52 protein-coding genes, 1 tRNA gene and 1 riboswitch (1 of these 54 only partly in view) are annotated in these 57,671 nt (G+C 41.5%); of the genes, 43 read left to right on the top strand and 10 right to left on the bottom strand.

Translation table 11 applies throughout. The features are described from left to right. Window positions 1-43: 43 nt before the first annotated feature. The 3 genes from G613_RS0105050 to G613_RS0105040 are packed head-to-tail and all read right to left on the bottom strand — an operon-like array spanning window position 44 to window position 2,395. Window positions 44-1,456 (bottom strand): prolyl oligopeptidase family serine peptidase, encoded by a 1,413-nt coding sequence (locus G613_RS0105050; RefSeq protein ID WP_051151033.1) that lies wholly within the window; start codon window positions 1,454-1,456, stop codon window positions 44-46. A gap of 54 nt (window positions 1,457-1,510) precedes the next feature. Beyond that, entirely contained in the window at window positions 1,511-2,173 is a 663-nt protein-coding gene (locus tag G613_RS0105045) for a YczE/YyaS/YitT family protein (protein ID WP_029231618.1), read from the bottom strand. A 24-nt stretch (window positions 2,174-2,197) separates the two neighbouring features. Next, window positions 2,198-2,395, bottom strand: coding sequence for a hypothetical protein (locus tag G613_RS0105040; RefSeq protein ID WP_029231617.1), 198 nt, complete (start codon window positions 2,393-2,395; stop codon window positions 2,198-2,200). Window positions 2,396-2,608: 213 nt separating this feature from the next. Here G613_RS0105040 and larE point away from each other — a divergent pair, with 213 nt between their 5' ends. The 27 genes from larE to G613_RS0104900 all read left to right on the top strand — a co-directional run bounded on the left by larE (window position 2,609) and on the right by G613_RS0104900 (window position 32,196). Continuing rightward, on the top strand, window positions 2,609-3,424 hold the full coding sequence (larE, locus tag G613_RS0105035; protein ID WP_029231616.1) for an ATP-dependent sacrificial sulfur transferase LarE: 816 nt from the start codon (window positions 2,609-2,611) through the stop codon (window positions 3,422-3,424). A gap of 13 nt (window positions 3,425-3,437) precedes the next feature. After that, window positions 3,438-4,205, top strand: coding sequence for a nickel pincer cofactor biosynthesis protein LarB (larB, locus tag G613_RS0105030; RefSeq protein WP_029231615.1), 768 nt, complete (start codon window positions 3,438-3,440; stop codon window positions 4,203-4,205). Between the two features lie 142 nt (window positions 4,206-4,347). Next, complete coding sequence (locus G613_RS0105020) at window positions 4,348-4,929, top strand: ABC transporter ATP-binding protein (protein ID WP_029231614.1); 582 nt, start codon at window positions 4,348-4,350, stop codon at window positions 4,927-4,929. Between the two features lie 39 nt (window positions 4,930-4,968). Continuing rightward, complete coding sequence (locus G613_RS0105015) at window positions 4,969-6,441, top strand: 4Fe-4S dicluster domain-containing protein (protein WP_029231613.1); 1,473 nt, start codon at window positions 4,969-4,971, stop codon at window positions 6,439-6,441. Window positions 6,442-6,496: 55 nt separating this feature from the next. After that, window positions 6,497-9,565, top strand: a complete 3,069-nt coding sequence (locus G613_RS0105010) for a response regulator (protein ID WP_029231612.1) — start codon at window positions 6,497-6,499, stop codon at window positions 9,563-9,565. 30 nt (window positions 9,566-9,595) lie between these two features. Continuing rightward, entirely contained in the window at window positions 9,596-10,363 is a 768-nt protein-coding gene (locus tag G613_RS0105005) for a response regulator (protein ID WP_029231611.1), read from the top strand. 19 nt (window positions 10,364-10,382) lie between these two features. Continuing rightward, window positions 10,383-11,303, top strand: coding sequence for an orotidine-5'-phosphate decarboxylase (gene pyrF, locus G613_RS0105000; protein WP_029231610.1), 921 nt, complete (start codon window positions 10,383-10,385; stop codon window positions 11,301-11,303). Between the two features lie 33 nt (window positions 11,304-11,336). Further along, entirely contained in the window at window positions 11,337-12,014 is a 678-nt protein-coding gene (gene pyrE / locus G613_RS0104995; protein ID WP_029231609.1) for an orotate phosphoribosyltransferase, read from the top strand. A gap of 20 nt (window positions 12,015-12,034) precedes the next feature. Beyond that, on the top strand, window positions 12,035-12,187 hold the full coding sequence (locus tag G613_RS19645) for a hypothetical protein (protein WP_013280262.1): 153 nt from the start codon (window positions 12,035-12,037) through the stop codon (window positions 12,185-12,187). 180 nt (window positions 12,188-12,367) lie between these two features. Beyond that, window positions 12,368-12,730, top strand: a complete 363-nt coding sequence (locus G613_RS0104985) for a DUF6142 family protein (protein WP_029231608.1) — start codon at window positions 12,368-12,370, stop codon at window positions 12,728-12,730. Window positions 12,731-12,782: 52 nt separating this feature from the next. Then, complete coding sequence (locus G613_RS0104980) at window positions 12,783-14,885, top strand: aminopeptidase (RefSeq protein ID WP_029231607.1); 2,103 nt, start codon at window positions 12,783-12,785, stop codon at window positions 14,883-14,885. Between the two features lie 129 nt (window positions 14,886-15,014). Next, window positions 15,015-15,518 carry a 5-(carboxyamino)imidazole ribonucleotide mutase gene (gene purE, locus G613_RS0104975; protein WP_029231606.1) on the top strand — a complete coding sequence of 168 codons (504 nt, stop codon included), beginning with the start codon at window positions 15,015-15,017 and terminating at the stop codon, window positions 15,516-15,518. 103 nt (window positions 15,519-15,621) lie between these two features. Continuing rightward, complete coding sequence (gene purM, locus G613_RS0104970) at window positions 15,622-16,647, top strand: phosphoribosylformylglycinamidine cyclo-ligase (RefSeq protein WP_029231605.1); 1,026 nt, start codon at window positions 15,622-15,624, stop codon at window positions 16,645-16,647. A gap of 20 nt (window positions 16,648-16,667) precedes the next feature. Continuing rightward, the gene (gene purN, locus G613_RS0104965; RefSeq protein ID WP_029231604.1) at window positions 16,668-17,315 is read left to right on the top strand and encodes a phosphoribosylglycinamide formyltransferase; all 648 of its coding nucleotides are present in this window, start codon (window positions 16,668-16,670) and stop codon (window positions 17,313-17,315) included. Between the two features lie 67 nt (window positions 17,316-17,382). After that, a complete protein-coding gene (gene purD / locus G613_RS0104960) occupies window positions 17,383-18,663 on the top strand; it encodes a phosphoribosylamine--glycine ligase (RefSeq protein ID WP_029231603.1) in 1,281 nt (426 codons plus the stop codon). 2 nt (window positions 18,664-18,665) lie between these two features. Then, entirely contained in the window at window positions 18,666-20,135 is a 1,470-nt protein-coding gene (locus G613_RS0104955) for an SH3 domain-containing protein (protein WP_029231602.1), read from the top strand. A 198-nt stretch (window positions 20,136-20,333) separates the two neighbouring features. Further along, entirely contained in the window at window positions 20,334-20,711 is a 378-nt protein-coding gene (locus G613_RS0104950; protein WP_029231601.1) for a GntR family transcriptional regulator, read from the top strand. A 54-nt stretch (window positions 20,712-20,765) separates the two neighbouring features. Further along, the gene (locus G613_RS0104945; RefSeq protein WP_029231600.1) at window positions 20,766-23,327 is read left to right on the top strand and encodes an ATP-dependent Clp protease ATP-binding subunit; all 2,562 of its coding nucleotides are present in this window, start codon (window positions 20,766-20,768) and stop codon (window positions 23,325-23,327) included. A 117-nt stretch (window positions 23,328-23,444) separates the two neighbouring features. Next, window positions 23,445-23,855: a hypothetical protein gene (locus tag G613_RS0104940; RefSeq protein WP_029231599.1), complete on the top strand. Its 411-nt coding sequence runs from the start codon at window positions 23,445-23,447 to the stop codon at window positions 23,853-23,855. Between the two features lie 91 nt (window positions 23,856-23,946). Next, on the top strand, window positions 23,947-25,323 hold the full coding sequence (gene radA, locus G613_RS0104935; protein WP_029231598.1) for a DNA repair protein RadA: 1,377 nt from the start codon (window positions 23,947-23,949) through the stop codon (window positions 25,321-25,323). A 186-nt stretch (window positions 25,324-25,509) separates the two neighbouring features. Beyond that, window positions 25,510-27,348, top strand: coding sequence for a hypothetical protein (locus G613_RS0104930; RefSeq protein WP_029231597.1), 1,839 nt, complete (start codon window positions 25,510-25,512; stop codon window positions 27,346-27,348). 109 nt (window positions 27,349-27,457) lie between these two features. Then, window positions 27,458-28,534: a hypothetical protein gene (locus tag G613_RS0104925; protein ID WP_155828036.1), complete on the top strand. Its 1,077-nt coding sequence runs from the start codon at window positions 27,458-27,460 to the stop codon at window positions 28,532-28,534. Window positions 28,535-28,581: 47 nt separating this feature from the next. Further along, window positions 28,582-29,550: a transglutaminase domain-containing protein gene (locus G613_RS0104920; RefSeq protein WP_029231595.1), complete on the top strand. Its 969-nt coding sequence runs from the start codon at window positions 28,582-28,584 to the stop codon at window positions 29,548-29,550. A 95-nt stretch (window positions 29,551-29,645) separates the two neighbouring features. Further along, complete coding sequence (locus G613_RS0104915) at window positions 29,646-30,080, top strand: hypothetical protein (protein WP_029231594.1); 435 nt, start codon at window positions 29,646-29,648, stop codon at window positions 30,078-30,080. A 111-nt stretch (window positions 30,081-30,191) separates the two neighbouring features. Next, entirely contained in the window at window positions 30,192-30,857 is a 666-nt protein-coding gene (locus G613_RS0104910; protein ID WP_029231593.1) for a hypothetical protein, read from the top strand. 105 nt (window positions 30,858-30,962) lie between these two features. Then, the gene (locus G613_RS0104905) at window positions 30,963-32,030 is read left to right on the top strand and encodes a substrate-binding domain-containing protein (RefSeq protein WP_029231592.1); all 1,068 of its coding nucleotides are present in this window, start codon (window positions 30,963-30,965) and stop codon (window positions 32,028-32,030) included. A 93-nt stretch (window positions 32,031-32,123) separates the two neighbouring features. Beyond that, window positions 32,124-32,196, top strand: a tRNA-Pro gene (locus G613_RS0104900). Between the two features lie 85 nt (window positions 32,197-32,281). Here the strand turns inward: G613_RS0104900 and G613_RS0104895 are convergent. Both G613_RS0104895 and G613_RS0104890 read right to left on the bottom strand, forming a co-directional pair. After that, window positions 32,282-33,649 (bottom strand): tyrosine-type recombinase/integrase, encoded by a 1,368-nt coding sequence (locus tag G613_RS0104895; RefSeq protein ID WP_029231591.1) that lies wholly within the window; start codon window positions 33,647-33,649, stop codon window positions 32,282-32,284. 261 nt (window positions 33,650-33,910) lie between these two features. Beyond that, window positions 33,911-34,351 (bottom strand): hypothetical protein, encoded by a 441-nt coding sequence (locus G613_RS0104890; protein ID WP_029231590.1) that lies wholly within the window; start codon window positions 34,349-34,351, stop codon window positions 33,911-33,913. Between the two features lie 1,071 nt (window positions 34,352-35,422). On the opposite strand from G613_RS0104890, the gene G613_RS0104885 reads away from it, so the two are divergent. The 3 genes from G613_RS0104885 (at window position 35,423) to G613_RS0104875 (ending at window position 37,611) form a co-directional block, all read left to right on the top strand. Continuing rightward, window positions 35,423-36,472, top strand: a complete 1,050-nt coding sequence (locus G613_RS0104885; protein WP_029231589.1) for a hypothetical protein — start codon at window positions 35,423-35,425, stop codon at window positions 36,470-36,472. 2 nt (window positions 36,473-36,474) lie between these two features. Continuing rightward, a complete protein-coding gene (locus G613_RS0104880; protein ID WP_029231588.1) occupies window positions 36,475-37,239 on the top strand; it encodes a hypothetical protein in 765 nt (254 codons plus the stop codon). Window positions 37,240-37,332: 93 nt separating this feature from the next. Next, window positions 37,333-37,611, top strand: a complete 279-nt coding sequence (locus G613_RS0104875; protein ID WP_029231587.1) for a hypothetical protein — start codon at window positions 37,333-37,335, stop codon at window positions 37,609-37,611. A gap of 96 nt (window positions 37,612-37,707) precedes the next feature. Here G613_RS0104875 and G613_RS0104870 read toward each other — a convergent pair whose 3' ends face one another. Continuing rightward, entirely contained in the window at window positions 37,708-38,865 is a 1,158-nt protein-coding gene (locus G613_RS0104870; protein WP_029231586.1) for a hypothetical protein, read from the bottom strand. Between the two features lie 334 nt (window positions 38,866-39,199). Here G613_RS0104870 and lepB (G613_RS18495) point away from each other — a divergent pair, with 334 nt between their 5' ends. After that, the gene (gene lepB / locus G613_RS18495; RefSeq protein WP_029231585.1) at window positions 39,200-39,904 is read left to right on the top strand and encodes a signal peptidase I; all 705 of its coding nucleotides are present in this window, start codon (window positions 39,200-39,202) and stop codon (window positions 39,902-39,904) included. Between the two features lie 262 nt (window positions 39,905-40,166). On the opposite strand, the gene G613_RS0104860 is transcribed toward lepB (G613_RS18495), so the two are convergent. Both G613_RS0104860 and G613_RS0104855 read right to left on the bottom strand, forming a co-directional pair. Next, window positions 40,167-40,478, bottom strand: coding sequence for a hypothetical protein (locus tag G613_RS0104860; protein WP_029231584.1), 312 nt, complete (start codon window positions 40,476-40,478; stop codon window positions 40,167-40,169). Between the two features lie 63 nt (window positions 40,479-40,541). Continuing rightward, window positions 40,542-41,363, bottom strand: coding sequence for a DUF5688 family protein (locus tag G613_RS0104855; RefSeq protein WP_029231583.1), 822 nt, complete (start codon window positions 41,361-41,363; stop codon window positions 40,542-40,544). 1,577 nt (window positions 41,364-42,940) lie between these two features. Between G613_RS0104855 and G613_RS18490 the strand changes: the two genes are divergently transcribed. The 3 genes from G613_RS18490 (at window position 42,941) to G613_RS0104835 (ending at window position 46,041) form a co-directional block, all read left to right on the top strand. Further along, window positions 42,941-43,783 carry a hypothetical protein gene (locus G613_RS18490; protein WP_155828035.1) on the top strand — a complete coding sequence of 281 codons (843 nt, stop codon included), beginning with the start codon at window positions 42,941-42,943 and terminating at the stop codon, window positions 43,781-43,783. 178 nt (window positions 43,784-43,961) lie between these two features. After that, entirely contained in the window at window positions 43,962-45,005 is a 1,044-nt protein-coding gene (locus G613_RS0104840) for a hypothetical protein (protein WP_029231581.1), read from the top strand. 127 nt (window positions 45,006-45,132) lie between these two features. Continuing rightward, window positions 45,133-46,041, top strand: coding sequence for a hypothetical protein (locus tag G613_RS0104835; RefSeq protein WP_029231580.1), 909 nt, complete (start codon window positions 45,133-45,135; stop codon window positions 46,039-46,041). Between the two features lie 835 nt (window positions 46,042-46,876). Here G613_RS0104835 and G613_RS0104830 read toward each other — a convergent pair. After that, window positions 46,877-47,521, bottom strand: coding sequence for a site-specific integrase (locus tag G613_RS0104830; RefSeq protein ID WP_029231579.1), 645 nt, complete (start codon window positions 47,519-47,521; stop codon window positions 46,877-46,879). Between the two features lie 454 nt (window positions 47,522-47,975). Between G613_RS0104830 and G613_RS0104825 the strand changes: the two genes are divergently transcribed. From G613_RS0104825 to epsC, 5 genes are all read left to right on the top strand, one after another. Beyond that, entirely contained in the window at window positions 47,976-49,091 is a 1,116-nt protein-coding gene (locus G613_RS0104825; protein WP_029231578.1) for an iron-siderophore ABC transporter substrate-binding protein, read from the top strand. Beyond that, window positions 49,066-50,082, top strand: a complete 1,017-nt coding sequence (locus tag G613_RS0104820) for a FecCD family ABC transporter permease (protein WP_081647781.1) — start codon at window positions 49,066-49,068, stop codon at window positions 50,080-50,082. The genes G613_RS0104825 and G613_RS0104820 overlap by 26 nt, the downstream gene beginning before the upstream one ends. Next, the gene (locus G613_RS0104815) at window positions 50,079-51,113 is read left to right on the top strand and encodes a FecCD family ABC transporter permease (protein WP_029231576.1); all 1,035 of its coding nucleotides are present in this window, start codon (window positions 50,079-50,081) and stop codon (window positions 51,111-51,113) included. The genes G613_RS0104820 and G613_RS0104815 overlap by 4 nt, the downstream gene beginning before the upstream one ends. Further along, window positions 51,113-51,916 (top strand): ABC transporter ATP-binding protein, encoded by an 804-nt coding sequence (locus G613_RS0104810; protein ID WP_029231575.1) that lies wholly within the window; start codon window positions 51,113-51,115, stop codon window positions 51,914-51,916. Before G613_RS0104815 ends, G613_RS0104810 begins: the two co-directional genes overlap by 1 nt. A gap of 321 nt (window positions 51,917-52,237) precedes the next feature. Next, window positions 52,238-53,140 (top strand): serine O-acetyltransferase EpsC, encoded by a 903-nt coding sequence (epsC, locus tag G613_RS0104800; protein ID WP_029231574.1) that lies wholly within the window; start codon window positions 52,238-52,240, stop codon window positions 53,138-53,140. Between the two features lie 103 nt (window positions 53,141-53,243). Here epsC and G613_RS0104795 read toward each other — a convergent pair whose 3' ends face one another. Further along, window positions 53,244-54,317 (bottom strand): tRNA dihydrouridine synthase, encoded by a 1,074-nt coding sequence (locus tag G613_RS0104795; protein ID WP_029231573.1) that lies wholly within the window; start codon window positions 54,315-54,317, stop codon window positions 53,244-53,246. 163 nt (window positions 54,318-54,480) lie between these two features. Between G613_RS0104795 and G613_RS0104790 the strand changes: the two genes are divergently transcribed. From G613_RS0104790 to lepB (G613_RS0104770), 4 genes are all read left to right on the top strand, one after another. Then, a complete protein-coding gene (locus G613_RS0104790; RefSeq protein WP_029231572.1) occupies window positions 54,481-54,777 on the top strand; it encodes a hypothetical protein in 297 nt (98 codons plus the stop codon). 232 nt (window positions 54,778-55,009) lie between these two features. Beyond that, window positions 55,010-56,335 carry a flagellar hook protein FlgE gene (locus G613_RS0104785; protein ID WP_029231571.1) on the top strand — a complete coding sequence of 442 codons (1,326 nt, stop codon included), beginning with the start codon at window positions 55,010-55,012 and terminating at the stop codon, window positions 56,333-56,335. A gap of 237 nt (window positions 56,336-56,572) precedes the next feature. Beyond that, window positions 56,573-56,660: riboswitch (cyclic di-GMP riboswitch) on the top strand. A 278-nt stretch (window positions 56,661-56,938) separates the two neighbouring features. Further along, entirely contained in the window at window positions 56,939-57,661 is a 723-nt protein-coding gene (locus tag G613_RS17865) for a hypothetical protein (RefSeq protein ID WP_029231570.1), read from the top strand. Continuing rightward, window positions 57,654-57,671, top strand: partial view of a signal peptidase I gene (lepB, locus tag G613_RS0104770; RefSeq protein WP_029231569.1) — the 5' portion only. It continues 576 nt past the right edge of the window; the window shows 18 of its 594 coding nt (coding positions 1-18); its start codon is at window positions 57,654-57,656; its stop codon lies off the right edge, out of view. Before G613_RS17865 ends, lepB (G613_RS0104770) begins: the two co-directional genes overlap by 8 nt.

The following is a 57,671-nucleotide window of genomic DNA, read 5'->3' as shown; positions in this document are numbered from 1 at the left end:
CTGCGCCTCATAGCGTAGTGGTCTTTTAGCGTAGAATTATTGATTATTTATGCTGCTCACTGAGCCACTGCCACATGTTTACACCATTTTCTTCACACTCATTGTTGAAGAAATAGATCCATGACCAGTGTCCCATGTACTGATATGCATTGCCATCCTGGCCCTTGAAGGTATCTGAAGTGTCGTGAACATCATCAAATACGCTGGTGTGTACATTTGCTCCGATAGCATTAAGGCGTGCAAGTGTTGGCTCCTCAAAGGCTGTAGGATCTACTGTTGTATCATTCTTGGCATAGATGAACCAGGTTGGAAGATCTTTGATTGCTTCAAGCTGAGCATCTGTAATGCCGGCGTTGCTGTAAGCTTCACAGATAGGGAATGCTGCAGCAAAGAAATCAGGATAGTTCATGATCATATCCATCGTCATGTAGCCACCGTTTGAGCAACCGCCGATAATGATTCTGTCTGCATCAACATCCGCATGAGATTCTACATAGGAATCAATAAGTTCTTTCAGATCATGAAGGTATACTGAATCAACGCCTGAGTTATCCATCCAGTTTCCTGTTTCGTCGTACTGCATCCAGAAGGTAGGGCACTGAGGAGCAAGAACATAGGCGCCTCCCATTACCTTTTGGAATTCTTCACTGTAAAGAGCTGTAACTTCGTTGCCAAGTGTGTTAAGTCTTGGATCTGCTCCGCCTTCTCCGGCGCCGTGGAGCCAGATTACAAGTGGATGCTTGTTTCCGTCTGCTTCCGGTTCATAGGAAGCATAGCAGATTGTATGTCCCTCTGCGCCGGTAAAAGATCCCTTCATATCCGTACCTGCAAGCTGAGGATAAATGGCGCTGTCAAAGTCTACCTTATCATCAACTGCCACAGCTATGATCTCATCACCTGACTCTGCAGCAATAGTCTGTCCATCAGCAAGAGTTACTGCAAGATTATAGGGATCGCAGATTGTGTTGTTACCCTTAAACATGTCATAGCAGAATGGTGATCCCTCATCAGGGCTGTAATAAAGCTCAACTGCTACATATTCGGAATCGGATGATTTCTCACCGTTTTCATCGCAGGTGTAAGCATCCACAACCTTTCTTTCTGATTCGAATTCGATATGCTTGGTTGGATCCTCTGTTGAGCCCTCTGCAAGAGCTGCCCAGTTGAACATTTCCTTGGTTTCCTTTACCTGAAAATCATCAGCAGCAACTGAATCTGCTGAAATCTTTTCATCGAATTTAAGTATTGTTTTGGTTACTGCAGGGCCCCAATCCTGGCCAACAATAACTACTTTCTGACTGGCTTTTAATTCTTTACTCACTGATGCCTCCTCTTTGTTTTCAGTTTCTGTTTTTCCCTCATCTACCGCAGCACTCTCCGATGAGCCGCTTGTAACTGTGTCTGAGCCTCTTTGCTGTCCTGCGACCTCCCCTGCATTTGCAGCTCCGCATGCCACTCCCCCAAGGGACAATGCGCTGCAAAGTAAGGCTACTAAAACTTTTCTTTGATTTTATAGGTGGAATACGTGTTTATTAAGAAATTTACCGACAACTGAGATTATAGGTCCCAGGAAAAGAGCCATAAGCACAATTCCAATGTTTGGGGTACCACCGAAAAGAACTCCGATTACGATTACCAAAAAGTCATAGGCAATACGGATAATTGCAAAGGGCACTTTTTTAAGTATTTTCTCTGAAAGAATCTGTGGCATTGCATCATAAGGAGAAACTCCCATGTTTGCATTGATATAGAAAGACACAGATATGATGAACATGAAAAGAGCCAAAGCAAAGATTACAGCTCTAGAGGGCATATCGGTAAAGTAGTGCTCCGGAATTGTCTTTTCCCATAACCAGCAGAAGAAATCGGCGATGTATCCAATGAACACCATGTTGGCAATGGTTCCAAAGCCAATGAACTTCCTGCCAAAGAGCAGTACCAGTATGAACATCACTGAGTTAAGAAGGAGCTGCCAGTTACCGAAGCTTATGCCGATAAAACCGGATAAGGTCAGGTTCATGAAGGTGCAGGGGTCTGTTCCAAGGTTAACCTTTATAAGGAATGATAAGAAAAATCCCATAAAGAAAACGCCAATGTTCATAACAATCAGGCGCTTTACAAAGTCCTTCTGATGAAAATAATCTGTGAACCATTTTTTGAGTGAATTGACCATGATTTTTGTCCTTACTTCTAATTATTATTCTACTATGCGCAGAGCCCAGTACTGATTCTTGTAGTTGATAAGTACCGGTGCGTTTACAAAGGCTTCGTCACCGATGTAGCAGCGGTCAGCCTCTTTGTCAAAGGTAAATTTGCGGCCCTCTGAGTCATTGTTATTGATAAATTCCAGGGCCTGTTCAAGGGTTTCGTCGCCCTTACATAAGTGTATCTGCATGCTGTAAACTCCTATCACAACGTTGTTATTTAAATTAAGCTTTGACGATAAAACATAAGCAATATTTTAAATAACGTTTATATAATTTTCAGATTATAGTTCTAAATGAATTGCATAAAACTATGTTACAATGTTAGTAAGTGTGAGTATGCTAAAATGCTTGTTTTATCGACAAAAACAAATTCAAACAAATAAACATTATACACATTTTTTATGAATAACATAGACCAAAAATTAGCAACTTTAAAAGAATACTTGGAAGGCCTTGGAAGCGTAGCCGTAGCCTTTTCAAGCGGCGTGGATTCCACGTTTTTGCTGGCTATTGCCCATGAAGTCCTTGGAGATAAGGCAATTGCAATTACAGCAAAATCAAGTTTTTTTCCTAAGAGGGAATCACAGGAAGCACAGGAGTTCTGCCTTTCCAGAGGAATTAAGCAGGTATTTGCGATGGTTGACGAGAGTGACATTCCGGGCTTTTCCGAGAATCCGCCTGACAGATGCTATATGTGCAAGAAACATCTTTTTACTAAGATGCGGGAAATAGCCGGGGACAACGGGATAAAAGAGCTGGTGGAAGGCTCCAACGTCGATGACGACGGGGACTACAGGCCCGGGCACAGGGCGATTGCAGAGCTTGGCATCAAGAGCCCTTTGCGATACGCAGGACTTACTAAGGCTGAGATAAGGCAGCTTTCAAAGGATATGAATCTTCCCACCTGGGATAAGCCATCCTATGCCTGCCTGGCATCAAGAGTCCCATATGGGGATGAAATCACCGGAGAAAAGCTTTCCATGATAGAGGCAGGAGAAAATTTACTTATAGAGCTTGGCTTTATCCAGGAAAGATGCAGGGTACATGGAAATGTTGCCAGAATAGAAATACTTGAGACGGACTTTGAAAGATTTATGGCCCCGGAGGTCAGGACCAGAGTGCAGCAGGAGTTTGAAAAAATCGGATTTAAATATGTTACTTTGGATCTTAGGGGATTTAGGTCCGGTAGTATGAATGAAGTACTGAAAAAGAGCTGATGTTGAGGAAGATATGGAAGAACAGGATATTAAGAGTCTGCTAGAAGCAGTAAAAGCAGGAAATACAGATATAGATGAAGCGGTAATGCAGCTTAAACAGGCCCCTTTTGAGGATATGGGTTTTGCCCGTCCAGACATGCACAGGGGACTTAGACAGGGAGCAGCTGAGGTTATTTTTGGACAGGGGAAAACTCCACAGCAGAATCTTATGATTGCGGAAAAGCTCCTTGAGAAGGGACAAAAAAGTGTCCTTATAACCAGAATGTCCAAGGAATCAGCAGATTTTTTTACACAGAATAAGAAAGCTGAAGTGGCGTTTACCTACGATGAATACAGCAAAGTAGGTATTGCCGGAGAACAGATTGTTGATAAGAATGGCGTTGGAAAGATTGTGATTGCAACCGGTGGAACCAGTGACATTCCTGTTGCTGAGGAAGCAGCCAAGACAGCCGAGATAATGGGGAATAAGGTTGTCAGGCTCTATGACGTTGGAGTTGCCGGAATCCACAGACTCCTTGAGAAAAGGGCCATGGATGAAATAATGAGTGCCAATGTGATTATAGCCATTGCAGGAATGGAAGGAGCCTTGGCAAGCGTGGTTGGAGGCCTTGCAAATTGCCCTGTTATTGCTGTTCCTACAAGTGTTGGATATGGAGCTTCCTTTGGGGGTGTGTCAGCTCTTTTGTCTATGCTTAATTCCTGCGCCAGCGGTGTAAGCGTGGTGAATATTGACAATGGTTTCGGGGCCGGATATCTGGCCAGTATGATAAATAAAAAGTAAAAAGGGGAGCGGTATGAAGGAGTTACTTGAACTTGCCAAGGTCTACAGAATGCCCACGGATAGCGTGATTCGCTACATTTACATTCCTATGATCCTGGACAAGATTTTTAAGAGAAAATAATGTGTAGTTGGGAGAAAGACATTGATAATCGAAATAAAAGACGTTTCCAAGTCCTATGGGGAGAAAAAGGTACTTGAGAACTTTAATCTTAACATTGAAGATGAACATTCATATGTTATAACCGGGGAGCCCGGCTGTGGCAAGACAGCACTGATGAGGCTCATCCTTAAATTAGATTCACCGGATTCCGGAAAAGTCGGACTCCTTGGAGATTACAAATATCCGTTTATAAATGCGGGAGTGGTATTCCAGGACGACAGACTTGTAGAGAGTTTAAATGCCATCACTAACGTGACAATGGTCAGCAAAAAGATATTTCGCGAGACTGTAACGGAAGAACTACTTAAGTTCCTGCCACCTGAGGCCCTTACGGTTCCGGTCAGAAAATTAAACAAAAGCCAGCGCCGAATAGTTCAGATAATAAGAGCCTGCGCAATACCAAGCGACGTCCTTATCATGGACGAGCCCTTCGAAGGCATCGAACCAGAGCTTAAAGCTAAGCTTATTCCATATATCAGAAACGCCCAGGGCAAGGGGTCACTTACAATATTTACGAGAGATACCGATGGCCTGGATTTTGCCCGCATCATAGAACTTAAGTGATACATGATCTTTAAATAATTAGAATAAGGGGAGATTTTTATGGTAACGAATGACGAGAGCATGAACCGCTTCAAACACAAAATAATGGAGGAAGTGTGCCGCCTTGAATGGGAGGACAACAACGATCCGGAGCATATAGAACAGCTTATTCTTAAGACAATCCCGGGCCCTAAGCCTGAGTACAGATGCTGTATCTACAAGGAAAGAGAGATCGTAAGGCAGAGGATCAATCTGGCTATGGCCAAGAATCCTACCTATAATCCCGGGTCTCATAACATTGTTCAGGTTATTGATCCTGCCTGTGATGAGTGTCCGATTTCTGCTTACTCTGTAACTGATAACTGCAGATTCTGCATGGGTAAGGCTTGCCTTAACTCCTGCGAGTTCGGAGCAATATCTCCCGGTGATACCCATATGCACATTGATCCTGCCAAGTGTAAGGAGTGCGGTAAGTGTGCAGCTGCCTGCCCATATTCAGCTATCGTACATCTGGAAAGACCTTGCAAAAAGGCCTGTCCTGTAGGAGCCATTACCTATGATGAGTATGGCTACTGCAAGATTGACGAAGATAAATGTATCCAGTGCGGACACTGCATTCATAGCTGTCCTTTCGCAGCTATCGGAAGTAAGACCTTCCTGGTTGACATCATAAAAGAAATAAAGGCAGGCAAAGAAGTCATTGCCATGTGTGCCCCGGCTACAGAGGGCCAGTTTGGCGAAGATATCTCAATGGCATCCATAAGAGAAGGCCTCAAGAAGCTCGGATTTGCTGACATGATAGAGGTTGGCCTTGGAGGCGACATGACAGCCGCTTACGAATCCGAGGAGTGGACAGAGGCATTCAAGGAAGGCAAGAAGATGACCACTTCCTGCTGTCCTGCATTTATAAATATGCTCAAGAAACACTTCCCTGAGCAGTATGAGAAAAATATGTCCTCAACGGTTTCGCCTATGTGCGCTATTTCCAGATATATGAAGGCTACAAGGCCCGGATGTGTCACTGTTTTCATCGGACCATGTATTGCCAAGAAGTCTGAAGCTGCGGATAAGTCGGTAAAAGACAATGCGGACTACGTTGTAACCTACGGCGAACTGAGAGCTCTCATGAGATCCAAGGGGGTTAAGTTTGAGCCTGTATCTGATCAGTATCAGGAGTCTTCAATCTGGGGCAAGCGTTTTGCAGGAAGCGGCGGCGTTGCCAAGGCAGTTATTGAGTGCATGAAGGAACGCGGTGTAGAGACTGACGATATCAAACTTCTTGCAGCCCACGGTGGCCTGGAATGTAAGAAAGCACTTATTCTTCTTAAGATGGGGAAGCTTCCCGAGGACTTCATAGAAGGTATGGTTTGTCCCGGCGGATGCGTAGGGGGCCCGTCAAGACACAGAGGAATTGGTGAGATCAATAAAGCTAGGGAGCATCTCCTTTCACAGGCAGATGATAGAAAAGTTTTGGAGAACCTTAAGAACTATCCTATGGATAAGTTCTCAATGCACAGGGATGGACACATGTAATAATTGTTACATTTAACTGTTTTTCGTTTTTGTTTTCTTATGAGGCAAAGGTTCTATGAAGAAAAAGAATGGCTATGGTGTTTTGGCGCTTTTAGGAATCTATGATGAACCAAAGAGAGTAGTGGTTAATGCTGTTATTGTTATTTTGACGGCTATTTGCTCAATTATGTATAACGTGCTGATCGCAACTGTTTCCCATAACGGAGGCCCCGTGGTGACACTTCTGTTTATCAGTAAGTTCGTTCCCATAGTTCTGGCCAGTGCTTTTGGCGGAGCAGTGCCGGGAATGATGGCGGTTCTTATTATCTTTATCCATAGAACTATTGCCTATAGCAGTTTCTCATACCTTACATTTATTTACCTTTTGGTAGTCATCATTGTTGATGCTCTTGCCAGAAAGAGTTTTTTCAAAAAATGGTATACTACAGTCCTTTCTGCAGTTTTTCTCATGTTTTTAAACGGTGTGTGTTGGAGCAGTATTTTGTGGCTCCTTTCCGGTAAGGACTTATTTACCATGACACCGAGGTTTTTGGTGGTATGTTTCCTTAACGAACTTCCGGGCTGCATGACATCATGTTTTATTGTGTATTTAATCTACAAGTTTATGACTGTCAAAATAAAAAGACTCGTAAATAACGGAAAATACTATATACCTGAAGATCAGCTTACGGAAGACGAGAAATATGAGCTTGGCAGCAAATCCAAAATCGAGCGCGTAATCTTGCGAATTGTAGTATTTGAAGCCATTGTTCTGGGCGTTTCTGCTGAAATTGCATCAAGCACTCTGATTCCTACCATGAAATACATAAGCCCCAATGGGCAGGTCATAACTATAGAAGAAGACTATAGTCATGTTACGAATACAGGAATCCTGGAGAGTAGAGTCAGCTTTAAGATAATGCGCGATGTTCAAAAATCCAAGCAGGAAGCTGCTGAATATGCTGCACTGGGAGTTGACACCGGTAACAATCAGTTTGGACTAAAGCTAGCTATGCTTATTTCCATCATTGTTATTCCTCTTTCCGTATTTGTTAACCGGTATGCCCAGCGAAGAATTGCGGAACCTATCAGGAATATGTCCAGAGCGGTTTCCGGAATTTACAATTCAGATGAAGTTGAAATTAACGAAAAAGTGGCAGAGGTTCATAATCTGGAAGTTAGGACCAAGGATGAAATAGAAGAACTCTACCACTCGGTGGATCTGACTTTCTACAGACTCATGGAATACATTGAGCTTGTTAAGACCAGGCAGAACATTGAGGATCAGCTTGAAATTGAGAAGTCTGCCAATGAAGCCAAGACAAGATTCCTTTCCAATATTTCTCATGAGATCAGAACCCCTATCAATGCTGTTCTTGGTTTTGATGAGATGATCCTCAGAGAAAGTGACAATGATTCTATCCTTGGCTATGCCAAAGATATTCAGAATTCGGGTAAAACTCTTTTGGCACTTATCAATGATCTTCTTGATTTCTCCAAGATTGAAGCGGGAAAGATGGAAATCATTCCGGTTGAATATGAGCTTAGCTCGGTTATCAACGACCTTGTTAATATGGCCAAGATGAGGGCAAAAGACAAAAACCTTGAATTTAGTGTGGAGGTTAACGAGAATATTCCGCATATCCTCTATGGTGATGAGATCAGAATCAAGCAGTGTATATTGAATATCCTTACAAACGCTGTTAAATATACAGAAAAAGGTACTGTTACTTTGAGCATTGATTATGAAGATATAGACCCTGATGATGTGGTATACGGTGATGAAGACGACATTGAAATCGACGATTTCATTCTTTTGAAGGTTAGGGTCAAGGATACCGGAATCGGCATCAGAGAAGAGGATATGGACAAGCTGTCCTCAGCCTTTGAGAGAATTGATGAAAAGAGAAACAGAACCATCGAGGGAACCGGCCTTGGAATTAACATTGTTAACAGCCTTCTCAAGATGATGGAATCCAAGCTCCACGTAAAGAGTGAATATGGAAAGGGCTCTGAATTTTCTTTTGAACTGAAGCAAAGAGTAGTTAACAGTGATCCGATAGGAGATTTCTCCAAGGCATACAAGAATTCTATCCAGGCTACAGACAATTATGAGGAAAGCTTCCATGCTCCGGATGCCAGAATTCTGGTGGTTGATGATACCAAGACCAACCTAACGGTTATAGTGGGGCTTCTTAAGCAGACTCAGATCAAGATAGATACTGCGCTAAGCGGCTTTGAAGCTTTGAACCTTGTTAAGAAAAAGAAATACGACATTATCTTCCTTGATCACAGAATGCCTGAAATGGATGGTATCCAGACTTTCCATGCCATGAAGGAGATGGATGATAATGCTTCGATAGATACACCTGTTATAGCCCTTACTGCTAACGCAATATCAGGCTCCAGAGAAATGTACTATAAAGAGGGTTTTGATAATTACATGTCCAAGCCTGTGGATCCGGGCAAGCTCGAAGAGATTATTTTGCAGTACCTGCCTGCGGATAAGGTTACAAGACCGGGAGATGAGGGCTTTGTATCCAATTCGGCAGAATCTGATGAGGCTGAAAAGCTTGCTATGCAGGAACTTCTTAGGGTTCCCGGAGTTGATATTGAACAAGCCATTGAAAGATGCGGCTCTGCGGATGCAGCCAAGGATGTTATGAAGGACTTCTGGATGGCTATTACCGAAAGGGCAGAGCTTATCGAGAAATATGAACGGGAAGGTGACATCAAGAATTACACCATCTATGTCCACGGCCTTAAGAGTTCAGCCAGAGCCATTGGTGCGATCGACCTGGGAGATCAGGCAGAGTATCTTGAGAAATGTGGAAACGACAATTGGGTAGAGGAAATTCATGATCTGACACCGGATCTTTTGAGTCTGTACAGAAGCTACCTGACCAAATTGGAAATCCTGGTTCGTGAGGATGATGAGGGCAAGGAAGAGATACCTGTTGACGAACTGGAAAGTGCCTATGCTTCCATTAAGGAATTCGTATCAGGATCATTCTTTGACAGCGCCGATGATATCATGAAAATGCTGGAAGATTATCGAATTCCTGAGCAGTACAAGAAAAAGCATGAAGAAGTAAAAAGACTTATGGCAGCAGTTGACAGAGATGGGCTTTTAAATGTACTTTAATAATAGCGTCAAAAAATGAGAGGGAAAAAGATGGATAAGCGCGTATTACTTATAGGTAATAAGAAGAGCTTTATGGTGAACGCAATTGGAAAAGGCCTGGAAAAAGAAGGCTACGATGTAGTCGGGGTAGGGCCTAATTCCTTTGAAATCAAAGCCCTGGAAGAGAAGCCTTTGGTATATATTTTGTATCTGGGCGATCTTACCATGGAGGATTCCGAAGTCTTCAAATATCTTAACGAAGCTATTGACGTTGAGAGATTTATGCTTTATCTAATCGGCAATAAGGACGAGCTTTCGGTTGGACTTACCTTTATCGGTAAAGAGAAGGTTCAGGAGAGCTATCTTCGTCCGCTTGATGTCAAGATGCTGGCAGAGACCCTTGATACTGTCTTTGACTATAGCGCAGTTGACGAGAATCTCAAAAAGAAAATCCTCATAATTGATGACGACGGAGCTATGCTTCGAATGATGAAGACATGGCTTTCGGTTAAATACAGAGTTTACATGGCAAGCTCAGGCAAGATAGCTCTTTCTTTCCTGGCTCAGAATCCGGTTGATCTTATTCTTCTGGACTATGAGATGCCTGTAATGAGTGGTCCGGATGTGTTAAAAGAAATCAGAAATACCCAGGCTCTCAAGGATTATCCTGTTATATTCCTGACAGCCAAGGATGACAAGGAAAGCGTTATGAAGGTTGTAAGCCTTAAGCCTGAGAAATACCTGCTTAAGTCCATGCCTAAGGAGAAGCTGACCGGGGCCATTGACGATTTCTTTAACTCCAAGAAAAAAAATAATTGAATAAGGAAAGGTAATCTAAATGATATCCAGGTTAGTAGACAGAATTGTAGACACAGGTGCACCTATTGTTGTGGGACTTGATCCCAAGCTTTCATTCATTCCTGACAGGATCAAAGAAAAAGCTTTTTCCGAGCACGGAGCCAGTCTTGAAGGCGCTGCTGAAGCTTTTTTTCAGTACAACAAAGAGATCATTGACAGCATTTACGACATCGTTCCGGCAGTTAAGCCACAGATAGCCATGTACGAAGAACTTGGTATTCCGGGACTTATCACATTCAAGAAGACCGTTGATTATTGTAAGGAAAAGGGTCTTATCGTAATAGGAGATATCAAAAGAGGTGACATTGGCTCTACATCCGAGTCCTACGCCGTTGGTCATTTAGGAAGCGTTCAGATAGAGGGTAAGACCTTCAGAGGTTTTGACGAGGATTTTGCTACAGTTAATCCCTACCTTGGATCTGACGGAGTTAAACCTTTCGTATCAGTTTGTAATAAAGAAGATAAGGGTATTTTTGTTCTGGTTAAGACATCAAACCCTTCAAGCGGTGAGTTTCAGGACCGCATAATAGATGGCAAGCCACTTTATGAGCATGTTGGAGAACAGGTTGAGAAATGGGGACTGGAATCCATGGATGGCTCATACAGTAATGTGGGCGCAGTAGTAGGCGCTACCTATCCTGAGATGGGCAAGGTCCTCAGACAGATAATGCCACATGCATATATTCTTGTTCCGGGTTATGGTGCTCAGGGCGGAAAAGGAAAAGATCTTGTTCACTTCTTTAATAAGGATGGACTTGGTGCTATAGTTAATTCGTCAAGAGGAATAATTGCCGCTTGGCAGAATGAGAACTACAAAGAGTTTGCTGACGGCCGTGTTGGGGACGCAGCAAGGGCAGCAGTTCTTGATATGAAAAAAGATATTGCAGACGCATTAAAGTGAATTGATATCTTAGATTAAACGGAGGCATTGGGTATGGAAAGGTATAAGGAAGAGTTTATCGAATTTATGGTGGACAGCAATGTCCTTAAATTTGGTGAGTTTACGCTCAAGAGTGGACGTAAGTCACCTTTCTTTATGAACGCGGGAGCTTATGTAACAGGTTCTCAGCTTCGCAAGCTTGGCGAATATTACGCCAGAGCTATCCACGACACTTTTGGTCTTGAGTTTGACGTTCTTTTCGGACCGGCCTATAAGGGAATCCCACTTGCAGTAATTACATGTGCAGCTATCAGCGAACTCTACGGAAGAGAAATCAGATACTGCTCTAACAGAAAAGAGATCAAGGATCACGGTGATAAGGGAATCCTTCTTGGAACCAAGCTTCGCGATGGTGACAGAGTTCTTATCATCGAGGATGTTACAACATCAGGTAAGTCTATTGAGGAGACAGTTCCGATCATTCAGGAACAGGCTGACTGCGATATCGTAGGACTTATGGTATCTCTCAACAGACAGGAGAAGGGCCTTGAAACTGATATGAGCGCCCTTGATGAGATCAAGGATAAGTATGGCTTCAGCGCAGCTGCCATCGTAACAATGGATGATGTTGTAAGTCATCTTTACAACAGACCTATTGATGGTGAAGTTATCATCAACAAGGAAATCAAGAAGGCAATTGACGAATATTACGCAGAGTATGGAGCTAAGTAATTTTACAGGAGGGGAATAAAATGGACGAGCATACATATAAAGTACTTGGCGGCACAGGCGGCCTTAACATTGCATTTGGAGTTATTTCCATAGTTGCAGGAATCGCAACAGGAGTACTTCTTATTATCAGCGGAGCCAAGCTCCTTGGAAGTAGAAAGAGAATTATTATCTGAGCGATATAAGGAATGAGTAAATCCAGTTTTGTGCTTGCACAAAAAACTGGATTTATGAAATGACTGAACGGACATGAGGAAAAGAGAAATACGAATGAAATGAGTATTTTGATTTCCGAATGGACGTAGGATTGCGAGAATACGAAGTATGGAGCAATCCGTATATCGCGGAGTATTACTATGACAAAAAAATCAAAATTAAGACTTCATATTAAGAGACTTGAACCTGTCAGAGACAAGTACATGTTCACTGACAACAGACACCCGGAAAAAGGCATACTTAGTGCTGCTTTGGGGTGTATATCAGTGACTACATATGTGCTTGCCGTATTGTTTACCTATAGAAATGGTGGTCAGGCTCTAATGCAATACGCCGCAGCTTCTTTTGTTGCGGCGATATTTTCTGTTGTGGGACTTACTTTGGGGATTATGTCCAGGTTTGAAAAAGATATTTTTAAACTCTTTCCCAATATCGGAATTATCCTTAATTCCCTGGCAGTCGTATTTGTGGCATTTTTGATAGTGTTGAATTTTGTAATCTGAATATGAAAGATCTGCATGAAATAAATGAGTAATAGAAATGGAATAAAAAGAAATGAGTAATAACGAAGAATTAATCTATGAATTTGAAAACGGAAGCGAAGTACTTAAGGAGCGCTATCAGCTTGCGGTTGAAAGACTTAGCAGCATGGCTGATGAGCGTCTTTCCGATGAGAAATATGATAAATACTTCCACTTTGTGAGAGACTTCCTTCTCCTGGTGGATGAGACCTTTAATTTCGTATTAGACGGCTCTTTTGACAAGGCTTCAATGGATGAGCTCGCAGCTCAGAACAAGAAGCTTTATGAGGATATTCTTCCTGAAAACTATGATAAGAGCTATGGAAATCCTACATTTGCCTGTGGCCTGTTTGGCGATGATTTTGGTCACCTTCTCTCTGCTTTGTATTATGAGCTTAGAGGCCTTATTGTAGCTGCATTTAAGGGTGATCTCTTTTCCCTTACAACCAATATGGAACTCTTTTTGGAGGTCTATGGTCAGTTTGCCTCTGCAGATGCAGGCAAGACGCTTCCTTCCTATGAAGAGGTAAGAAAGACCTTGTACTGGTTTGGAAGCGACTATGCCGAGGAAATGAGACAGCATGGCTTTGCAGAGATGGTAGTATCAGACAAGAACTTTGTAAGAGACCTTGTTACAAGTGCCAACTTGACTGATCTTCGCTATCTCTACAGATTCGGAGAGTATGTAACTGATAATGAGATCAAGACAGCAGAGCATTTAAATAGCCTTACTCAGGAAGAAATCGATAAGCTTGCTACAACCTTTACAGAGGGTTACCGCATTGGCTTTGCCATGACAGGCAAGGATATTTCTATCAAGAAAACAGCTGGTATTTACTATAACCTGGGCTTTGAGAGAATTATCAAAAAAGCTATCGAGAATCTTGAAAAGATCGGACTTAAGTCAACAATTCAGCTTGATCCAAGAAGTATTTTTGCTATTACTTCAACCTCTGCAAGAGGAGGATTTTACGGAGCAATTCCTAACAAGCAGTATGACTATGACCACAAGGAAGATGTAGCTCTTTTCCTGGATAGCAACTATGTTACACGTAAGCTTGAGGCAGCAAGAGCAGCAGGAGAGATGTACAAGACTCAGGCTCGTCTCTATGGCGGCCCTGCAGTAATAGAGGTGTTTGGCGAGATTCCATTTTCACCAAAGCCAAATGAGAAGGCACTTAAGCTCTCTAAGGCTCAGCAGAAGATGCTAAGCGACTACAGAGTTCAGAACAGCCTTATTATGAACGACTACATCATCAACAAGGAGAGAAGCTTTACTATTATTTCCTTCCCTGTTCCTGATATCGGTGATAACTTCAGAACTATCTTTGATGAGACAGTTAGGATCAACACGCTTGATTACAAGCTTTATCAGACAATCCAGCAGAAGATAATTGATGCTCTGGATGAGGGTGAGTATGTAGTAGTTAAGGGTATGGGTGAAAACCACACCAATATGAAGGTAATGCTTCACGAGCTTAAGGATAAGTCTAAAGAGACTAACTTTGAGAACTGCGTAGCAGACGTAAATATTCCTGTAGGAGAAGTGTTTACATCACCTGTTCTTACCGGAACAGAGGGAACACTTCATGTTACAGGCGTATATCTTGACGGACTCTTCTACAAGAATCTTGAGATCAAGTTTGAGGATGGCTGCATAACAGACTATAACTGCAGCAATTTTGATACTGCCGAGGAAGGCAAGAAGTACATTAACGACAATATTCTCTTTAACCACAAGACTCTTCCAATCGGTGAGTTTGCTATCGGAACTAACACAACAGCTTATGTGGTTGCAAGAAAATACGGTATTGCAGACAAACTTCCAATCCTCATAGCTGAGAAGACAGGCCCTCACTTTGCTGTAGGTGATACCTGCTATTCCTACGAAGAGGATACAATGACCTATAATCCTGATGGAAAGGCTATCATTGCAAGAGATAATGAGATTTCCATCAAGAGAAAGACAGAGCCTGACAAGGCATACTTTAGCTGTCACACAGACATTACAATTCCATATGATGAACTTGGTGAGATCACAGTTGTAAGTGCTGACGGATTGACTAAGACAATCATCAAAGACGGTAGATTTGTTCTTGAAGGAACTCAGGAACTGAACAAACCTATGGACGAATAAAAAACAGATATTTATTGGTAAAATATGGGTGGAACTAAATCTTGTGGTATGTTATGATACTAGGGATTTTGGACCACCGATATTTTCATTTATATTGCATTAAATTTATTGCATAAATGGAGGAGCGATATGGCACAAGTAGGAATTGTTATGGGGAGCGATTCTGATATGCCTGTAATGGCTAAGGCCGCAGACATTCTGGATCAACTCGGTATCTCTTATGAGATGAGAATTATTTCAGCACACAGAGAACCGGACGAATTTTTCGAATATGCTAGGACTGCAGAGGATAAGGGCTTCAAGGTTATCATTGCCGGAGCCGGAATGGCTGCTCATCTACCTGGCATGTGCGCAGCAATATTCCCAATGCCTGTCATTGGAATTCCCATGCACACAACTTCCCTTGGCGGTAGAGATTCATTATACAGTATAGTACAGATGCCTACAGGAATCCCTGTTGCAACTGTGGCGATAAACGGCGGAGCCAACGCAGGAATTCTGGCAGCCAAGATTTTGGCAACCAGCGATGCAGCTCTTTTGGAAAAACTGAAAAATTATACGAAGACGCTTAAAGAAACGGTTATAGAAAAAGACAAGAGACTTCAGGAAGTCGGTTATAAGAACTACAACTGATACTTACTAATTCGTATCATATATTTATTACTTATTTGTAAATGTGGTGGATTCACGGTCTACCATAACTTATATAAAAAAGAAATGAGGAGTAATTATGGCATTGGATTACAAGAAGGCAGGCGTTGACATTGAGGCAGGCTACAAGTCTGTTGAGCTTATGAAGGAGTACGTAAAGGGTACTATGAGACCTGAGGTCCTCGGCGGACTTGGCGGCTTCTCCGGAGCTTTTTCTCTTAGCAAGATAAAAGAAATGGATGATCCGGTTCTTTTATCAGGTACTGATGGAGTAGGAACCAAGATCAAACTGGCATTCCTTCTTGATAAACACGACACCATCGGAATCGATGCAGTTGCAATGTGCGTTAATGACGTTGCCTGCGCAGGTGGCGAGCCATTATTTTTCCTTGATTATATTGCTTGCGGCAAGAACGTTCCTGAGAAGATTGCTGCAATAGTTAAGGGCGTAGCTGAGGGCTGCAAGCAGTCAGATGCTGCTCTTATCGGCGGTGAGACTGCCGAGCATCCGGGCCTTATGCCTGAGGATGAATATGATGTTGCCGGCTTTGCAGTAGGCGTAGTTGATCGTAAGGATATGATCGATGGCAGCAACATCAAGGACGGAGATGTACTTATCGGTGTTGCTTCTACCGGTGTTCATAGTAACGGATTCTCTCTTGTTCGTAAGGTTTTTGACATGACCAAAGAGAGTCTTGAAACATACTATGATGAGCTTGGCATGACTCTTGGAGAAGCACTTCTTACTCCAACAAGAATTTACGTTAAGATGATGAAGTCCATCAAGAATGCCGGAATCAAGGTTAAGGGCTGCAGCCATATTACAGGTGGCGGCTTCTATGAGAATATTCCGAGAATGCTTCCAGATGGAATTAAGGCTGTTGTAGAAAAAGACAGCTATGATATTCCTCCTATTTTTACTCTTATGCAGAAGAAGGGCCAGATTGAGGAGCACATGATGTACAACACTTACAACATGGGACTTGGAATGGTTCTTGCTGTAGATCCTGCTGATGTAGACGGTGCTTTAGAGGCAATCAAGGCTTCCGGTGACAAGGCTTGGGTTGTTGGTAAGTGTGTAGACGGTGATAAGGGCGTTGAGCTTGTTTGATTCTGCGAGGGTGATGACTTATGAAGATAGCTGTCCTTGTGTCCGGAGGAGGTACAAACCTTCAGGCTATTATAGATAGTATAGAAAGCGGCAAGATCACTAATACAGAGATTTGCCTTGTATATAGCAATAATCCCAACGCGTATGCATTGGAAAGGGCTAAAAAGGCCGGTATTCCTACAGTAGCCAAGAGCCCCAAGAAATTTGGAAGTAGAGAAGAGTTTAATAAAGCTCTTTTGCAGATTCTGCTTGACGCAGCACCGGACCTTATAGTTCTGGCGGGATGCCTTGTGGTAATCCCAAGGGAAGTTGTAGAGGCGTTCCCAAACAGGATTATCAATATTCATCCGTCGCTTATTCCGGCGTTTTGCGGAACAGGCTACTACGGACTTAAGGTTCATGAGAAGGCTCTTGAAAGAGGCGTCAGAGTATCAGGTGCAACAGTCCACTTTGTGGATGCAGGAACCGATACAGGCCCAATTATCCTTCAGAAGCCGGTTATGATTGAGCCCGGGGATACTCCTGAGGTTCTTCAGAAGAGAATCATGGAACAGGCCGAGTGGAAGATAATGCCTATGGCTATTGATCTTATAGCTAATGGCAGAGTGAGAGTTGAGAACGGTCATGCAGTTATAGATGGCTACGACGAGGTTGTTAGAGAACTTTAATAGTATCATTTAGTGTTAATACTTTTAGCATTTGGAATTTGGGGAAATTTCAAGGAAGGAAAATGGTATGAAGGTTTTAGTTGTAGGCGGAGGCGGCAGAGAGCATGCTATTTGCGAGGCTGTTTCCAGAAGTAAACAGGTAGACAAGATTTACTGCGCTCCGGGAAATGGCGGTATTGCCGAACTTGCAGAGTGTGTTCCTATTACACCGATGGAATTTGACAAATTGGTTTCTTTTGCCAAGGAAAAAGAGATAGACCTGACAATCATCGGTATGGATGATCCTCTTGTTGGCGGTGTGGTTGATGCTTTCGAGGCAGCTGGTCTTAGAGTATTCGGACCTCGTAAGAATGCAGCTATTCTTGAGGGAAGCAAAGCTTTTTCCAAGGACCTTATGAAAAAATATGGCATTCCAACAGCTGCTTATGAGACTTTTGATGATCCAAAGGCAGCACTTGAGTACCTCGAGAACGCTAAGTTTCCTATCGTACTTAAAGCTGACGGTCTCGCTCTTGGTAAGGGTGTTCTTATTTGCCAGGATCTTGAAGAGGCCAAGGCCGGTGTCAGAGAGATCATGGAGGACAAGAAGTTTGGGGATGCCGGTAATCACATGGTAATCGAAGAATTCATGACAGGCCGTGAGGTTTCTGTTTTGTCTTTTGTTGACGGCAAGACTTATAAGCTTATGTCATCAGCTCAGGATCACAAGAGGGCAGGAGATGGTGATACAGGACTTAATACCGGCGGAATGGGCAATTTTTCACCAAGTCCTTTTTACACCAAGGAAGTTGATGAATTCTGCCGCAAGAATATTTATGGCAAGACTGTTGAGGCCATGGCCGCAGAAGGAAGAGAGTTTAAGGGAGTTATTTTCTTTGGACTTATGCTTACCCCTGACGGACCCAAGGTTTTGGAGTATAATGCCAGATTTGGAGACCCTGAGGCACAGGTAGTGCTTCCTAGACTGAAAACTGATATAATTGACGTGATGAATGCTTGCATCGATGGCAGGCTTGATGAAATAGATATGCAATTTGAGGACAAGGCAGCGGTATGCGTTGTTCTTGCCAGCGACGGTTATCCGGTTAGCTATGAGAAGGGTAAGCTCATCAAAGGTTTGGACAATTTCAAGGGCAAGGATGGATATTATTGTTTCCATGCCGGCACCAAAGCTACTGAGCAGGGAATTGTAACAAACGGAGGTAGAGTTCTTGGTATTACTGCTAAGGGCGATACACTTGCTGAGGCCAGAGCCAAGGCATACGAAGCTACTGAATGGGTAGACTTCGAGAATAAGTACATGCGTCATGATATAGGAAAGGCAATCGATGACGCCAAGGAGGTATGAACATGAATAAATTGGGGAAGAAGATAGCAGGTATTGTGCTTGCCGTTGGGGTTGCATTAACAGTTTTTGCAGGCACATCAGTTAGCACCTATGCTTATACTCAGACAACCGGAAAGGTAACTTCAGACAACGTTAAGGTTAGAGATTCTGCCAGCACAACAGCCAAGCAGGTTTCATCTCTTAAAAACGGGGATACAATAGATATCGTTGATGAAGCAACCGACGCTTCAGGTTATGTTTGGTACAAGATCAGAGTTAATAAGAGTGAGTATGGATATGTTAGAAGTGACCTTGTCAGCAAGGCTGGCGGATCAAGCAGCACATCCACTACTACAACAAGCACATCAGATACAGCTTCACTTCCGGAGACTTCTGTAACAGCTACAGAACAGAAGACCGCAACAATCACTTCTGAGAGCGTAAATGTTCGTAAGGGTGCCGGAACAAGCTATGATTCAGTTGGTAAGGTTGCTAAGGGCGACACTGTTACAATCGTCGGCGAAGCAACAGGAACAGATAACAAGACCTGGTACAAGATTACATTTGGTGATGGAAAGGAAGGCTTCGTAAGAAATGACCTTTTAGAGGTATCTGAGGCTGCTCCTGTGGAAAATACAGAGGGCGCAGAAGGCGGAGAAGCTGTTGAAGGCGGAGAAAACCCTGAGGGCGAAGTTGCAGAAGGCGGCGAAGAACCTCAGCAGCCTGTAGTTGACCAGAACCAGGGCGATGGCAAGTATTCACTTATGTACATCACAGGTGAGGACGGAAACAGCACTTGGTATCTTTATGATAATGAAGGCGGATACCGTGTTATTGTAGATGAACTTATTTCAGCTGCTCAGAGTGCTGAGGCTGTTAATAAGCTTCGTAAGCAGGCAAGCAACTTCAAGAAGATAGCTATTATTCTCGGAGTACTTGCAGCAATACTAGTTGGTGCAGTAGTTGTTCTTGTTCTTAAGCTTCGTGATTCTCTCTACTATGAGGATGAAGAAGAGGAAGAAGAGTACGATCGTTATGATAACAGAAGAAGACCTGAGACATCATCTGCTCGCAGACCTTTAAGAAACGATGATGAAGAGGACAGACCTGTAAGAAGACCTTCAGAGGATCGTCCTTCCAGAAGACCTCAGGAAAGAGACGACGAGAGAGTAGTAAGAAGAGATAGCAGAAATGCTGATGAGGACAGACCATCAAGAAGACCTGCTGAAGATAGGACTGTAAGACCTACAAGAAGACCTGCAGAGGATGATTTAGAGGCACCTCGTCCATCAAGACGTGCTGACAGAGAAGCCAGTGAGGATGTTGAGAGACCTGCAAGAAGACCTATGCGTGATGCAGACGATCGTCCATCAAGAAGACCTGTAGAAGACAGACAGAGCGCTCCTAAGGAAGAAGCACCTAAGCGCCGCGCTCGTAACTTCGTAGGCGATGACGACGACTTTGAGTTTGAGTTCCTTGATCTCGATGATTGATAAGAAATAGAATGAAGATTGTATTGTCCTCCATGGGAGCTTAGCTCTCATGGGGGATATTTTTGATTAATCAAGCGGCTATGAATAATTTTTTTGCCGTAAAAAATCATTTTTATTGAGATACTGCTAGATTTCCACTAATTTGCAAAATCTGTAGCATCTGTTATACTAAAGTTATCACAAAAAGGAGGGCGCGATATGATCATAGAGATTGATTTTAATAGTGATGAAGCTATTTATGTGCAGTTGTGTAACCAGATCATATTGGGCATTGCAACATCCCAATTCAGAGAGGGAGAGCAGCTTCCCAGTGTGAGACAGCTTGCGGAGACTATTGGTATTAATATGCACACTGTTAATAAGGCCTATTCTATTTTGCAGCAGGATGGCTTTGTTAAAATTGACAGAAGGCGCGGAGCTATAATTGCTATCGATATAGATAAGCTTCAGGCGCTTCAGGAAGCTCAGTCAGAGCTGGCAGTTGTTCTAGCCAGAGCAATCTGCAAGGGAATCGGTAGAGACGATATTCATGGTCTGGTAGATAAGCTCTACGATAATTATGAGAGAAACTCATAATTGCACAAGACAGTATATTAGTTGATACTTCATTATGATGAAAGGAAGAAATGTATGGAATCTAAGTTTACAGTAATGGCGGCTGACGCACTCAAGCTTGCTAAGCGTACAGCCAGAAGTCTTAAACTTAATTATGTGGGTACAGAGCATATTCTCATGGGCCTTATCCTGGAAGATGGAAGCGTAGCCTCCAGAATCCTTATTGATAATGGTATTGATGAGAACAGAATGATGGACATGATAAGAGATCTTATCGTTCCTGATTCAAGTGTACGAACCCTTGATAAAGACGGCTTTTCTCCAAGAGCTGAGAAGGTTCTTGAGGAAGCGCACAAGATGGCAGAGCGTTTTCATGCTGACAAGACAGGTACAGAGCATATTCTTCTTGCTCTTATCAAAGAGGGAGAGAATGTAGCTGTAAGGCTAATCAGCACTCTTAACGTGCCTGTTCAGAAGATATATGCAGAGACACTGGCTGCAATGGGAGAGGATCCTAACCTGGTTAAAGAGGACCTCGGCAAAAAAGCTGCTCCCAAGGCCGGCAAGAAGGCTTCAATCCTTGCTCAGTACAGCCGTGATATGACAGCCCTTGCCTTGGAAAATAAGCTTGATCCCGTTATTGGAAGAGAACGTGAGATTAAGCGTGTTATCCAGATACTCTCAAGACGTACCAAGAACAATCCATGTCTTATCGGAGAACCTGGTGTAGGTAAGACTGCAGTTGTAGAGGGACTTGCTCAGAGAATTGCATCCGGAGATGTGCCCCTTACAGTACAGAACAAGAGACTTGTGACTTTGGATCTTTCAGGAATGATCGCAGGCTCCAAGTATCGTGGAGAATTTGAGGAGAGAATCAAGAAGGTCATCAAAGAGGTTTCTGAGGATGGCAATATCATTCTTTTTGTAGATGAGATGCACACACTTATCGGTGCAGGTGGCGCTGAGGGTGCAATTGATGCGTCTAATATCCTTAAGCCTTCTCTTGCAAGAGGCGAGATTCAGATGATCGGAGCCACAACTATCACTGAGTACCGCAAGTATGTCGAGAAGGATGCAGCTTTGGAACGTAGATTCCAGCCTGTTAACGTGGATGAACCTACCAAGGAAGAAGCTACTGAGATCCTTAAGGGCATAGTTAGCAAGTACGAAGAGCATCACAAGGTTACAATCACTCCGGAAGCTATTAAGGCTGCGGTAGATCTTTCTGAGAGATATATCAATGACAGAAATCTTCCTGACAAGGCAATCGACCTTATTGATGAGGCAGCCAGCGCAGTAAGACTTCGCACTATGGGCGTATCTCCCAAGGTTAAAGAGATTGAGGAGACCATCAGAAATATTGATATCGAGATAGAAAATGCTCTTAAGGCCAGTGATTTTGTTAAGGCCGGTGAGCTTAACAAAGAGCAGAATCAGCTTTTGTCCAAGCTTACAAGAGTTAAGAATGCTGAAAAGAAAAAAGAGCTTAGCTCAGGCTATGTCGTAAATGAAAATGATATTGCCGAGGTTGTTGCAGAGTGGACCAGAATCCCTGTTAAGAAGATTGCAGAGAAAGAGTCAGAGAAGCTCCTTAAGCTTGAATCTGTGCTTCATAAGAGAGTTATTGGTCAGGAAGATGCAGTTAAGGCTGTATCCAAGGCTATCAGAAGAGGCAGAGTAGGTCTTCAGGATCCTAACAGACCAATTGGATCCTTCTTGTTCCTTGGACCAACAGGTGTAGGTAAGACGGAGCTTTCCAAGGCTTTGGCAGAGGCTATGTTTGGCGATGAAAATGCTCTTATCAGAGTTGATATGTCTGAGTATATGGAAGGCCATTCCGTTTCCAAGATGATCGGATCACCTCCAGGATATGTTGGATTTGACGACGGTGGTCAGCTTTCTGAGAAGGTTAGAAGACATCCGTATTCAGTAATTCTTTTTGATGAGATTGAGAAGGCACATCCGGATATCTTTAACGTGCTCCTGCAGGTACTTGATGATGGACACATAACTGATTCCAAGGGCAGAAAAGTAAGCTTCAAGAATACAATCCTGATCATGACTTCCAATGTTGGTGCTCAGAAGATTGTAGATCCCAAGAAGCTTGGATTCGGTGCAGGTCAGGATGCCAAGAAGGACTATGAAGATATGAAGTCAGGGGTTATGGAAGAGGTTAAAAAGCTCTTTAAACCTGAATTCATCAACCGTATTGATGAGATTATGGTATTCCATACTCTTACAGAAAAAGAGATGATGGATATCGTTACACTTCTTTCTCAGAATCTGGCTAAGAGATGTAAGACTCAGATGGATATTAACCTTACTATTTCTCCTGCGGTTAAGAAGTTCCTTGTAACCAAGCATTCAGATGCCAAGATGGGCGCAAGACCTCTTAAGAGGGCAATCCAGTCTACTATCGAAGATGCTATGGCTGAAGAGCTGCTTCGCGGAAATATTAAGGCTGGTACCAGCGTTACAGTAGGTCTTAAGGATGACAAGATAGTTTTTACCACTGAAGGTAAGAACAGTGTCAAAAAGGCCAATATTAAGACCACCAAGACAACAAGAACTACCAAGACGAAGGCCACGGTTACTACCAGAAAGCCGGCTAAAAAAACTGTAAAAAAGAAGAAGTAAAATTTAAAAAGATTTAATTTTAAATGGCCTTGTAATGCTTTATAATGTAGGTGCATAAATATGTATGCAAAGGCACATTGACACAATTTATATTTTTTATCATTCAGGAGGTTTAATATGGCAGTCGTTGAGGAGTTACTCCGCGCCGAGAATGATGGTAGCATCAGCTTTGGTAACTATGAACTTTCCGAGAAGCAGAAGGTTGAGAATTTTGAGCACAACGGAGACCTTTTAAAGGTTAAGACCTTCAAGGATATTACCAAACTTGAGTGTAACGAAAACTTTGTATATGAATCAGTTCCCGGAACTGCTGTACTTGGATTTAAAGAGACAGATAAGGGAGTTGAGTTTAGCGTAGAGGGCGCTAGTGATGCCCAGATTACACTGGGCCTTTTGGAAAATACTGAATACAGTGTATTTGTAAATGGCAGTAGTATAGGCAAGATGAGCACAAACCTTGGGGGAAAACTTAATCTTAGCGTAGAGCTCTCCACAGAGGGCAAGGCTACAGTAAGAGTTGAGAAGTAAAGTTATATTGCATTAGTGAGAATAGCTTCTGTGTACTTAACGAGGTAACAAGTTTGGTGCACAGAAGTTTTCTTTTTTGTTGGGAGGAAAAATGGCAACTAAGATAAAGACAGTTTTCTTTTGCCAGAGCTGCGGATATGAATCATCTAAGTGGATGGGACAGTGTCCGGGCTGCAGAGAATGGAATACATTTGTAGAGGAGACGGTTAAGCCCGTAACCAAAGCCTCAGCCGGTAAAACATCAGGTAATGGCGGAGGAGATTTCGCTAAGCCTGTAAGCCTTTCTGAAATAGAAATGAAGGATGAAGACAGGGCTGATACACATATCGGGGAACTTAACAGAGTTTTGGGAGGAGGTCTGGTACAGGGTTCTCTTATTCTTGTGGGAGGAGATCCGGGTATCGGAAAGTCTACGCTTCTTTTGCAGGTGGCAGGAAATCTTTCAGGTGATAAAAAAGATGTCCTGTACATATCAGGTGAGGAATCCTTAAGGCAGATCAAACTAAGGGCCAACAGGCTTGGAAGCTTTTCAGAGAGTCTTAAATTCCTGTGTGAGACCAATCTTTCTAATATCGAAGAAGCAATTATCAGAACAAAGCCTTCAGTTATTATCATCGATTCAATACAGACTATGGTAAATGAATCAGTATCTTCAGCTCCAGGAAGCGTTTCACAGGTAAGGGAGTCTACGTCTGTGTTGATGCGCATAGCCAAGAGTATGAATATTTCAGTGTTCATCGTAGGCCATGTAACCAAGGAAGGCCAGGTTGCTGGCCCCAGAGTTTTAGAGCATATGGTGGATACGGTTCTGTACTTTGAAGGGGACAGACACGCATCCTACAGGATTCTGAGGGCAGTCAAGAATCGTTTTGGTTCAACCAATGAAATTGGCGTTTTTGAGATGCAGGAAAAAGGCCTGGTTGAGGTCACCAATCCATCAGAGTTTATGCTGGATGGAAGACCTGAGGGAGCAAGTGGATCTATCGTAACTTGTTCTGTCGAGGGAACAAGACCGATCCTTATAGAGGTTCAGGCCCTTGTGACCCACACTAACTTTGGATTCCCGAGAAGGCAGGCAAATGGAACGGACTATAACAGAGTAAATCTTTTGATGGCTGTTTTGGAAAAGAGGATCGGTTTGCAGCTGGGAGATTTCGATGCTTATATCAATCTGGCAGGCGGCATGAAAGTGGCAGAGCCTTCGCTGGATCTGGGCATATGTCTTGCTATTATATCCAGCTTCAAGAATAAGCCTATCAGCGATGATGTGGTAGCTTTTGGAGAAGTGGGCCTTTCAGGAGAAGTCAGGGCAGTAAATATGGCTCAGTCCCGTGTTCAGGAGGCCAAAAAGCTTGGCTTTAAGACCTGCATAGTGCCAAAGGCCCTTGAAAGCAGTCTTAAACAGGCCTACAAAGGAATAGAGATAATTGGAGTTTCATCTGTTTCCGATGCTATGAAACTCTTATAAAAAATTAGAAAATTTGAATCTCGCAAAGCCCCGAAAATAGGCATGATTAATCGTTCAATCATAAAGGGGTGAAAATGAACAAAAAACATTCCGAATATGATTGTATTTGTGATTTTTTGTTTGGTATGATATTTGAGTATGTTAATCATATATCTTTAATATACACAGGGAGTTGTGAAAAAGGTGATGGCTAAGCTGTTTAGTAAAACTTTGGTATCCATATGCGCTGCGGCTTTGATTATTACTGCAATGGGGAGCAGTAGTGTTGTTGCGCATGCCGAGGAAACTACTGAAATACTGTCGCTTGTGGCTGAACCGGAACTACCCGTGTATGAAGCTTTACGAGGGGATTCAGAAGATTGTAAAGAGGTAGATCTAGCACCTGCCGAAGTCGAGGAAACTGATACAGCGGTTTCTTTAAGGGCAGGTGGAAAGGCTTCATTAGGATTAGACGTTTGCTTCTTCATTAGAAATGGAGTTGATTCGGATATTCCTAATGAACCCCAAGGTCACCCTATGTCGGACTATTCACAGCCGATAAGAATCGATGATGCAACATACAGTAATCATTTTGTCTATGATCCGAACTATATAGAGGGACCGTATGCTTTTGATGATGACGGTTTTACCATCTTTAATAATGTTCTGGACAATCTATTATATTATCCAACTTCGGAAGAAATAAAAACTGTTGTACCTGAGTTTGATCCAAAGACCCAGTTTGTGGTTTGGTATGTTCTCAAAACGGCGCTGACTGATTCTCCAAATGGAGACGTCTTTATTCATGTAGACGGCGTTATAAAGACCAGACAGGAGACATACTCTGAAGAGAATTCAGACGATGATTCGGACGATGACTCAAACGACGTTTATGATGACAGCAAGATTGTAGCTCCGGGCGCGGGGACAGAGCCTTCAGAGCCGACAGAACCTCAGAAGCCGGTAATTGATGTATCAGGGCTTAAATTCAATGTGTATTCCAAGGAACTTGAAAGAGTCATATTAGATGACGGAGAGTATGTTGGCGGATATGTTATTGAAGTTCTTAACCTTGAGGGCACAGTTCTTGCGGAGTATCAATTTGGCATTTACGGTCAGGAAATAGATAAGAGAGTCTTTTTAGGAGCTAATTCCACATCTGATAGTAGTGCTGATGTCGATTTTTCTTTTGATGATCTTGGAATCCAGAAGGGCAGGGGCACAATATTTACATTTTTGGGTCAGACCTTCAAGGTTAATGTGGATTCAGCGTATATCAAGGTCAAGAATAATGAGTTTCAGGTAATACCACTTTTATTCAATGGAGAAGAGGTTAAGCCTGATAAAATCAGTATATCAGATTCAAATGGCCAATTTCTTGCCGGTGGAACCAACGTTCCAAGAGTAGTAAACAAGCAGAAGATCACTGTTACCGCAGGTTCTACTGTCCAAAATGACAATGGTCAGACACTGACTAATACGGATACTACTGTTTCATCAGGAAGCCTTATGAAGGGCCATGAAATTGTGGCTACCTTTAACGGAAGCCTTACAGGCCCCGGCGAATGCGTGAACGAGATTACTGATATTCATATTGTAGATAGTAACGGCAGAGATGCCACAGCCTATTATGATATTACACTAGAAAAGGGTAAGCTGGTTCTTGTTAAAAACGAAGCTGATAAAAAGGCAGAGGAAAACAGTACAGGTTCGGCGGTCACAAGAGTAATCGCAAGAGATGGTGCAGAGACTGTCGTAAGCAACTCTCAACATGTGTTTGGAACTTCCAGAGACGATTCTGATAGTGTTAAGACAGGCGTTGCTGTAACAGGCAAAACTAAGTTGTCTTCCAATACCGGGGAAACCAAATCCGGAAAGCTTTCGGCGGATTCGGATAGCGAAAATGCTGAGGGAGGACAGGTGCTTGGCGCAAGAAGAGCAGATACAGGTGATAATGGCATGAACTCTGGGGCAAGGCTTGCTCTTATCGTGCTTTGCGTAATGCTCATTTCAGTAGTTAATATAAAAAGAAATAAAACGAAATAAAGTATAATATTTTTATGAAAAGGTGTCGATAAGATTTATGTATGAAATCTTGTTGGCACTTTTTTGATGCAATTTTTTAGAAAGTGTCTTGTTAATTGGAGGCGATGGGATGTTACGTAAGTCTTTATCGAAGAGAATCATTACTTCTTTAATATGTCTGATTATGGGGATGTCGGCAGGTCTTTTCCCTAAGATAAATGTAAATGCTTATAACGATACTGTACAGCTTCAAGAGGATACATATAATACGCTGATAAAGGGTACAACTGTCTATAATGGCGTGGATTACGCGAAGACAGATGGATATAATCCCCTGTATTATTTTTTGAATTATGCTGATTTAAGAGCTGCTTTCGGAGCAGACCCATATAAGCTTGTGGAGCACTGGGCACTTCATGGAAAAGCAGAAAAACGTACCTGTAATGCTGCAATTACTCGTGGTACTCAGGCTTATAGCAGCAAAACCGAATATATCGTTCCATCCTATCAGTTAACTTCAGAACAGAAAGATGGGCTTGTTGTTATTCCGGAGGAAATTCACAGTAATGGAGGAATGAATGCCCGTCAGGACATTGAGGCCAGGAATGTTGCCAAACAGCTGGCGCAGGATATATATGATAATGTTTCTACCAATGGCCAAAATACACAGATAGAGATGGTTACCTATGCTACTGCTGTTGTAAGAGCATATTGTAATGCCGGTAAATATACAGAAACAGGAAATATTTACAGAACTGCCTATGGTGTGTTCATCGGCCACGAGTATTCAAGCGCCGGAGCAACAAGGGCATTGGGACTGATCCTGGACTATCTTGACCAGATTATGGTATCTGTAACAAATGATCCTACGAACGACCTTACATATCCACCGCTTAAATGGGTTCATGTCAATGCTAACCAGTGGACAGATCAGTGGTGCCAGGTGGTTTGCGATAATCATGAAGCTTATGCAGATCCGATTTCAGGATATGCCGGATATGGAAAAAATCCAAGAAATGATGCCAGCGCCAGCGCTGATGATATTCAGCACTATGTGGAGTATTCAAAAGAAACCGATGTGAAGTCTACAAGACCACCATTAGTTGAAGGCAATCCTCCTTATAAGGTTACTCAAAATAAGCAGAAGAACAGTAATTCTATGAGCGGCAACAAGCTAGATAGTTATTACACCAAATATAATAAGTAAAGAGCCGGGTATATTGTTAGATTAAAAGTCAAGGTGTGAACAAAAGTATGAATAAGTTGATGGTACGGGTTATTAACTTAATAATATCATTTATGCTTATTCTTTTGCTGCTTGTGACTGGTGATGTACCAGCAAAGGCTAGCGGCTATGGCACTATTGATTCCACTACCTTTAAGAGCAACTACAGGATTACTACTATCCATATAGGTAGTGATATTTATGACATCACCAGCAATGCTTTTTATAATCTGAACAACCTTCGTTCAATTACTGTTAGCGAGAGTAACCCATTTTATGCTTCTTATAGCGGATGCCTTTATGACAAGTACTATACAGAGCTTTTATGCTATCCTCCAAACTTATCCGGTGCTTATATTCCTGAGACTGTGGTAAGCATCGGGAAAAATGCTCTCCATGGGGTTCCGGAGGGGATTAAGGATCAAATAAGAGAAGTTGTCAGTGAGCAGTCCGGAGAGGGCGATGAAGGTACTAATGGTGGACGCTTTATCTACTACGGCGGACGAGTTTTATGGAAACAGGCGGATGGCAGTATTGTTCAACCATATTCTGTTGTAATGAATCAGGCAGCAATGATACTTGCTAATAGCTGCGACGAGACTATGAAAAGATCGGAGCAGCTGGAAGCAAGCTTTTATTACCTTTCATCATATATTTCATATGAGAGAAGTTTGGAAAAACCAAGCGGAGAATGGACTGACAGTTATGCGGCCAGGACAATGGGCAGCAGAAGAGGGAACTGCTATGGATATGCTGCGGCCTTTGCTTATGTGGCAAGAGGACTTGGATATCCCGCCAGGGTATGTACAGGAACCGTTGCTTCGGCGCTTGGAGGCAGAACTGATCACGCCTGGACAGAGGTTAAGATCAAGAACAAGTGGTACATTTTTGATGCTGAGATGCAGAATGCCAAGGGATCAGGATACTATAAGCAGACTTATGACAGCTATCCTGCAGGACCTATCGAGAAACAGGAAAGCTATTTTGTTGACTTCTGATATTGAAAAAATTATTCCAAAATGACTGAAGTTTTTGAATGGAACGCACGATATATAATCTGGGTGTCAGAAAAACTTTTTTACATGGAGGTACGATGAGAAGATTAATTGGAGCGACAATAGCAGTATCAGGAATAATATTTGGAGCTTTCATAATAAATATAATGCTGTTTTGCTTTGTTCCGTCTTATCATGATGCTTTGGAACGGGCTGTTGGAAAAGATGATGATATACCGGTTGTAACTGTAGATAAGGAAAGCGGGAATGTAGTCGTTAATAAAAAAGAGCAGGTTGCAAACAGGCTAGAGACTTTGGAGCTTGAGCCAGAGGAGGATACGATTGTTCCTCTTGCTGCTGCGGCATTTGAGAGTTCTTTTGACATACAGGAAAAGACTGAAGAAGAGGCCACTACTCAGGAAGTTAAAGAGCTTCAGATCATCGATAAGGAGTACCATGAGGATTGTGGTACTGGAAAAGGGTACTGGGTTATCAAGTATGAAGATGGTAGTACCGGCGTAGAAGAATATTAAGAAATATAAAGAAAATTATAAGATTTTGTTAATATAATAAATGCTCTCGGGGTGTTACTATTATGGTGAAGAAATGGATGTCTTTTCGTAGATGCCACAGGGGTGTTTAGTATGCATCAAGTAACTCATATTTCTTATGGAGAAGGAACAGTCGATATTGTACTGGATTCATCAAGTCTCAATGAGGTCACTGCGCCTGAATTCAGGTTCGGAGACTATTCTAAGGTTGTGACTTCCTGTTTTACCCAAAAAGAACTTGATAGGATTAGTGAAGGTGACAATGCACAGCTCACCTTTTATTTTGTTGTCTCCGACAAGGCTGAGGATGAGCTTATCGAAGGCGAGTATAGCAGCGCAATTGAAGAGAACGAGGTTGTTCTTGGTAATCTTAATGAAGGCATTTATGTGGAAATAGATGCATCCAAGGCTTTTGAAGATGGAAATGAGGTTCCTCTGGGCGCCATGTCCTCTGATGTGGATATTCAGATGGATATTCCACTTTATCTGATCAATGAGGACAGGTCTTATTACTACCTTTCCAACAATATGGGAGAGTACGAACTCTTTGAGGATTCCACACCGGATGCGGATGTTCTGACTGTAAACACGAATAACATCAGTTCAGGACTGATTTTGTATCAGGACATTAGTGAAAGCCTTATCGATCACAGCGTAAAAAGACCCGGCATAAGCATCCAATATGTGCTGGTTGCCGGAATCGTTTTCATGGTGGGACTGTGGTTATTTATAGACAAATGCCATAAGAATAGTATTTGATGAAAATTATCAAGTTTCTATTCAAAACAAGTTGTTTTTGTGCTAATATTATTAGCGTTGCTAAATTTAGCTTGTTTTGCTTAATATAACGTGGGGCGTATAAAAATGAAAAAAAGAATGACCTGCTATTTACTTATAGCAGTGCTTACTCTTTCTCTTTTGATGGGGTGTTCACATACAATAGAGCCTGATACAGCTGAGGAATCTGTTGCATTTAGTTCATATAGTAGTGTTAAGGTTGGGGTATGTATATATCAGTTGACCGATAGCTTTATGTCCTTGTTCAGCGAGGAGCTGGTTGACTACCTTGTCTCTAAGGGATTTTCCAAAGATAACATAATTTTATACGGCAGTGCCAATAATGAATCGGTTCAGCTATCTCAGGTTGAAAGCCTTATAGCTGATGGCGTTAGTGCGCTTATCATCAACCCGGTTAATTCTTCTGTGGCACACTTAATTACTGATTTGGCTGCTTCCAAGAATATTCCACTGGTTTACATCAACAGAGAACCCAGTGGTGATGAGGAAAACAGATGGGAGAGCTATGACCTTAATGTGTGCTACGTGGGCTGTGATGCAAGACAGTCAGGCATTTACCAGGGCGAACTTCTTTTGGCGCTTGGCAAGAAGACACTTGATAGAAACGGAGATGGCAGAATCCAGTATTTTATGATAGAGGGAGCACCTGAGAATATCGATGCGGGTTATAGAACTCTTTATTCTGTATCAACGCTCAAGAATGCAGACCTTAAGATGGAATGCCTATTGGATGAAGTTGGCAATTGGGATAAGGCTACTTCTGAACATATAGTTGCCAAGGCTATCAAACAGGAACTTACCCCGGAAGTGATTATCTGCAATAATGATTCTATGGCTCTTGGTGCAATTATAGCTGCAGAGAATGCAGGACTTAAGCCCGGAGAAGATGTATATATTGTTGGCGTTGATGCTCTTCCTGAGGCTGTTGATATGGTAAAAGAGGGAAAGCTTGCAGGAACTGTCTACAATGATTATGTTCTTCAGTCTCATCGCGCCGCTAATGCAGCAATCAACTATCTAAAGGGCGCAGGCAACGAGCATTACATTGGCTGCGATTATGTAAAGATTAGTAAGGAAAATGTTCAGGACTTCCTTGATGGTGTGTATTACTACGACGATCAGGATGGTGATTAAGGAGAACCTTATTCGGAAAATAGCCACATTTTGTGCTATATAAAATTTTAGGTTGATTTATTATTTTTGTCGTTATATAATTGAGAACGTCGTCGGGGTGTGGCTCAGTTGGTAGAGCACTATCTTAGGGAGGTAGGGGCCGCGTGTTCGAATCACGTCACTCCGATTTGCAGAAACCGCTCAGTTGAGCGGTTTTTCTTTTGCAATTCTTTAAAAATTGGTGACCAATTGGTGACCAAACACGGTGACCTTTAGCCAAATATCTTGGTCTGTAGTTCTTTACTGAGTGTACTGTTGTTGTTTTTGTTGTAATACCTAGTCATTGTGCTGTCTGAGTGACCTGCGGTAGCTCTTATCTGATCTTCGGGCATTCCTGCTGTATAAGCGTCTTGAATAGCTCCTCTACGCTGACAATGTGTCGAAAGGGGTTCAATACCAACTATCTTGCAATACTTTTTAATGTTCTCATTAAGACGATTTCCTGCAATTGGTAATTGACCGTCACGGGAGCTGTTGAAGACATAGTGCTTTTGCCCATTTAGCAGATAAAGCTCTTTAAGAATAGAGATGGCTTTTTCTGTTATCTCAATTTCACGGGCTGCTTCATCGGCTTTCAGATGTTCATCATCGATTGTGACCAGTTTTCCATCAATTTCTCTGTGAGTCAGAGAATGTCTTACTATGATAGTTCCTCTTTCAAAATCAACGTCGTCCCAAGTTAAAGCACGCCATTCGCCAGATCTTTGCATGATATTGAGCCAAAATCTGATTGCAAGTGTGTAGACGGTCTGTTTAGGGAGTTTACTGAGATAGTTTTCAAGCTTTTCTCTTGTTTCAGCATTTGTTGCTTTCTTGGTAGAAGAAGCAGTAGCTTTCTTGGGACAAGAAGTGTTAGGCATTGCAACAACTGGATTAGTTTCAATCAGCTTTAACCAAATAGCATGGTCAAAAGCTTGTTTTAGTACACTTTTTGCTTGAGCAATCTGTCTAGCAGTATATCTTCGACTGGCAGTTAACCTCTTAAAGGCATCAATGATATCACCTACAACAATACTTTTTATGGGCATTGTCACAATGATGTCTTTTTCCCAGTATTTCCTCCAAGCTTGATCTTTGCGAAGGGCTGTGGAAGTTGGATAAATAATAGTGCCCTCATTGTCCACAATTGGTGTGTGGTTAGACTTGGAATAGAGGTCGTATACCTCTTGCAAAGTGCAATCAGGCTTATAACCAGTACCTAGTTGAATAGGATGCCCAAAAATCTTTTCATAAAGCTTATCAACCGATGTTGATGCAATCTGAGAGTGCTTTCCGTTGATTGTAAAAGCGACTCTAAAAAGCGTCTTATTTGGCTTTTTGATGATGGCTACTTTTTTGCCGAGTTCATTCTCCAAATGCTGAATTTTTAGTTTATTTATTTTATCTTCCAATTCACGGATGACAGCATCAGCTGTACTAAGGCTAGCATATTCTGCAGAAAAATGAAACTCGGATTTTTGTCTTTGCAGACAGATGATTTTATCGCAAATTTCATCGCTGTTGAGAGGATGTTTTGGATTATGATTAGTCGGTACTACCATAGTTAAGGAAGTACTAAATAATTCTTTGTCTTGATTCAATTGTATGTAGTACCTCCTTTCTGCTGTAAAACTATGAATAGGCAACTAGGATTTGTTTTTAGTGAGTGAGGGACATGTCCACCAGTACCAAGTGAGGGTTATTTCATCCACAACGGCCAAAATGTAATTTGTTGTGAGGGGCATATCCACCACTTCTTTTGCAAAATGGAAATCTTTATGTGGTGGAAAAGCCCACCACATATATAAACATTACCATACGATATACCTGGCTCAGAGGAGTCATAAATAAACTTAGATAGTTCATTCACGCGCCCACCACTCACCAGAAAACTGATATATGTTCTTCTCCTTGTGAGCTTTTCCGCTTTTAATCTTCTTGATAAAACCTTTTTCTTCAAGAGCTTTCATATCTTTGTAAAAATCGCTGTGCCCTGACTTTGTATATAAATCATAGTCAAGCGCTCTTTGAATGTTAAAGTAAAAGTAGCTCTCTTCTTGGTACAAACCTTGCTTTTCGTAGTCGTGTTTGGGCTTTCTCTTGCCATAATATTGCGACTTACAGTAAACATACAGAATTTTCTGCTTATTGGTCAGACTCTTGAATTGTTTGGACTGAAGCATACTTTCATATATGTTTGAACTGGTATCGGGCTGTTCTTTCCCAAGCTGATTAATAAACTTCCCACCGCCGCTACTGCTTTCGAAATGCTTCGGTGTATATTTGTTCTTTCTTCTTCCCATCTATATATACCTCCAGATTTGATGAAAAATGTTTATGGTTTCTTAGTTGCTTTTGAGCTGCTCAAAAATTCATTTCTGTTATTATACGTAGATCGTAAAAAAAGAGAAGAAATTGCAAATATTCTCAGATTTAGGAACGTTTATGTGCTTTTACTCAAAAATAGGGACAGGCGAAAAAATGAAATGACAGAAATCAGATTATAGAATAACCACATTGTAAATATTTTTACTTTGCAGATGGACATGCGTATGGAGTATTGAATTTGAATGGAGACAAAATTATTACGGAAATAATCTCTGTTAAGCTGAAGTGTATAAACGTTGCGAGAGAAATAACGGTTTACCCGATTTACGATTGAGGTGGTTTTACTCAGAATCGTGAACGGGTAAACCGTTATGAGCCGTATTTTATGATTATCTGTATTACAAAATTATATAAACAAAAAATAACAATTGCTATTATTGGTAAATTCCTATTCCTACGTATAATATGCTTGTGGTTAGATGATTTAATCTTCGCTACCGCTAAGATTGGTACTCTTAGGTGATGCTAAGCGATGCCGATGACATCTTAATCGAGGCAATAAGGATCACAATTCGTGCTGGAAATCATATTGAAAAGCATGAAACGGAAAAGTACCACGTAACTGTAGTTTAAAGAACGCAACGTTGGCTGTATAACAACGAAGGCGATGGCTGACATCCGGTGAGACCTGAACTCAACGAAATCAAAAATAAGGACGTAACGCAGCGGTTATGATGCGGACCGGTAGGTTGATTACCATATATCAGCGGAGATCTTCACAAACCTCACTCCAAAAAGAGGAAGGCAGAAAACTATAAACTGAAGAAATAATGGCTGGGAACATAACCAGAAAAAGTTTGTATGTATCATCTTTTTGATGAACAGGAAAGGAGACAGAACCTTTCTTATATAAAAACCTGTTGCATTCTCGTTCTTTAGGGGCTGAGGAAGCTGATTTATCTTTAACTTCAGTATATTGAATGAGACGAAAGTCTTATTTGTATGTAATTTATAAATCAACCATATTAAGAAGGGAGACCAGCAAAATGGGCTATAAATCGAAAAAGTACAAACGAGATTTATCTCAACAAGTGTATGATCGTTTAACAAAAATGCTTCATGCTGGAGAGAATACAAGTAAAAAAGAAGCAATTGCTGATGGAACATATCGAGATAAAATATTTTCCTATAGTTCTTATCACAGTTATATGAAACATGGCAAGTGTTTTTCCAAATACGTAAGAGAGCATCATCCTGAAGTTACAAGTCTTAAACAATCAAAAAAATTTGTAAATGAATGGCTTCAATCACGAGTTGATTATACTGATCGGAACGGTAGACACTTAAGTGCATGGACCATAAATTTAGATCGTAGCGCAATTTCTAAGATTTATGGTATTCTTCCGGATGATCCCAATTACTTTCAAGCTCCATCACGACGCAGAGAGGATATTGTCCGAAGTCGTGTTGATGTTGTGAGAGACAAACATTTTTCTAAGACCAACAACGCTGAACTTATATCTTTCTGTCGTGGAGTTGGGGCACGTCGACAAGGAATTTCTTCACTGAGGGGAAAGGACCTTATGACACGGGATCAGATTGATAAAGCAGTTGCAAGTTTAGAACAAAAATCTCATGAGCGTGAATTGTCGCCAAAGGAACAGGGACATTTGAACATCCTAAGGGATGCGCAGCTCTTTGATAAATCCGAGTATTTTGTTTATCTCAAAGAAAAAGGAGGAAGAGAAAGGATATCCCCGATAGTAGGCCCAAATATTGATCAGATAGTGGAAAGATTCAGGAATACTCCCAGAGATGAAAAGGTGTGGATGCATGTAAACTCTAACGCGGATATACATAGTTATCGCTCTGATTATGCCAATTTTGTCTACAGGCAGTATTGTCGCCCCATAGATAGTATTCCTTACGATCGCGTAAATAAAGGGACAAAAAATAAATATCAGTCAGATGTTTATGTCTTCAGAAAAGACGAATATGGCAAACGGATGGATCGACGAGGGCTCTTCCTTACAAGTAAAGCCTTGGGCCATAACAGAGTTTCAGTAGTTGCAAATAATTATCTAAGGGGACTATAAAAGTGGAAAGGGTGTTTGGTAATCTATCAGGATATATGGTTTGGAAAAAAGGGGATGATTTGCATGTTCCTACGCATGTTGTTATGAGTGCAGAGGAATACAAAAGTATTGTTGAAACAAAAAGGCTATTAAAAGAGCAAATTGATAATTTGAAAGTATCACATGCCAGTGAAATGAACACACTCAAGGAGAAGGCATTAAATTATAAGAAGAAAATTGATAAGGCGGCTTCAGAAAAGGTGGCTGAAGCAAAAAAGAAGGTTAAAACTGCCGAAGAAGAAGCTGAAAGGCAAAGGAATTTAAATCAAAATCTTTTACGTATCACTAGAGAACGGGCCAACGCTGAACGCGGTTTGCAACCCAAAAAGACACACAAGGGATATCGATGCATAGGAAGAATAACTCAGACTAAAGTTTCGGGTGAATATGACAGGACAACACATAAAGCATCTTATGCTTATGTATGGGAATCAACGCTTGAAACACCATATGACGGAACAATCTGTCTTGATCAAATTGAGAACCGGATCATCTCAGATCTCATAGGTCCAGATGGTATACTCAAAATGTTACACGTAGAATACTGTACATATGATGATGGTTCAACAGTCATATGGAGAGGCCCATATTATGAAGTGGTAGATAACGCAGATAATAAGAATTATCTGTTTGATTACCGTTTTGCAATGAACATAAAGAATAAACTGTGGGAAGTGCAAATTATGACCACAAAGCCGATATATACACCACCTGAAATGTTGATTTAACAAAAAACAATAAACCAACTTGGGAAAACCCAAAATATACATATAATAATCTTGGGGGGAGATAAGGAATACGTAGAAAGGAGGTGAATACTGATGACAATCGATCAAGGGCTTGACCTAACGGTATACCTTTATGATTTAGGTGAAATCATGTTCGAAAAGCAAAAAGACAACAAGCTGACGTTTTATCGTCTTGACGGTTTAAGCCAAGAACAGGTGGAGGAGCTTGTAGCACTATTATCATGTGATAATAAGGGCGTCAGCTTTGATGGCGAAGGCAATATTCGTTATACTGAGAATGACCATAAGATTAACATGGTAACGACATCGAAACAGGAACGGCAGAGATTTGTGGATGAGCTTTCTATGTAACAACAATGAAAAAAGTGCGTAAGTTCAGTCATTACTGACTTACGCACTTTTTCATAATCAATCAGTTGCTTTTTTGTATCAAAGAAGAAGTGGATTTTAAGCTGCCTTTGCTCTTTTCTTGTTATTAACAACGAAGACGCCAGCAGACACTACCAAGACTGCACAGATAATACCAATGATATACTTGGTATTATTTTTTTGTACGTTTTCTGTATTAGTTGAAAGAGCAGGATCTGGAGTTTCTACTTCAAGAACCGCTTCATTAACAGCTTCAGCTGGAGCAGCTTCCGCTGCAACAGCATCCTTGGATAAATCTTCTTTTTCTTCGGATGTATTTACCGCAATAAGAGTTTCAGGTGACATAACAGGTGTAGAAATAGCATCTGTAAACTCAAATGTGATGTATCCGTCTGATACAGTAAGAGTCTTGCCTGTTTCCTTAAGCTCTCCTGTTTCTTCTGTAAAGATATTTACAATTGTACCATCAGCATAAGGTGACTGCACCTTGAGAACTACCGTATTTCCTTCGGGAAGTGTCACATCCTGCAAAGAAAGCTTGTATGCTGCAACAAGTTCCTCAGATGTATAAGGCTCAAGGTATGCTGAAAGATCAAGGTAGAAATCATCATCTGACTTCCAGTTCTCAAATACCCATGAGTGAAGCACGTTACCTTCAGCGTCAACGTAGTTGATAGTTCCAACCTCGTTACCTGATGTTGTAGCATTAAGCTCTCTGCCAGTAATAGTGTTCATCGCTGACTCTGCTCTGATGTTAAGATACATGCTATCAGGTGTACCATCCTCTGAGAAGTGTATGAAGTTATCCTTTGCCTCATCCGTGATCGCATCAAAGTCATGAGCGTAAACCTTTGCAGGCTTAGTTTCTGTCTTTGGTTCTGTCTTAGACTCTGACTTTTCCGTATTTGATGTTGAAGGCGCTGCCTCTGTTGAAGGCGCAGACTTAGTTTCTGTCTGAGTATTTGCATTGGTGCTTGCCGATGGCGTATCGTACTCAACGGGTACATTATATTCGCCTAGCATAATAGCGTATGCTTCGCTAAAGCTCATTCCTGAGTCAATAAGTTCCTGAACCCTTACAGCCTGATCGTGTGGTAATCCCATTCCCGGCTCAGACACTTCCGCTGACCACGCTTTTCTCTCTTTTGCTGTTACATAGCCGACTGAACCTACGCACAACAATACGATTATTGTAATTACTCTAAATAAATGTTTCTCCATAATTTTCTTTAACATAATATATTTCCTCCAAAATTACTTTTTATTGTTTTATCTTTGCCCTGATATTACTATACCATGCCATATTATCGGGGAAATTACCCGATTTACAGCAATATAACTCGGCTCCGATCTACTAACTCGGAGCCGAGTTATTTCATTTTCTATGCCGATTCATGCTATCATGCTGCCATATAAAATGCAAGAGATTTAATAACGAAATAAAATTTCATTTAAGATTAAGAATTAGATTAAGATATCTTGGAAAATCAGTAAAAAAATGTATAATTACAGTTGTTTTACCATGAAATTTTAATCTACTAGTAAGGTTTTTAAAAGGATAGAAGTATAAATGCCAACAGATACAATATTGGTTACGGACAACAATGGTCCGGATACGCTAAAAATATGGATCATTCTGTATTTTATTTTCTTAATACTATATATGGCCGTATGTTTAGTACATGATGTAAAACGAGATATAAGGTTAGAGCAGCTTCCTCCGCAAGAGAAGAATAATAGCGGTGCTATTCCATCTTGGCTTCAGTACATCCTTAGAATTGTTATTCCTGCTATCGGCGTTTATATCATCGTTAATCATGTAATCGCAATCACAAATGTTGCATCCTGCTCAATGGAGCCGAAGTTGAATGTGGGTAATACCGCAGTTTACAACAGACTTGCTTACAAGAAGTCAGAGCCTTTAAGGGGCGATGTCATTGAGTTTTGGTCTGACGAGTACGGCAAGATTTTCGCCAAGAGAGTTATCGGTGTTGCGGGTGACAAGATTGAGTTCCACAATGGCTTTGTTTACATCAACGGTTTGAAGGCAGACGAGAGCGCATATATCGGTGTAAATGTTGAGACAAACTCAAACAAGACATTTACTGTACCTGACGGATATGTATTTGTTCTTGGTGACAACAGAGAGAACTCACTTGATGCAAGATACTGGAATGAGCCTTATATCTCTTGTGACAGAATCATCGGTAAGTACATTGGTCAGCTTCCATTTGCACTTCCCGGCAAGGCAAGTGAGGGCACTCCTGAAGGCTGATGAACATACAACAGATAGCATTGGCACTAATTTTCCCCAACAAAGGACAGCTTCTGGGAAGGGTTTGGGGAACGGGCTTTGGAACGGGCCTTAGAACGTTCCATATAGGGCGTGGGGGTTCACCAAGCAACACAAGCCTTCTGGATCTTTGAAACAGAATGGCTTGTGTTCATTTGGGGCTCTATATCAGGGGAGCTTATTCTTCCCTAATATAGAGCAGTCCAGACTGCTTACAATCTGGACTGTCTTCTCTTTTTTGCCTTTAAATATCTGCTATGGCTTCAACCTGAGAAGCTGCAAAGAAAAGTGCTTCAATTGTCTTATATTCTTTCTTTCCGTCCTTTGTTTTACCTGTGAATTTAAAAATATCAAGCTTAGATACCGGCTGCTGCTGGCGCATTACTCTATATCCCCTTCTTTTCCATTCTCGTGCGGTGTGAATCAGTTCCGGCTCGTCAATCAATTCCTTTTTTCCGTTTTCTCCGTTCTTTACAAGTCGATTTCCGGATTTTCCGATGATACCGGCATTCATCAATTCAATTCTTTTGTTCCATATTAACTGTTCGTTGCTCATTGTATATTTTTATCCTTTCCGTCAGGAAAGCCTTAAGGCTTTTCCTGACTATAAAATTATTGTTTAAAGTGTTATAAGATATGCTCTATCAATTAGTTGGTCTCTGTTCTCTACAGCGCAGGCATTGACTTCTCTTACCATGCTATCAAAGAAATCCATGTCAACCTCGCCTGTCTTTGGTACTAAAATACACTCGTGGATTGATGAAGGAATAAGAACAAATTCGTGAACACCGATTTTTTCGGCAAGTTCTTCTATTCCCTTTTTATCAAGCATTGCACTCGCTCCTTTAAAGCTAAGTCCGTTGCTGATTACATAGATTTGTGAAGCTGCATCCGTTTCATCAATCTCGATGTTATCTGCTAGTCCCGGAATACTTAAGAATAGTGGCTCTGCAGTGAACTCTTCGTGGTTGTTTCTTTCAGCGATTTTGAAAAGCTGATTTTGTGTGATTCCCGCCATTTTAAGCATTTGAGGCTTCATCTTTACGCTAAAGGACTGCCTGTTGCTTGAACCTCTCAGATAGAGATATTCTTCTATTCCTTCATAAGAGCTTTGGCGTTTAACAATCTCCTCTGCACTTACTCTCTGAACGCCTACACGGACGTGGTCAACAATGTAGTCAATGTTTGTCAAAAGATTGATGTCAAAGTCAAGGTCCTTCGATATCATACAGATGATTTCTTCTATTACATCCTCGTCTGACATTTTTTTATTAAGAGCAGCTTGTAAAATATCGTCAGGGTATAGAGTAGGTGCTATTTTATCCTCAGGATTCTTAAATACTGTAAGTCCGAGTATTTCACAACCATTCTTGATTATGTTTTGCTCCTTTACGAAGTAACCTCTGTTTGTAAGTTCCTCAATAATTAAATCTTTCGTCATTTTGAAAACTCCTTTTTTATTTGGTTTTTGGCTCTTGCTCTTGGAGATTGCTTCCAAGATTCTGAATGAGCTTTTCTTGAGGGGTGCTTTTAACTTTTTAAATTCGCTATTTACCTTATTGACCACCTCCTTTCATATGTATTGACTGCTTCCTTAGTTCTTTCATTTCGCTATCTATCGGGTTTGCTGCATCATTAAAAGACGGGAAATCTATATATGACAAGGGACAAGGAACGATACGCCGTTAGGGCAGCACTTGCCAGATATGGATTTCCTGTCATGATGCTCTTTGCAAACCGATAGAGAAATGAAAGGGCTTAGGAAGTAGTCAATATGGAAGGGATGGTCAATTAGAAAATGCGGATTAAAAAAAGGGGCGCTTTTGAAGCGCGTTGGAGGTAGACTAATATCATTCATTGTCTGCCCTGCTTTTGAATCTGCTCGGTGCAGATCAGGGGCATGATTGGTCTGGGAGCTCGGGCAGACCTGCGAAGCTGCTGGGAATGGTATAGATGTATTGAAACTGATATTGATAATTTCTGATATCTACATGATATCTACATCTATCTTTGAAAATTGACACAATATAGCATTAATGCTATATTTTAAGTACAAAAAAGGTACTACCCGTACAGCAACGGTTAGTCCGAAAATAGGGTTTTATTAAAATAACCGCTAGTTTGCAGGCTGGGCGGTTATTTTAATGCTTGCTATTCCTACCAATGGAATAGCCAAGACCAAAGAACGTAGCGCAAAGCGCCAAAACTCCAATCAAGCCTTCCATGGTTATCATAGGGCAGGTTCCTCCTATAGTTATTCCCTTTCGGGTTTCTATATTAACAGGGCTTGTACTCCCTGATAGAGGACTAACCGCAACCGTTTAGGTAGCACCATGTTATTATTATAGGTAACGAAAAATGCCGTGTAAACTCAAATCGGTATAAAGATTATGAGCTACACTGCATTTCGTAGATGGCTTTTTATTTACATTTGTTAGTTAATAAAATTGGTGACCAAGTTGGTGACCAAAGGTCTAGCTGATGCCGTCAAACCTCCTTTCTATGCGGGTTTGCGTTTTGTAAAGCGTGTTCGAATCACGTCACTCCGATTGATTAAAACCGCTCAGTCTGAGCGGTTTTTTATGTGTTATGAAATTCCTTCGGATTTCCTAATATAAAAAACGCATAAAAAACGCTATTGGAACAGTGTAGAGAGTAAGAGTTTTACTGCATATTATATGTTTTTCTGAAATGTGCAGTAGATATTTTCTTTTAATACTGTATCTTGTAAAAAACTATATTTATGCAGTAAGGTGTTTACTGCAATTATCTTAGTTTTCATATTTCTACAGTAAATGGAAAAAATATTTACTGTAGATCTCTAAATATCTTTTTCCTGCAGTAATAAATCTGGCAGGACAATTCAATAATAGAAAAATAATACTGCACCCATGTTAGTATTTGCATTTGTGCAGTAATAGAAATTATTCTTTACTGCACAAAGCGAATAATATGAATCTTTGCAGTAAGCAAATACAAAAAGGAATCGTAAAAAGGAATATATGTGAAAACCTATATGTGAAAACAGTTAATAGAAAAAACGACAAAAGGAGAATTACAGTGAACAACATAACAAAGGAACTGAAACAGCATTTATTGGAAATAGAAAGCTTGATTGCCGAGGAAACTAGCAGGTTGAAGCAATATAAAGGGCTTGAAAAAGGCAAATTGCAAGTCACATCAAGTCATGGGAACATACAGTATCTATTTGTGGAGAATGGAACTAACTCTCCCAAATATATGCCTGCTATAGAGAAGGAAAAAGTAAGATTATTTGCTCAGCGTGAATATGATGAAAAGATGTACGAGCATTTGAATACTACTAAGGCAAGGCTTAGCCGTTTTATAAAAAACTATGATGAAAACAGTATAGATGCAATATATGAAAATATGTGCGAAGGCCGTAAAAGACTGGTCACTCCAATAAGACCAGACAAGGAGACAATAATAAATACCTGGATGGAAATGCATCCTGGTGGTATGAATACAATTGACGATGAACCGGATATAAGAACAAATCGGGGAGATTATGTCAGGTCAAAATCTGAGAAAATACTGGCTGATTATTTTTATGAAGCTGGGATTCCGTATCAATGCGAGCCTAAGTACACTCTTTTTTCAGGAAAAAATGTATATCCGGACTTTGTACTTCTCAATGTCAGAAACAATAAGACAATATATTGGGAACATCTTGGAAAAGTGGATGAAGCTTCATATGTCATTAGGAACATGGGCAAGCTGATGGATTATGAAAAGAGTGGGCTTTTGCTGGGGGACAATCTGATCATTACACTAGAAACCCGTGAAAGACCTTTAGATATGGAACTCATCAAAAGAAATGTCGAACAATTTCTGATATAAGCGGAGAGCTAATTTCAAATAAAACTAAAAGCAGTACTTTTGATGTCAGGGCTTAAGTGATAATTGTTTTGTGACGATATATGTATAGATAAGGATGAGTATGTAGAAATGCGGGGAGCGGTCAGTGTTTTTGTAAAACAACTAACTCCGTCACCTGAGATTCTCTTGGAGGTGCTTTATGAAAATACAACAGAACACGGATGTTCAAATTAATCCTTTTCAAAATCAGGATAATGCCCGGGCTACCACAGGTGTAGGGCAGTCTGTACATAAGAGTGGCAATCTGTCCTCAGTATCCGGTGCTAATCTGAAAGGGGAAAGCCTTGTTCAGCAGAGGCAGGGCCTTGCAAGAAAACAGGCACTTAAGGTTGTGTCAGATGCTTTTGGCGGTGAGAAGAAGCTGGATGCACAGATGCAGGGCATTAAAGATGAGATAAAACGTCTTCAGGATGAGATAAACGAAAAGGCTGCGAACACGATGGAGAATGATGCCAGATTAAAAGAGCTTCAGGAAGAATATGGTATTGATCCAGAAGGGGAAGAGAGCAAAGAGCTGTCAAAGCTGGCGTTTAAGCTGAATAATTCCAAAGATGGTTTAACTGATGAAGAGATCAGTAAAATGTCGGAGTATCAACAGAAAGCACTTTATTATGTGGCAGCAAATCAGCAGAACTCTCTTGATATAGACAGGGCCAAAGCGCAGCAGATGGGAAATGTTCAGGGCTATGCAGATATGAAAAGAGAACGAGCTAAGTCACAAGATATGCTTAAGGCACAGGATGCAGCTGAAGAGATTATGGATGCAGCAAACGGTGAGGCGATAGCTCTTTTGACGCAGGAAGCAGTTGAGCATGTAGATGAAGAGCAGAAAGAGCGCGAGGAAGAGGCCAAAGAGGCTGCCGAAAAGAAGAAAGAAGAGAAGAAGGAAGAAGCAAAGAAACTCGAAAAAGAAGCTATGCAGCAGGAAATGATAGAGAATATCAAGGAACACGCAGCAGAGAGCCAAAGAACCAGTGCTGATACCAAACGGGCTATTGCAAGAAGAGAACGTGCAGAAGCTGACAGCATGGGAGCAGAGGATGCCCAGAGAACTATTATTTCTGAGAGTGCATCTATGAAGGATACGCAGAATGCTGTTAATTCTGAAATTACGAATATCCTCAATAAGCTGAGCTTACTTTCAAATGATGTTAAGGGCAGCGCTGTTGACAGTCAGATATAAGAAGGCTATTCATGACATAGATGATGCTATTGGTGACATTAGTATTATCTGATAAAGGATTGATGCCGAAAGGAAAAAGAGAAACCCTTGTGATATTTACAAATCATGTACAAGGAGGTAGATGATTATGGCAGGAATCAATATAACTTCAGTGAACAGACAGGTAAAAGACATTAGTCAGGAAATATATGCTGCAAAGTTGCAGCGTGACGAGGTGCAGTCAAAGTCTGTGAACAAGGATAAGAGCAGTGGCTTACAGAACGCTGTCGCCGATAAACTAAGTGATAAATCTAACATAAATACTGCTTTCTCAGATACGGCAGCTACTTTGTCTATTTCTGCTTTAGGCGCTGAAGAATTGGAAAAAGTAAGAGATTCCTGGAATAATCATCCTGTCAGCGCGTTATATGAAAAAGATATACCGGTAAGCAAAAATGCAGAGGGTGTATATAAAATTGGCGGAGCTTCATTTAATGATGAGGAGTTATCTGCAGCAAGAGATTTGATAACAGGTGTCGGAAGTCAGTTAAAGAATGGATATCTCAGTTACAGAGATTATGCAAAGATGGAAGTAGCACAGAAGGTTGTTGATAACCGTGCTTACGAAGGCTTTAATGATGATCAGGCCAAAGCTATTAGCAAGGCTATGAAAGACTACAATAATAACCTGATCAGAACTCAGGAAAGGATGCTGGCAAACAAGAAAACTAAGACTAATGATGATCCTGAATCCGGAAAATATTTTGGCATTGAGGTTCATGTGCCAAATGAAGTAAGAAAATCATCTAATGAGTATGCAAGCACTGATATTGCAACAAATCAGGATCTTATTGCAAACATCCGTTACAACATCATAAATACAGATTTTTCAGACAAAGAGACGGTAAACAAATTAAAAGCCTCATATGATGAGTTGATGAGACCTGCTTATAATGCACAATATCCAGATGTGCTCAAGGTTAACGTGGATGATGTGATATCTAAAGATATAAGCGATTTTCTTAAACTTGTTGAATATGCAGATAAGTGGGGATAGATAAATGATATAATGAAGACAGAAATAGAGATGTTTCCGATGTAAGAGCATCGTAAAAAGTTGTGCTGTAGATGGAGCAGGGTAAGCTTTCCACCACATAAGATGCCATTTGCAGGTATCAAGCCCGGCAATGGGGATAAACGTTGTAGTCCAGGCAGGGGACTTAATTATTTCTGCACCTTTAAGGCATCTTAACTGGGTGCTAAGGCTGACAACCAGCAGAAAACTCTTTGACACAAGACGGCATTAATGCTATATTCAAGATACAAAAAGGTACTACCCGTACAGCAACGGCTAGTCCGAAATTATACGATTATTAAAATAACCGCTAGTTTTCGAGGCTGAGCGGTTATTTTAATGCTTGCTATTCCGACCTATGGAATAGCCGAGACCGAAGAATGTTGCGCAAAGCGCAAGTACTGCAATCAAGCCTTCCATGGTTATCATAGGGCAGGTTCCTCCTATAGGTATTCTCTTGCGAGTTTCTATATTAACAGGGCTTGTACTCCCTGATAGAGGACTAACCGCGACCGTTTAGGTAGCACCAATAGCATAATTATAGCAGTAATCATAGGCTTGTAAACTTAAATCGGTATGGAAGATATGGAGTTATACTATTTCGTATACTGTATCTGAGAAAGCAAAAACTGTTTGACCAGTTGTTTGACCAAGAGGTCAGTCGGTGTTGTCAAACCTCCTTTCCATGCGGGTTTTGAGAATTCTCAATCGTGTTCGAATCACGTCACTCCGATTGTCAAAAACCGCTCAGTTGAGCGGCTTTTTTGTGCCCATTTATCAAAATGTGTGACTAAATGGGGAAAAATGTGTGACCAACTCAACCGAATATCTTTGTCTGTAGATCTTTACTTAGCGTACTGTTGTTATCTTTGTTGTAATAGCACGTCATAGTAGAATCTGAATGACCGGCAGTTGCACGAATCTGATCCTCTGGCATTCCTGCTGTATAGGCATCCTGAATGGCACCACGTCTCTGACAATGAGTAGACAAGGGCTCGATACCTACTTTCTTGCAGTATTCCTTGATTTTCTCATTTACTCTGTTGCCTGAAATCGGGAGTTTACCATCACGAGAGCTATTGAAGACATAACGCTTCTGACCGTTGAGCAGATATGCCTCTTTTAAAATGAGAACTGCCTTATCAGTTAACTGAATTTCTCTGGCAATCTCATCAGCCTTCAGATGCTCATCATCAACGTTGACCATTTTTCCTTCAATTTCTCTTTTGGTCATTGAATGCCTTATAATTATGGTTCCTTTTTCAAAATCAACATCATCCCATGTTAGAGCACGCCATTCTCCTGAACGCTGCATAATATTAAGCCATAACCTTATTGCAATGGTGTACACGTCTTGTTTTGGCAAATTACAGAGATAATTGTCCAGAAGCTTTCTGGTCTCTATTGTTGTTGCCTTTTTATGGTGTGATGCTGCTTTCTTGGGGCAACTGGTGTTGGGCATTGCGACAACTGGGTTGGAGTCTATAAGCTTTAGCCAGATGGCATGGTCAAATGTCTGCTTTAAGACACTCTTTGCCTGAGAAATCTGCCTTGCTGTATATCTTCGACTTGCAGTTAATCGCTTGAAGGCATCAATAATGTCACCAACTATGATGGATTTTATTGGCAGTGTGACGAGAATATCATCGCTCCAGTACTTTTTCCAAGCCTGATCCTTTCTTGTAGCTGTAGACAGATCCCGCCTTCCTCACGCAGCTGATCATGATGTGTCTTCTTTTTTTGCTGTCTTTCTATAAATAAAAATAGCAGTTATGCTTTTTTTTATGCGGATTTGCTTTCTTTTTCCGGCATTTTAGCGATTGATTATTAATTGTGCAAGATTATATTGACAACAATCGCAAATTATGAGAATATGGATGAGCGTTAGCAAATGCTAACAAGAGAGGAGCTTATTCATGAAGAATAAATTATTATCTACAATTATGGCAGCAGTTATGGGTTTATCAGTAGTGGCTTGCGGAGCTTCAAATGAGACACAGACTGCCTCAAATTCAGTTAATACAGAGACAGAAGTAAATTCAGAAACAGAGGTAAACTCAGAGACAGCTGAGGGTAAGGCGACAGAGGATGCTTCTACAGACGAGATTTCAGCATCTGAGGATGTTTTCCCGCTCACTATCACACACGGCCTTGGCGAGACTGTTATTGAGTCAAAGCCTGAGAATGTTGTGGCAATTGCGTGGGGCAACCCCGATGTACCTCTTGCTCTTGGAGTTATGCCGGTTGGAATTTCAGAGGCCAATTTTGGACCAAGAGATGAGAATGGACTTCTTGCATGGACTGCCAAGGCTTTTGAGGATGCAGGAGTAAAGCCGAATGTATTTGATGATACAGACGGATGGGATTATGAGGCAATTTCAGATTGTGCTCCTGATGTGATCCTTGCAGCTTATTCAGGACTTAGTCAGGAAGAGTATGACAGATTATCAGAGATAGCACCTGTTGTTGCTTATCCTGAGATTGCATGGTCCACAACATGGCAGGAAGAGACAGTAAATGATGCCATTGCACTTGGCATGGAGAAAGAGGGCAGAGCACTGGTTGAAGATACAGAGAAGCTCATTGCTGATAAACTTTCTCAGTATCCCGAGCTCGAAGGCAAGAGAGTTGCTTTCTTCTGGCTTTCAGAGGATGACCTTGGAACCTTCTACATTTACACAAGCAATGATCCAAGAGCTGCCTTCCTTTCAGACCTTGGATTTGTAACACCTGACAGCGTAAAGAGCCTTATCACAAGTGATCAGGATTTCTCAATCACAGTAAGTGCTGAGAATGCAGATCTTTTGACTGATGTAGATATCATCATCACTTACGGAACAGAGTCACTTGTAGATGCAATGCAGTCCGACGGAAGATTTGCAAACATTCCGGCTGTAAAGAACGGAGCATTTGTGCTTCTCGATTCAAATGATGTTCTTGCAGCAGCAAGCACACCAACAGTTCTTTCCATTCCTTATGCAATTGATGACTATTTGAAAGCGCTTAATGATGCAGCAGAAAAAATTCAGTAATTACAAGTTAATAACAGGGCTGGTGGTGGTGATCGCCTTCGTGCTTTTGGGAGTTTTTCTCTCAATATCCTATGGCAGCAAGAGCATTCCTTTTTCGGATGTGACGGGCTTTTTTACAGGGACACTTACAGATGACTTCACTTCAGCAGTTATCTCAGCCAGAATACCCAGAACAGTTTTTGGACTTCTGGCTGGTGCTGCGCTTGGGGTATCGGGAGCACTGATGCAGGCTATCACCAGGAATCCTATTGCTGACCCAAGTATCCTGGGAGTCAACACCGGGGCTTCGCTTCTTGTGGTGATCGGGATAGCATATCTTAATATTTCCTCCGGAATAAAGCTTATCGGACTTTCTTTTACAGGAGCGCTGCTTACAGCTCTTTTTGTATACGGGATTGCATCAGTGGGCTATGGCGGTGCAAACTCGATAAAACTTGCCCTGGCGGGAGCTGCGGTATCAACAGCTCTTGGAGCGCTGGTAAACACCATTATGCTTCCTGATTCACAGGTCATGAAGGAGTTCAGATTCTGGCAGGTGGGCAGCATAAGCGGAGCTACCTGGGATGATGTAAGGCTGCTTATTCCGTTTTTTGCTGTCGGTGCAGGTTGTGCACTTCTTTGCGCATCCCCTTTAAATGCACTGGCTCTTGGAGATGAGATGGCTGTATCCCTTGGGGTAAAGGTTGGACAGATAAGGCTGTTTACTGCGTTTGCAGGAGTGCTTTTATGCGCGTCAGTTACTGCTCTTGCAGGACCTATCGGCTTTGTGGGACTTATGCTTCCACATGTTTGCAGGCAGCTTTTTGACAATGATCTGAGAATAATAATTCCAATGTCCATGATCGGAGGAGCAGGTCTTTTAACCTTTTCCGATGTACTTGGAAGAATACTGGGAAGACCCGGGGAGCTTGAGGTTGGAATTATTACTGCAATAGTCGGCGCTCCGGTATTTATCTGGATCGTTTGGAAGACAAAGGCAAAGGGTATATGACAAATTCAATAGATAATGATTTAAGAAAAATATATAAAAAGCATGACGTTCAGAACGCCTTTTGCATCGTGGCTCTTGTTGTCATCATCGGCATCCTTTCAGTGTTTATGATGACTCTTGGCAATACTGATTATTCGTTAAAAGAGGTGTTTGGATACCTGTTTAGTAATGAAACAAAAGGAGCTGCATATACCATAAAAACCTTGAGGCTTCCAAGAATGCTGGTAGGCGGTTTTGCGGGATTTGCTTTTGGCATTTCAGGATTTACTTTTCAAAATCTGTTAAGAAATCCTCTTGCTTCTCCGGATATTATAGGAGTTACGGCAGGATCCTCTGCGGCAGCTGTTTTCTGCATTTTGATCCTTGGAATATGCGGTGCGGCTGCTTCCTTTTTTGCCGTGGCAGCAGGACTTATCATAACTACACTGATATTTCTTTTATCAGGAAAAGGACATGCATTCTCAAGCAGGATGATCCTCATAGGAATCGGAATGCAGGCGGTTTTGAATGCACTGATATCATGGATGCTGCTGGTGGGTTCAGAGTATGATGTAGGAACTGCGCTCAGATGGCTTCGCGGAAGTCTTAATCTTGTGCAGATGAGTGATGTGCCGGTAATTGTGACAGTGACTGTTATTTGCAGCGGGCTGCTTCTTATATGTAACAGATACCTTCGTATGATGCAGCTTGGTGACGAATATGCAACGACACTCGGAGTACCGATGACAGCAGTAAGAGTATGCTGTATGGTCTGCGCGCTTGTGCTTAGTGCAACAGCGACAGCTGCCACAGGCCCGATCGCATCGGTTGCATTCTTATCAGGACCGATTGCCCAGAAATGCACCAGGAACGGCAAAAATGCCATGGCTGTTGCAGGCCTTGTGGGAACGATACTTGTTTTTGCATCAGAACTTGTCAGCAAGAACGTTTTTGAGACGAAGTACCCTGTTGGTGTTATAACAGGACTTTTAGGGGCACCGTATCTTCTTTTGTTACTGCTAAACCTGAACAGAAAGGGAGAAAAGATCTAATGGATGGATTTGCACTTAGTCATGATTTCTGTGCCAAGAACATCAGCACGGGATATGAAGAAAAACTGATACTTGAGGATATGAACATTACCATCCCTGCCGGAAAGTTCAGTGTTTTGATCGGACCAAACGGCTGCGGAAAATCAACTTTATTAAAGAGCTTTGCACGTCTCTTAAAACCAAAGTGCGGAAACGTTCTTCTTGACGGAAAATCAATTTACGAACTTCCAACCCAGCACCTGGCAAAGGAGATTGGGCTTCTTCCCCAGTCGCCGATTGTCCCTGCGGGCATAACAGTGGCAGACCTGGTTGCGCGAGGAAGATTTCCTTATCAGAATCTTTTCGGGCAGCTGTCAAAGGCTGACTATGAGGCTATTGCCTGCGCTATGGAAGCAATGGGAATAGCGGAGCTTGCAGATAAGAGTGTGGATTCACTATCCGGCGGCCAGAGGCAGAGAGTATGGATTGCGTTGGTCCTTGCGCAGGACACAGATATCCTTCTTCTCGATGAGCCAACCACCTACCTCGACATTGCATATCAGGTAGAGATCCTGGACTGCCTGGCAAAACTTAACAAATTAAAGAAGACCACAATAGTGGCCATCCTCCACGACATCAACCTATCCATCAGATATGCTGACCACATCTTCGCTATGAAGAAAGGACAGCTCCTTGCAGAAGGAACTCCAGGAGACATCATCACAACTGATCTCATGAAAGAAGTCTACGGCATGGAGAGCTCCATCATCACCGATCCCGAAACCGGAGACCCCTACGTTATCCCAAGGAGCAAAGCCGGCTGATGTTTTGAAAATTATGATGTGAAAATTACCGAAAGATTATTTGCAATAGCAATGGCAGCAGTTGTAATAATGGTTGCAATGGCAGCTCGTAAAAGAGAAGAGAACTAATAATTATATTTAAAAAATATGCATATAGTATCCCTCATTTAATAAAGAATTACCCCCAAAAAAAGAAAGGACCAGTCGTAAAAACGGCTGGTCTTTTCCTGTGACGATTACTATTTGGATGTGACTACTTTTGCTGCTTGTAACAAAAAATATAATTCATGCGAGTAAATTGTGATACAATGAGAAAAAGTGTTGATTGTGAGGATTGCTTGTATGGATTACAGCAGCAAAAAGAATAACGACGAACTTAAGAATGAGATTAAGAATATAGTGGACCTTATTATCGCTGATTACGACAACGGTCGTGACGTGGATCAGATGGATGTCTTTAACCAGCCTGATAGAGATGCGGTAAAAGATATAGTGATAAAGCTCCTCCGTATTATTTACCCGGGATACTCCAGAGATAAGATTTATAAGAGCTACAATGACAGCAACAGAATCGCTATCGTCATTGAGGATGTTATCTACAACATGCAGAAGCAGATAGCAATAGCGTTTCATCATAGTCCCGATTATGCCAATGCATCTGATGAGACCCTTGAATGTGGGGCAAGATGCATTACTCATGAGTTCTTTAAAAAGCTTCCCAAGATAAGAGAGTATGTTGATACCGATCTTCAGGCATGTTTTGACGGAGATCCGGCTGCATACAGTAAGGGAGAGATTATTCTTTCTTATCCGGGATTGCTGGCAACAACCATCAATAGAATTGCCCATGAGCTATATCTTCTCAAGGTGCCGCTTATTCCCCGCATGATGACAGAGTATGCCCACAGCAGAACAGGAATCGATATTCATCCCGGTGCTACAATCGGTAAGTATCTCATGATAGATCACGGCACGGGCATTGTTATTGGCGAGACTTCCATAATAGGTGAGCATGTCAAGATATATCAGGGAGTTACCATAGGCGGTCTGTCCACAAGAGGCGGTCAGTCCCTTAAGGGTGTAAAAAGACATCCCACAATCGAGGATAATGTAACTATCTACGCCGGAGCTTCTATACTTGGCGGTGAGACAGTTATAGGAAAAGACTCAGTTATCGGCGCGAATGCATTTATCACAGAATCTGTACCGGAAGGCAGCCGCATTAGTATGCAGAGATGCAGATGATAGTAATAAAATATGATTAGATAAAAATATCCATGACAATAATTGTCATGGATATTTTGTGTTATAAACAACAAATATGGATTATACGTAAAAACATAGTTCATCAGATAAACTCGCAGCTTGCAAATATGTTGTTTACTGCTGCCATGTATTCGCCTTTACTGCGGGCCTTGCGAATTGTCTTGAGACACTTCTCGTTATCCTTGAAATGAACGTGCACAAAGGCCCAGTGTTCCAGCATTTTGAAAATGACATTTCTATCTTCTGGGATAAACTTGGCATATTCTTCATAGAGTCTTGCGAGATACTCACGAAGCTCATCGGCCTGCAGAGGCTGTCCTCCGCGAAGTTCTCTTGCAAGGGCCGGATTGGCCAGTAGGCCTCGTCCCATCATTACGGATGAAATGGGGCAGAAATTATGGATGGATTCAGAAGGTTTTTCTTCAGTATTCTCATCCGGTGAAAGACCTAAAAAATGCATCAGGTTCCGATAATCATCCAAAGAGTTAATATCTCCGTTGTAACAGATGTCTGCCGTACCACCGTTTTCTCTGTAAATCTCTACAGCTTTTTTGAATGCGTCAAGTCTTGGCTTTCCCTGGTAAAAATCTTCCCTGACTCTGGCATGAATGGTAAGCTCAGATATTGGGTATTTGGCATATACTTTCATGAGCTCTTCGGCTTCGGAGTCATCATAGAAACCAAGTCGTGTCTTGACTGAGATGCTAAGGCTGTCATTGTTTTCGGCACTAGCTGTAGCTTTTGAAGAGGTTGCAGCTCCAAGTTCATTAAATATCCCATTAAGAAACTCATCCAAATAATCAGTGTCCTGTAAAAGACCTGAGCCCTTGTGCCTGTTTGTAACAGTGGCAGCGGGACATCCAAGATTAAGGTTTATTTCATTGTATCCTAGTGTCTGCATTTCTTTTGCTGCCCAAACAAAAGTATTGACGCGGTTTGACATGATCTGGGGAATAATGACATTGCCATAATCCTCAAAGCCTTGGGCAAACTCCGGCATCACATCTCTTTTTTCCCTTTTCTTGAAATGATAGTTGTGGTGAGCAGTCAAAAAAGGCGTGTAATACTTATCTATAGCATCTCCGAAAATCTCGTGATGAACGTTTCTGAGCGGATATAAGGTTATTCCCTCCATGGGTGCGAAATAATATTTCATAGAGCTCCTGTTCTTATATAATTGTTATTTTTTCATAACACTTTAAACACATTTGGAGTATAATATATTCTTGTCTAGTAAACAAACGAAATATTAGTGTATCTGCATCTTGCGATAATATCAAGTAGCAAAATAATGCACTGAGGAAATGGGGAATGGGAACATGAGTCAGGAGAAAATTGACGCTTACAAAAAAGAAAAATCAGGACGTAAGGAAGCTATCGCCAAGCACAAGAAGAAGGTAAAGATTGCGAAGATTTCCAGCATCGTTGTTGTAGTAGCAATTGTAGCTGCAATTGTAGGATCTATTCTTTGGAACAACTTTGGAGGAGCAAACTCAGAGGCTGCTGAGGCTGCATCAGTAGAAGTTTCAGTTGATGAATCATCAGTAGATACTTCGGTTGAGGCGGCTGCAGAGACATCTGTAGAGGATGCTGCTTCAGAGGCTTCATCAAACTGATATAATTTAATATAGTTATTTGCCGGAGTTGCCGATTCGATGGTGACTCCGGTTTTTTTGATTAATTAAGGTTATGGACTAAGGTTTGGTACAAATGATGCCGATAATAGGAATGAGATAGTATATCTTCATTTCTTTTTTCGTGCAAAGGGATTGCAATCGGGTACAGGGACGTACGCTTATAAAAGAGAGTGCTTTACGAAGATTAGCATATATCGGAGGTACGTGTCCTATGATGAGATCACTTTGGTCCGCAGTTTCAGGTCTGCAAACACACCAGCTTGAGATGGATGTCATTGGTAACAACATAGCCAATGTCAATACAACTTCATATAAGTCCCAGGCTACGGGATTCCAGGATGTTCTTTATCAGACCATCAAAACAGGTGCTGCAGGAACAGCTACCAAGGGATCTGTTAATGCAGATCAAATCGGGCTTGGCGCCAAGATGGGATCAATCAACATTAATATCACCAAAGCCGGCTCGGCCCAGACAACATACAATCCGCTGGACCTTATGATTACAGGAGACTCATTCTTTATCATCAGCCCCGATAGTACAACACTTAACTACAGTAGAGACGGTGGCTTTACTATTGATGCAGAGGGTGACCTTGTTACGCAGAATAATGGCTACTATGTTATGGGAACAATGGGCGATGGCGATATAACTGAAGGTGCAGCTGTTACCAAGCTTAGAGTTATGGACAGGCAGACAGAGAGACAGGGCTATGATGCACAGGGAAATCCCTACACATACATGGTAGATACCATGCCTGGTTCAGCTACAACCGCTTCATATATGAAGGGGAATATTGATAGCGATGACCCTACATTAAAAGAAGGTAAGATCGTAATGATCGAAGCCTATGGAACTGATGGGGAAGCTTATACAATTAAGTTCAAGATTGACGATGCAGGGGATGATGACATAGGTACATTTAATCTTAGCGTTGATGCTATTTTGGATAAACAGGGAAACAGGCAGCCGGTTAACAAGCAGACGTTCCTTCTTAATTATGATAAACATGATGGAAAACTTCTGACTAATCAGATGATAAATCTGAATGCAGGAGGAAATCTGGCTACTATTTCACTGGATATGTCCAATACATCCAACTATGCAAGCAGCATGGGAAATCATCAGTCCACAATTTACGCATATAAGGGCGATACAAAAGGACTTAATAAGGGATATCCTGAGGGAGAACTTACAGGGATTTCTGTTACAGATAACGGTTCAATTTACGGAAAATACTCCAATGGCGAGACAATCAAGAAGGGACAGATAGCAGTAGCGATGTTTAACAATGCTATGGGACTTGAAAAGGTTGGCGATAATCTGTACGCTGAGTCATTGAACTCCGGAGCTGCCATGATACAGGATATTACCCAGAACGGCGGCTATATGCAGTCAGGTGTTTTGGAGGCCAGCAATGTAGATCTTGCCAAGGAGTTTACAGACATGATCACAACTCAGAGAGGCTTCCAGGCAAACAGTAGAGTAATTACTACTTCAGATGAGCTTTTACAAGTACTAAAAGGTTTAAAAAGATAATAAAAAATAGTATGGAAATTCTATAAACTTTGGAAACTGCAAAAAATATTAAATTTATATGAAATTTTGATTCACAGAGCTGGACTGATGTTCAGCTCTTTTTATGTCGGAAACTGTGAAAATTCTATGAAAAAGTGGTTGTATTCTATTTGGCCATGGTATATATTAACAGTACACGGCACAAATAATGTTAACTTAAATAAAATAATTTTAACTAAATTTAGTTAAGATTCATATTAAAATAAAAGGCAAAGCCATTGAAAAATGGTGACGCAAAGCTAAAGGGTCTTAATCGCTTGAAAGCGAAAGATAGCCAGTTGCTGGTGTCGGATAGGCATCATCAGATGGCCGCTACTGTTATAAATGAAGTACAGACGGTCATTTTTTTTGAGTAATTATAGTACACAAGGGTTCAAGGATGAACGGGCTGTATAGGTTATGCAGTCAAGTACACGGAGTATTACTATCTAGTAGCTAATCTGGCTTTGTGTTTGCCTTTGACTATATTTGGCGGGTATTTTGCACAGGCTGGGTTTTTCTGAGCAAGATACCTTTTTCTTTTGTCCGGAACTAAATAGTAATTTCTTATTATAAGGAAAAGATATGGCAGATATAAATCTTAAGAAGCTTAGCAGAGCAGAACTGCTGGAAATGATGATCTCTTTTTCAGAAGAGGCTGAGGCTGCTAGGAAGCACGAAACAGAGCTCAAGGAAGAGCTTGAAAAAGAAAAACTTCAACTGCAGCATGATTTCGCAGAGGAAAGAGCAGCAATGCTTAAGAACTTTGATGAAGAGAAAGCTCAGATGCGTGAGAAGTTCAATGAGCAGAAGGCTCAGATGCAGGAGAAGTTCGATAAGGATATTGCAGGTCTCAAGGCAAGACTAACAAGAGAGAAGTCAGAATTGCAGAAACAGGTAGATGATTCTCTTATGAAGATAGAGAATTCTCAGTCTCTTGCAGAGGCTTCAATCCAGCTTGGCGGAATTATGGAGTCAGCGCAGAAGGCAGCAGATCTTTATGTCAACACTCTCAAGAAGAGCGCTGAGGCAGAGTATAAGGCTCTTATGCTTGATATAGAGAAGAGTAAGCTCAGAGTTAAGAGAGCAGAAGAACTGCAGATGAAGGAAATAGCGGACAAGGCAGGCAAGACTGTAGATCAGCTAGTAAATGAAGTTACAGAAACTGAGGTAGAGACAGAAACTAAGACAACAGAGGTGAAGACAACTAAGGCGAAGACAACTAAGGCAAAGACTACTGAGGAAAAGATAGAAGAAACTACCGAGAAACCTAAGAGACGCACAACCAGAAAGAAAAAAGATGAGTAATAAGAAGAAA

It is taken from the genome of Butyrivibrio sp. VCB2006 (genome assembly GCF_000420945.1).
Lineage (GTDB): Bacteria > Bacillota > Clostridia > Lachnospirales > Lachnospiraceae > Butyrivibrio.
Note: the sequence above shows the minus strand (reverse complement) of the source record. Positions and strands in the feature narration are given on the sequence as shown.

Bases quoted from the DNA above. Each gene is read 5' to 3' on its own strand.
- G613_RS0104795 (WP_029231573.1), bottom strand. From the start codon at position 54,317: ATGAAATATTATTTCGCACCCATGGAGGGAATAACCTTATATCCGCTC.
- epsC (WP_029231574.1), top strand. From the start codon at position 52,238: ATGGATTACAGCAGCAAAAAGAATAACGACGAACTTAAGAATGAGATT.
- G613_RS0104950 (WP_029231601.1), top strand. From the start codon at position 20,334: ATGATCATAGAGATTGATTTTAATAGTGATGAAGCTATTTATGTGCAG.
- G613_RS0104985 (WP_029231608.1), top strand. From the start codon at position 12,368: ATGACAAAAAAATCAAAATTAAGACTTCATATTAAGAGACTTGAACCT.
- G613_RS0105010 (WP_029231612.1), top strand. From the start codon at position 6,497: ATGAAGAAAAAGAATGGCTATGGTGTTTTGGCGCTTTTAGGAATCTAT.
- G613_RS0104785 (WP_029231571.1), top strand. From the start codon at position 55,010: ATGATGAGATCACTTTGGTCCGCAGTTTCAGGTCTGCAAACACACCAG.
- G613_RS0104945 (WP_029231600.1), top strand. From the start codon at position 20,766: ATGGAATCTAAGTTTACAGTAATGGCGGCTGACGCACTCAAGCTTGCT.
- larB (WP_029231615.1), top strand. From the start codon at position 3,438: ATGGAAGAACAGGATATTAAGAGTCTGCTAGAAGCAGTAAAAGCAGGA.
- G613_RS0104955 (WP_029231602.1), top strand. From the start codon at position 18,666: ATGAATAAATTGGGGAAGAAGATAGCAGGTATTGTGCTTGCCGTTGGG.
- G613_RS0104830 (WP_029231579.1), bottom strand. From the start codon at position 47,521: ATGCCCAACACCAGTTGCCCCAAGAAAGCAGCATCACACCATAAAAAG.
- G613_RS0104855 (WP_029231583.1), bottom strand. From the start codon at position 41,363: ATGACGAAAGATTTAATTATTGAGGAACTTACAAACAGAGGTTACTTC.
- G613_RS0105040 (WP_029231617.1), bottom strand. From the start codon at position 2,395: ATGCAGATACACTTATGTAAGGGCGACGAAACCCTTGAACAGGCCCTG.
- pyrE (WP_029231609.1), top strand. From the start codon at position 11,337: ATGGAAAGGTATAAGGAAGAGTTTATCGAATTTATGGTGGACAGCAAT.
- larE (WP_029231616.1), top strand. From the start codon at position 2,609: ATGAATAACATAGACCAAAAATTAGCAACTTTAAAAGAATACTTGGAA.
- G613_RS0104840 (WP_029231581.1), top strand. From the start codon at position 43,962: ATGAAAATACAACAGAACACGGATGTTCAAATTAATCCTTTTCAAAAT.
- G613_RS0104920 (WP_029231595.1), top strand. From the start codon at position 28,582: ATGAATAAGTTGATGGTACGGGTTATTAACTTAATAATATCATTTATG.
- radA (WP_029231598.1), top strand. From the start codon at position 23,947: ATGGCAACTAAGATAAAGACAGTTTTCTTTTGCCAGAGCTGCGGATAT.
- purD (WP_029231603.1), top strand. From the start codon at position 17,383: ATGAAGGTTTTAGTTGTAGGCGGAGGCGGCAGAGAGCATGCTATTTGC.
- G613_RS0104940 (WP_029231599.1), top strand. From the start codon at position 23,445: ATGGCAGTCGTTGAGGAGTTACTCCGCGCCGAGAATGATGGTAGCATC.
- G613_RS0104835 (WP_029231580.1), top strand. From the start codon at position 45,133: ATGGCAGGAATCAATATAACTTCAGTGAACAGACAGGTAAAAGACATT.
- G613_RS0104925 (WP_155828036.1), top strand. From the start codon at position 27,458: ATGTTACGTAAGTCTTTATCGAAGAGAATCATTACTTCTTTAATATGT.
- G613_RS0104860 (WP_029231584.1), bottom strand. From the start codon at position 40,478: ATGAGCAACGAACAGTTAATATGGAACAAAAGAATTGAATTGATGAAT.
- lepB (WP_029231585.1), top strand. From the start codon at position 39,200: ATGCCAACAGATACAATATTGGTTACGGACAACAATGGTCCGGATACG.
- G613_RS0104875 (WP_029231587.1), top strand. From the start codon at position 37,333: ATGACAATCGATCAAGGGCTTGACCTAACGGTATACCTTTATGATTTA.
- G613_RS0105005 (WP_029231611.1), top strand. From the start codon at position 9,596: ATGGATAAGCGCGTATTACTTATAGGTAATAAGAAGAGCTTTATGGTG.
- G613_RS0104910 (WP_029231593.1), top strand. From the start codon at position 30,192: ATGCATCAAGTAACTCATATTTCTTATGGAGAAGGAACAGTCGATATT.
- pyrF (WP_029231610.1), top strand. From the start codon at position 10,383: ATGATATCCAGGTTAGTAGACAGAATTGTAGACACAGGTGCACCTATT.
- G613_RS0104825 (WP_029231578.1), top strand. From the start codon at position 47,976: ATGAAGAATAAATTATTATCTACAATTATGGCAGCAGTTATGGGTTTA.
- G613_RS0104820 (WP_081647781.1), top strand. From the start codon at position 49,066: ATGATGCAGCAGAAAAAATTCAGTAATTACAAGTTAATAACAGGGCTG.
- G613_RS0104885 (WP_029231589.1), top strand. From the start codon at position 35,423: ATGGGCTATAAATCGAAAAAGTACAAACGAGATTTATCTCAACAAGTG.
- G613_RS0104980 (WP_029231607.1), top strand. From the start codon at position 12,783: ATGAGTAATAACGAAGAATTAATCTATGAATTTGAAAACGGAAGCGAA.
- purN (WP_029231604.1), top strand. From the start codon at position 16,668: ATGAAGATAGCTGTCCTTGTGTCCGGAGGAGGTACAAACCTTCAGGCT.
- purE (WP_029231606.1), top strand. From the start codon at position 15,015: ATGGCACAAGTAGGAATTGTTATGGGGAGCGATTCTGATATGCCTGTA.
- G613_RS0105045 (WP_029231618.1), bottom strand. From the start codon at position 2,173: ATGGTCAATTCACTCAAAAAATGGTTCACAGATTATTTTCATCAGAAG.
- G613_RS0104790 (WP_029231572.1), top strand. From the start codon at position 54,481: ATGAGTCAGGAGAAAATTGACGCTTACAAAAAAGAAAAATCAGGACGT.
- G613_RS0104890 (WP_029231590.1), bottom strand. From the start codon at position 34,351: ATGGGAAGAAGAAAGAACAAATATACACCGAAGCATTTCGAAAGCAGT.
- G613_RS0104905 (WP_029231592.1), top strand. From the start codon at position 30,963: ATGAAAAAAAGAATGACCTGCTATTTACTTATAGCAGTGCTTACTCTT.
- G613_RS0104915 (WP_029231594.1), top strand. From the start codon at position 29,646: ATGAGAAGATTAATTGGAGCGACAATAGCAGTATCAGGAATAATATTT.
- G613_RS0104815 (WP_029231576.1), top strand. From the start codon at position 50,079: ATGACAAATTCAATAGATAATGATTTAAGAAAAATATATAAAAAGCAT.
- G613_RS0104810 (WP_029231575.1), top strand. From the start codon at position 51,113: ATGGATGGATTTGCACTTAGTCATGATTTCTGTGCCAAGAACATCAGC.
- G613_RS0104870 (WP_029231586.1), bottom strand. From the start codon at position 38,865: ATGTTAAAGAAAATTATGGAGAAACATTTATTTAGAGTAATTACAATA.
- G613_RS17865 (WP_029231570.1), top strand. From the start codon at position 56,939: ATGGCAGATATAAATCTTAAGAAGCTTAGCAGAGCAGAACTGCTGGAA.
- G613_RS0105015 (WP_029231613.1), top strand. From the start codon at position 4,969: ATGGTAACGAATGACGAGAGCATGAACCGCTTCAAACACAAAATAATG.
- G613_RS19645 (WP_013280262.1), top strand. From the start codon at position 12,035: ATGGACGAGCATACATATAAAGTACTTGGCGGCACAGGCGGCCTTAAC.
- G613_RS0104930 (WP_029231597.1), top strand. From the start codon at position 25,510: ATGGCTAAGCTGTTTAGTAAAACTTTGGTATCCATATGCGCTGCGGCT.